Origin of the sequence: Synechococcus sp. W55.1 (genome assembly GCF_047461655.1) — a bacterium.
In the GTDB taxonomy this organism is placed as follows: Bacteria; Cyanobacteriota; Cyanobacteriia; order Thermostichales; family Thermostichaceae; genus Thermostichus.
Map to the genome: position 1 here is coordinate 1 of NZ_JANSHN010000012.1, position 57,671 is coordinate 57,671.

A 57,671-nucleotide genomic window follows, 5' to 3' on the forward strand; every position below is an offset into this window, starting at 1 on the left:
TGGCCAGGAACTTCTTGAGTTTTCTCTATCTCGTCAGTGCTCTCTTTTGGCTCAAATGAAAGATCAACACAACCTAGAGTGGCAGTGAAGGAAGTGGGCAGAGTTTGGCGCTGGTTAAACCTCATGGGATTGGTTGTGGGCCTGCTTGTGGGCTTTGGGATGGCTCAGCCTGCCTGGGCCCAGTGGGGGACTACCCCTCTCCCGCCGATAGGTTCTCCTGCGCCGGAGTTCGCGTTGCCGGATCAATCCGGGCAAATACGGCAGCTGGCAGATTTTCGTGGGGAGTGGGTGGTGTTGTATTTTTACCCCCGCGACTTCACTTCCGGCTGTACGATTGAGGCTCGCCGCTTTCAGCAAGATTTGCCCAAGTTCCGGGCCATGGGGGCGCAGGTTGTGGGCGTGAGCGCCGACTCGGTGGACTCCCACAAGCGCTTTTGCTCGGCAGAGGGGCTACAGTTTCCTTTGCTGTCGGATCCCGATGGTACGGTTAGTCGAGCTTACGGCTCCTGGATGGGCGATGTTGCCCTGCGCAATACGTTCTTGATCGACCCGGAGGGGATTTTGCGAGAAATCGACCCAATCGTGAACCCCAGCCGCCACAGTGCTGAGGTTCTGGCCCAGTTGCAACGGCTTGTCGGTAGCTAGCCCTCTAGCTTTCCGGGCCAAAAGTCTGCTCGAACTCGTAGAGCAACTCGTCGATCTCCTCCAGCGCTTGGTTGACATCCACGCGCAAGCTGCCCAGATCTGGCTTTTCCAGCAGCTTGGCTACTGCTGGCCGGCGTTCGCGGATCAGCTTGATGCGCTCTTTCAAGGCGGCAATTTCGGCGGCGTCCATGACTTCAGAGACCCAATCCACTCCCTTAGCTTATCGTTTCCTCCCAGTCGCCGGGATCCCTTCCTGCGTCACCGAGGGCCAGTCATCATGGAGCTGCGCAGCCTAGCGCCCAACCCCGCTTCAAAGGTACCGAGCATGATCCCCTGCACCCAGATCGTCGCCCACCGTGGGGATCACACCCACGCCGAGGAAAATACCCTGGCCGCTTTTGCTGCTGCTGTTGAAGTGGGGGCCGACCAAATTGAGCTGGATGTGCGCCGCAGCCGAGACGGGATCCCGCTCGTTGTTCACGATGCCGATTTGGATGGACAGCCTTTGTCTGCGCTAACCTGGGCCGAGATTCGGGCCTGCAAGCCCACCATTCCCACCCTTGAAGAGGCTCTGTTGTACCTTAAGGGCAAGATTGCTCTCGACATTGAGCTGAAAGAAGGCGGCTATGAAGAGCAGGTTCTTGCCCTCATTGGCGATATTCTGGCTCCGGAAGAATGGGTGATCACCTCCTTTTTGCCGCAGGCGGTGCAGCGGGTTAAAACGCTTTTGTCCTGGCAACCCGAAGGCCCCAAGGTTGGTCTGTTGATCGAGGAAAAGTCTGGGGAGTTGCTGCAAGCCAAGGGATCCTTATTTACCCGTTGCCGGGAGTTGGGAGCGGATTTTCTGGCCCCCCACTACAGTTGGGTGGACTTGCAGTTCTTGGCTGAAGCTGAACAGGCCGGGATCCCTCTGTACGTCTGGACGGTGAACGATCCTGAAGTGATGAAGTTGTGTTTGCAGCCCTCTGCCGCCTCAGCAGGACAAAATCCTGTTGTTCAAGGGTTGATCACCGACCGTCCACAATTGGCTTTGCAAATTCGCGCCCATCTTTTGGCAGAAATAGAGGGGGCAAAACCCTAGACCATGGGCACAAACTGCACCGGAAAAGCCCCTTTTTGAACCCATCCTTGCGCTGTTTTGCAGAGGATCAGCAAAGACTGGGATCCCTGGGCACCGGAGCCCGAAGGGCTTTCTCCCACCGGCACCACCAAGGTGCCCCCCACCGCCAGTTGATCCAGCAGCACCATGGGCACAGTTGGGGGCGCTGCCGTCACCAGAATGGCATCGTAGGGAGCATGCTCTGGCCAACCTTGGTAGCCATCCCCCTGACGCACTTCCACATTGCGATAGCCCAGGGCAGCGAGGGTTTGTTGAGCTTGAGCAGCCAATGGGGACAGACGCTCCAGGCTATACACTTGCCGGGCCAGCTCTGCCAAAACAGCCGCCTGATAGCCGGAGCCGGTGCCGATTTCCAACACCACCGATTCAGGCGTGAGGCGAGCAGCTTCTGTCATAAAAGCAACAATATAGGGCTGAGAAATGGTCTGGCCATAGCCGATGGGCAGAGGGCAATCCCTGTAGGCCCGATCCCGCAAATCAGAGGGGACAAAAAGGTGACGCGGCACTTTTCCCATGGCTTCCAGTACCCGTGGATCTCGGATCCCTCGTTTGATGAGCTGTTTCTTGACCATCTGCTCCCGTTGGGAAGCAAAGGGATCCGCAGCGTCGGGGGACTCTGGGATCCCAGCTGGAGAGCGAGAAGAATGTCTCCACCGGAAGGATGAGAATGGGTTGATCACCGATACACAGCCTCCAGAAACGATGAGCTGCTCAGATCTGGACTCTGCTCAAGCTGTGGATAACACCGCAGCTGTTTGCTTTATGGGCTTATGGATCCCCGCCTGCTTTTTCTCCTTGTCGGCAGGGCCGAAGACAATGGCTGCCTATTGCGAGGATGGCGTGACCCCATTTCTTTCATTGGAAGAGAGGTTAAGGGTGAGGGAAAAGATGCCTGTGGAGCCCTACGCTGATCCTGGCTTACTTTTGGCAAGACTTCACCACTTGATGAAGAGATTGTTGCCGAATGGGAAGATGGAAAAAGTGAAACAAAATCCCTAGGAGCCTTTGTCCTGATCCTGCGCGGCCTTCTCGAACTTCAGCTAGAGCCCGCAGGAGCCCCGCACTCTACATTAGTGGCTAGTGACTAGTGGCTAGTCACTACCCACTCACCACTATCCAGGGTCAGTGCCGAGAGGAATGCGGCCTTCCTTGATGAAGTACAATCGGCGCATGACCCAAGCCCTGACTGTAGCTTGCAAACTCAAGGTGTCCCAGTCCCAGGCCGCAAAGTTGGATGCGACAATGGATGCCTTTGTGCAGGCGTTGAACTGGGTCAACCAAAACACACCAGAAAAAGTAGTCAACGCAGTCAAACTCCAATCCCTTTGCTATTACCAGATTCGCGCTCGGTTTGGCTTGTCCAGTAATCTGGCCCAGCAGGTCTGCAGACGGGTGGCAGGCGCTCGCAAAGTGGCGAGACAGCGCAACCGTCCAGTTAAAGAGTTCAAGCGTAGGTTCGTTACCTACGATGCACGTATCTTCTCGTTTCGCGAGAAAGACTGGACAGTGTCGCTTGCCACGGTTGATGGAAGAGAACACTTTGAGCTAGCCATTGGCAACTACCAGAGGGGAATGCTGGCTGGCTCTAACCCCAAATCGGCCACCCTAGTCCAGCGGAAGGACGGCTCCTACTCCATCCAGATTTGTGTCGAGGCAGAGCCCCCCAAGCAACAGAACACCGACAAGGTGATTGGTGTTGACCTGGGACGGCGAGACATTGCACATACCTCCGAAGGAGACAACTGGAATGGACTGGAATGGACAGCAGCTGAACAAAGTCCGAGATCACTACTGTCGGTTAAGAGCGTCTCTTCAGCGCAAGGCCAGTAAGGGCACCCGCAGTTGCAGGCGGCGATGCCGTCAACTGCTGCAACGGCTGTCTGGCAAAGAGAGACGCTTTCAAGCTTGGGTGAACCACAGTATCGCTAAGCGCATCGTTAAAACAGCTCAATCTCTTTCTGCCTGCATTGCAATTGAGGACTTAAGCGGCATTCGAGAACGCACCAATCAACACCCCCGCAGTCGTGAGGAGCGGCGGCGTAGCAATAGCTGGGCGTTCTACCAGCTGCGGCGGTTTATCGAATACAAGGCTGTGAGGGCGGGTGTCAAAGTGGTAGTTGTCCCTGCGGCCTATACCTCGCAGATCTGCCACAAGTGCCTGCATATTCATCCCGACTCCGCTCAATCCTATCGCAAGGGTAAGCAGTTCAAATGCGGGCACTGCGGTTGGGAAGGGGATGCGGATTTTAACGGTGCGAATGGGATTGCGCTTTTGGGGGCTGCTGTAAACCAGCCTAGAGGTCAAGCCTACGGCTCGCTTCGCGAACGTGGTTGGCTTGCCAACTGCAGGGCTACCGAAAGCCCGCCCCGTACTGCGAAGCAGTCAGGGTCGGGTAGTTTACATGAAGCTTACAGCCGGGATCCCCATGGGAGATATGGGATCCGGTTTGATCAAAATTGTAAAGTTTTGTGCGCAATCTGCCGGGGCGAGCAATCACCACCCTGGTTCTGCCAGCGCAAGATTTTATAGTGTTGATCCCTACCTTTTCCCCGCAAGGGGAAGATGGTGAATGGGGTGACAGGCTGGGAACTGTCCTAGCGACACCTGGGGAGAGAGGCTGGGTTTAATAGACTGTAAACGTAATTTACGGTACAGATCTATGACAACTGCTGCCGCTTCTGCTACTCCCACTGCCCCTGAGACGACGCTGCTGAACGTTTGGCAAGTGCTGGCGGAAGAGTTTGCCGGTCAGGTTGCCCTACGGGATCCCCACGCGCAGCCAGTTTTCGAGATGTCTTATGGAGAGCTGTTTCGCCGCATTCAAACCCTGGCGGCTGGCCTGCAGGCTTTGGGCATTTGCCCGGGGGATCGGGTGGCCATTTTTGCCGATAACTCCCCCCGCTGGCTGATGGCCGATCTGGCCACGATGTTCACGGGAGCTGTGAATGTGCCCCGCAGCGCTGTGGCGGATCCCAGTGAGCTGGGCTACATCTTGCGCCACTCCGGTAGCACGGCCCTGATTGCTCAGGATCTGAAGACCCTGAGGCGGATCCGGCCGGATGTGCAGGAGCTGGGCCTGGAACGGCTGCTGTTGCTTTCCGATGAGCAGGAAGCAGGGGTGCTGAACTTTTCCCAATGGCTGCAAAAGGGTCGGGAACACACCTACCAACCCCCAAAGCTGGAGCGATCCCAACTGGCCACCATCATCTACACCTCCGGCACCTCCGGTCGGCCCAAGGGGGTGATGCTCAGCCACGGCAACCTGATGCACCAGGTGGAGAACTTGGGCGTGGTCGTACAGCCACAACCGGGGAATAAGGTGTTGACCATTCTGCCCACTTGGCACTCTTATGAGCGGGCTTGCGAGTATTTTCTCCTCAGCCGTGCCTGCATGCTGGTCTATACCAGCCCTCGCTTTATCAAACAAGATTTCCAACAGGAGCACCCCCATTTTCTGGTGGCAGTGCCGCGGATTTGGGAAACCGTTTATGAAGGGATCCAACGGCAATTCAAAGAGAAAAGCCCCCTGATGCAGCGGCTGATCCGCGCTCTGATGGCCGTGAGTGAGAGGTATGTGCTCTCTGGACGGATAGCTCGCAACCAGTCGATTTTGCATTACGGAGTCAGCCCCTGGGTGCGCCTGCAGGCTCGCCTGCAACATTGGCTGCTCTGGCCCCTGCACCGATTGGCCGATGTGCTGATCTACCGCAAGGTACGACGGGCGTTGGGCCCCAATTTTCAACATGCCATCAGCGGCGGTGGATCCCTGCCTGCCTACTTGGATCTGTTCTACGAGGTGGTGGGCATTTCCATCTTGAATGGCTACGGCCTCACCGAAACTTCGCCGGTGTTGTGCGCGCGGCGTCCAGACAACAATGTGCGCGGTACGGCTGGCCCCCCTCTGCCGGGGACGGAGTTTCGCATTGTGGATCCTGAAACTCGACAGCCGCTGCCCCCTGGAGAAAAAGGACTAATCCTGGCCCGTGGCCCGCAGGTGATGATGGGCTACTACAACAACCCGGAAGCCACTGCCAAGGTGCTCAGCTCCGACGGCTGGTTTGAAACCGGGGATCTGGGCTGGCTCACCCCCGACGGGCAACTGGTGATCACCGGCAGAGCCAAGGATGTCATTGTCCTACTCAATGGGGAGAACATCGAGCCCCAGCCGCTGGAAGATGCTTGTCTGCAGTCTCCTTACATCAGTCAGATCGTGATCGTCGGGCAAGACCAAAAGAAATTGGCTGCCCTCATCTACCCCAACCTCGATGCCCTCAAAGCCTGGGCTGCCGAGCAAGGGATCCCGGCTGAGGATGCCGAGCTGCTGGCCCAGCCCCAGACCCGCACCTTGATTTTGCAGGAGGTGCGCCGCCGCATCCAAGAACGCCCTGGCTACCGGCCCGACGAGCAGGTCAGCGACTTTCGCTTCTTGCCGGAGCCGCTGAGCGTGGAAAACGGCCTTATGACCCAGACCCTGAAGATCAAGCGCAACCCGGTGGCTGAGCGCTATGCCCACCTCATCCAGGAGATGTATCCGGCTTGAGGTGCAGGCCCACCTAAGTTTGGGATCCCCGTTGTTGCTCCAAGTAGCGCCGGAATTGCTCCGGTGGAATGGCCCCTCGGTAGGCTCCACAGTAGTAGAGGGTGAGCACTGCCTTGTAGGCCCAATCGCTTGGCACCACATCCGGGAAAGGGCTGGGCAAAGTATCTGCTTGGTTGTTGGCGCAGGCTTGCAAAATTTGCTCTGTGGTTAGCTGTTCTGCCAGGTCTGGAGGGAGTTCCCGCAGGTTGGCTTGGGCCAGAGCGGCGGTGGGCAGGCTCAAACTGGAGAGGGCTGCGCCCACAAGAGCTGAGGTGAAGAGGTGTTGCACTTTCATAGCACTCCGTGCTGTGCAGAGCACAGACAACTCGAAGAGGGTTAACGAGGGATCGATTGAGAGGGAATCCGTCCGGGGAGTCCCTTCTTCAGGGTAGTACGGACGAAAGGAGCGTCTGGATCTGGATAGAACGCCTCAGCCGCTTTGTTCCCGGATTAAGATGCAGGAAACGGGGGCACCTCCAAAACCCCAAAACAAGCCAAAAGGCAAGATTGAGTCTGTACAGCAGGCTTTTGTGCTGAGAGCTAGAGGCCGATGAACGTATCCAAAGGGCCAAGTTTTGACGGCGTGGATCCCCCGGATCCCAAGCTGATCGATGCCTGCGTGCATTGCGGGTTTTGCCTGACCACCTGCCCCAGCTACCGTGTAATCGGCAAAGAGACGGACTCGCCGCGGGGGCGCATCTATCAGATGGAGGCTCTCAACCAAGGTCAAATCTCCCTCTCGGCGGCTACGGTTTCCCACTTCGACAGTTGTTTGGGCTGTTTGGCCTGTGTTACGGCCTGTCCATCGGGGGTGCAATATGACCGCTTAATTGCCGCCACCCGCCCGCAAATCGAACGCAACTACCCACGTAGCCTTTGGGATCGGCTTTACCGCCAGTTCATCTTCTCGGTGTTTCCTTACCCGGAGCGGCTGCAACCGCTGCTGTGGCCTCTCTGGCTGTACCAAAAAATGGGGATCGGCGCTTGGATCCGAAAGGGTCTGGAAAAGGTCTCCCCGCGTTTGGCGGCCATGGAATCCCTGATGCCCCCCCTGGAGGTGGAGCAACTGCTGCCCAAGCGTTACCCTGAGCGGATCCCGGCGGTGGGAGAACGCCGTTTTCGGGTGGGACTCATTTTGGGCTGCGTGCAGCGCCTGTTTGCCCCGCAGGTGAATGAGGCCAGCATTCGCGTCTTGACCCACAACGGCTGTGAGGTGGTGATCCCGCCTGTCCAGGGCTGTTGTGCGGCCTTGCCCCACCATCAAGGGCAACTGCAGCAGGCGGAAACCCTGGCCCGCCAGATGATCGATGCCTTTGCCAATTGTGAGTTAGATGCCATTCTGATCACCGCTTCCGGCTGCGGACATACCCTGAAAGACTATGGCCACCTATTGGCCAGGGATCCCGACTACAAAGAGAAGGCAGCCCGATTTGCCGCCCAGGTCAAGGACATTCAGGAGTTTCTCGCTCAGGTGGGGTTAACGGCTCCCCTACACCCGCTGCAGCCGGAACCCCTGGTGCTGGTCTACCAGGATGCCTGTCACATGCTGCATGGGCAGCAGCTCAGCCAGGAACCTCGACACCTGTTGCGGCAAATCCCGGGGCTGGAGCTGCGGGATCCCGTCGATGCGGCCCTCTGCTGTGGTAGCTCCGGCGTCTACAACCTGTTGCAACCCCAGGTGGCGGATGAGCTGGGATCCCAGAAGGTAAAGAACTTGCTTAACACCGGTGCTCAGGGGATTGTCTCTGCCAATATCGGCTGCCGCCTACAAATCCAGAAACATCTGCGCCTACAGGGCAAAGCCGGGATCCCCATCTATCACCCGATGGAATTGTTGGATCGCGCCCTTACCGCTGCGTGACGCTTTCGCGAACAAGCTACAGGGACTTCTTCGGGTCAGGCAGAGGTAGCCGAGGCAACCGGTTGAGTGGATCCTGGATTTCCGGTCGCGCTGGCGTAACCTGGCGCAACATAGCCTCCCACCCCACTTCTCTCCCCCATCGCCGATGGGCTATTCCATCAACAGGCCCAAGTCCAGGTGAGGCTGCCACAGATCGGCCAGGCGCTCCAGCAATTGCTCCCGCTGCTGAGCATAGTGGCCCTCCAGATCCGGCAAGGGATCCCAGCCTTTTTGTCGGCGCAGCCAGTTCAGCCATTGTCGCCGCCACAGGTGGTTGTCAAACAGGCCATGCAGATAGCTGCCCCAAATCCGACCCGTGGGATCCCGCCAGCCCAGGTTCTCTTGCTCGAACAGCGGCAGGCAGCCAGAGGGATCCGCCTGGGTGGATCCCTGATGAATTTCGTACCCCTGAATGGGGGCCAGGGCAGGCCATCGGCTTTGGGTCTGCACCTGCTGGGTGACCTTGGTGGGTTGTAAAACGGTGGTCAAAGGGAGAAAGCCCAGCCCTGGGTAGGTGCCGGCGATCCCCTCCCAGCCTTCGGGATCGGCGATGGTTTCTCCCAACATTTGCAGTCCGCCGCAAATGCCGACGATATGGCCGGAGTATTGGCGCAGTTGCTCGGCCAAGCCGGTCTTTTGCAACGCGAACAGATCGTTGAGGGTGGTCTTGCTGCCGGGCAGGATGACCACATCCGGGGATCCCAAACTTTGGCCGGGGTGAACCCAGCGCAGATGGACGGTGGGCTCCGCCAACAAGGGGTCAAAATCCGAGAAATTGGCCACCTGGGGCAGACGCACCACAGCAATCTCCAGTCGCCCCTCCCTCAGGGCTTGGCGACCGGCCCGATCTTCCCAGAGCTGGGGGCTGGCCTCAATTCCCATCGAATCCTCTTGGGGCAGAACCCAATCCAACCAAGGCAAGACCCCGACAACTGGGATCCCGGTGTAGTTTTCCAGCCAATCCAGGCCGGGCTGCAACAGTTCCCGCGAGCCCCGAAACTTGTTGATGACAATGCCCCGGATCAGGGCCCGTTCTTCGGGTTCCAGCAGTTGGAGCGTGCCCACCACATGGGCCAGCGCCCCACCTCGGTCGATGTCTGCCACCAGCCAAGTGGGGGATCCCAAATGCAAGGCAACCCGCATGTTCGCCAAGTCTCGATGTTTGAGGTTCACCTCTGCCGGACTGCCTGCCCCCTCGCAAAGGATCCAGTCGTACTGCTGTTGTAGGCGAGCAAGGGCTTCTTTGACCGCTTGCCAGGCCGGCGCAAACCAGCGCTCGTAATACTCTCCGGCGCGGTAGGTGCCCACCGCCACTCCGTTCAAGACGATCTGGGAAGTCAGGTTGCCCTGGGGCTTCAGAAGGATTGGGTTCATCTCCACCGCAGGGGGGATCCCGGCAGCCCAAGCTTGCAGAGCCTGCGCGTAGGCAATCTCCTTGCCGTCTGGGGTGACATAGGCGTTGAGGGACATATTCTGAGCTTTGAAGGGGGCGACCCTTTTTCCCGCTTTCTTGAGAATGCGACAGAGGGCTGTCACCAAAAGGGTTTTGCCCACATGGGAAGAAGTTCCCACCACCATCAAGGATCGACCTGAACAGCTCACCCCGGATCCCTCACCCTTGGTTTCTGGTTGTTGCCATTCTCTCCGCGGCCAGCCTCGCCAAGCCAGGGCCTCCGTTGGCATAAGCGACTCTGCAATCCCCTAGTTAACCGCCCTGCTGATGCCCAGAGCCGCACCCTCCGGTCTGCACGGGATCCCAAGGGCTTGCGCCTTTGTGCTCTCGGTTGGATTTTAAGCTGGGGCAGATGGATTCGAACCACCGAATGGCGGGACCAAAACCCGCTGCCTTACCGCTTGGCGATGCCCCAATTCACATTGCTTAACCGGTTTAATTAATTTAGCGATGCAGCTTTAGATCTGTCAACAGATCTGTCAACGGTTGCGGTGGCTTCCTGTGTCGTGGGGAAGCTGAAGCTCTTCGCCAAGGCCAGGGCCGATGTCAAAGGGGTTCACAGGGAGAATGCGGGCCACCTCGAAGAAATAGGCGCGGATCTCCGGCCCGAAATAGATGACATCTCCGCTCCTCAGGTAGTGAGTGGCCACCCGCGTGCCGTTGACAAACACCCCATTGGTACTGGACTGGCCCTTGCGGTTGCCGTCGATCAGGCAATAGGTAAACCCTGTCCGGTTGGACTTGGTGGGCACCCGCACCAGGTAAGCGTGGTGACGCGAGACAAACCGATTGACGATCTGGATGGCGTTGGAGGGATCCCGTCCAAGCGTATAGATACTCTCCCGCAGGATGTAGCTGCAGGGCCGGACAGGATGGCAGATGGACAGGGTGAACTCCGGATGGGATACCGGCTGCTCAGGGACTCGATCGAACAGATCTGCTGGCAGATCAAAGCTGTAGCTAGAAGCAAGAGGATCCCCCCCACCAACCGCCGTGGTGGAGGTAAAGAAATCGTCGTAGCTATGTGACAACGGCCTTCCCCCCTCAACGCTCAACGCCATTCACAGCAGCTTGGCTTTCCAAACCTGACGCCCTGAACTCTATGGTTCCCCAAAACCCTGCTGTTTTCAAAGAAACCCTGGTCTTGGCAATCTGGCGGAAAACCACAAGCTTTCGTGTACTGTACTATACACTATAGGCAGTCTTGGAGATACCCCCTTTCCCAAAAAATTGGGTTTGGGTCGGGCCTATTTTGGCTTTCAGGGATCCCTTGGGAGCCACAGCCTCAGGCGGGCTATTCTGAGTAGCAGGTTTTTAACCTTGAGGTGAGGGTGTGACGGAGGCCCTGCTGCGTCGGTTGGATGTGGCCACAGAAGCTGCCCTGGAGGCAGGAGCTTTGCTGCGCAGTTATGTGGGGGGCACCCTTGCCATTGAGGAGAAACGTCCGGGCGACTTGGTGACGGCGGCGGATCGCGCTTCTGAGGATCTCATCTTAAAAATCTTGAGGCGGCACTTCCCCGAAGACGTAATCTTGACGGAAGAATCTGGCCAGCAGGGATCTCCGGAGGGCGCCTACGCTTGGATGATCGATCCCCTAGATGGCACCACCAACTTTGCCCACGGTTACCCTTTCGCTGCCGTCTCCATTGGTTTGCTGCAGGGGCGGGAGCCGGTTTTGGGGGTTGTTTGTGACGTTTTTCGCGGGGATCTGTTTCGCGCCGTCCAAGGGATGGGGGCTACCCGCAACCGCCAACCCATTCGAGTCTCCACAACGGCTGAATTGTCTCGGAGCTTGCTGGTGACCGGCTTTGCCTATGATCGTCGCGAAACCCCCGACAACAACTACGCCGAGTTTTGCCACTTTACCCATCTCACCCAAGGAGTACGGCGCGGCGGATCTGCAGCTCTGGATTTGGCCTATGTGGCCACCGGTCAGTTGGATGGCTACTGGGAGCGGGGCCTCTCCCCTTGGGACATTGCCGCAGGGATCGTTCTGGTGCGGGAGGCAGGCGGCAAGGTGACCGCTTATGATGGCAGCCCGGTGGACGTTTACAGTGGCCGACTGTTGGCCAGCAATGGCTGGTTACACGCTGCTCTGCAAGAAGAATTGGCCCAAGTACAGCCTTTGCCGGTCTCCTTTCCCATGCGGCGGGATCCACGCCCAGCCTATCAGAACCGGGAAAGCTCCCCAGTTGAGTTGAATTGAAGACAGAAGTAGCTGACGAATAATCGAGGAATAATCGAGGAATAATCGAGGAATAATCAAGAAGATTCCAAGAACCCTATGTTGGGCAGGGTAGATAGGAGATGGGTTAGCGGACTCCCCGGAAAACAGCGACATCGCTGCCGGGCGGCACAGTTCGGCCTGGCTCTCCTCTTGGGAGCGATGGCCCTTGGGGTTGCCACTGCTGGCCCCGGTTACCCTCAGCCGGCACAAGGGAAAGTCGCCCCCACCGAGCAGGCACAGCCCCCTGATTCCCGTTGGACTGAGATCCAAGCTCGGGGGCGCATTCGAGTTGGCTTGGATCCCAGTTTGGGGCCGGCTTATCTCTACACCGACTTGGAGCGACAAACCTACGCCGGCTTCGAGTGGGATATCCTGGAGGCGTTGGCCCAAATCCTTCAGGTGCAGGTGGATCCCATCTATGTGGCCTGGAGCGAACAGTTGGCAGCTTTGCAAGCGGATGAGGTGGACTTGATCTGGGGGGCGCGGGAAGCTTTGGGCTTGGATCCGGAGCAGTTTCTGGCCACCCGGCCCTACTATCTCAGCCCGCAGCGCTTGGTGGTACGGGATCCCTTCCCCACCTCTGGGCCAGAGGAACCGGCCATTGAAGCACTGTCGCAACTATTTGGCCGCAAAGTGGGCATCGTAGTCAATAGTACAGGGGCAGCCCTGCTGGAGGCGTACAACGAGAGGAGAGGCAACGCCATTCGTCTCTTTGCCACCAGTAACCCTGAGCGCTTGTTTGCTCAGCTACAGGCTGGCCAGTTGGATGCTGTGCTGGTCGATCAGCCTGTTGCCGCCCTAAACCTGCGCCAAGCTGGATCCCGGCTGCGCCTGGTGGGGCCGCCCCTGTTCCCCATGCCTCTGGTGGGAGTAGTATCCTCTCAGCATCCTTCCCTGAAGGAAGCTGTGGATGGGGCGATTTCCAGCCTGATCGAAAACGGAACCTTGCAGCAGATTTTAGAGAAGTGGCAACTATGGGATCCAACTCTAATGTCCCCCGCCTCAACCGAGGACTAGCCCGCTACGAGACTGACCATTTCGCCATCTTAGGCGTGCCCCTTACCGCCGACTCCAAGGGGATCCGGCGCGGCTACCTGCAGGCGGCCAAGGCCCTCCACCCGGATCGGTTTGTGGGGGATCCCGAAGGTGCAGAGCGCGCCAACATCCTCTTTGCCAAGCTGGTCAACCCGGCCAACGAAGTGCTGACCAAAGAGCGGGAGCGAGGGGAATATGAAACGGTGCTCAAAATGCGGATCAAACGCCTTTTGGAGACGCCCCCCCCGGATCTTTGGCCCTCTGGGGAAGCCGTCAAGGGCTTGGCCGAGCACCCCCATTGGCAGGAAGAGTATGTCAGACGGGTGGAGAAGCTGGCCAAAGAGCAATACAGCTCCATGGAAACCCTGCTGGAGAAAACCGAGCAGTTGAGCGAGCTGAACCTGGCCTATTTGTTGCTCAAAGCCGGCTACCAGGGGAGCCTAGCCCCTGCCTCTAGAACCACTACCGCGACCGGGATCCCAACCCCTTCCCCCAGCCGTACCACTGTGGGTGGGATCCCAGCCTCCCCCGTCGTTGCTCCGCCCAGCCGTCCCCCTGTTCAGCCCGTTCCCACCCCACCGCCTGCCCCCAAGTTCAGCCCTGCGGAAACCCGCTTTATCCAAGCCTTGGACATGATCGAGCGCAAGCAATACCGGGATGCGGTGCAGTATCTGAACTTTGCCATCAGCGCTGAGCCCAACGTGGCCCGCTACTACCTGCACCGGGGCATTGCCCACCTGAAGCAGGGGAATACCGGCATGGCCAAAGCAGACTTTTTGCAGGTCAGCCGCCTAGAACCCGCCAACGCCGAGTTGATGGCAGAAGTGCGCCGTTGGATGCAGCAAGTCACCACTCAACAGCCCGTTCCCGTCCCCAAGGACTCCGTCCCGCCAACGCGAGTGGCCAGCCGTCAAACGTCACAGGCTCAGAAAGTGGTGCCACCTCCCCGTAAGGAGGACAACGGCGGGTTCTGGAGCCGCCTCTTCGGCAGGAAAAAGTAGGCAGAGCCCCCCTTAACGCGCACCCCCTAGCACCAGCAGCGTGACCAGGGATCCCGTATTCCAGAGGCTGTGCAGCAGGATGGGAGCCAGCAGGTTGCGGCTGTGGCTGTACACCACCCCCAGCACCACCCCCAGCATGGTCAGAGGCAGCAGATCAGAGAGGTTGAGGTGGGCAAGGGCAAAGGTAAAGGCGCTGAGCACAATGGCGGCCCCCATAGGCAGGTGGCGGCTTAGGGTGGGCAGCCAAAAGCCCCGGAACAGCACCTCCTCAAAAACAGGGGCACAGACAGACACCACGGCCAAAAACACCAACCGCGCCCCCCAGCCATGGCTGTCCAGCAGCAGAGGCAGAATAGGGTTCCCACCCCCTGCCTGCGGCAGCAGCAACTGCGACAGCGCCGCTGCCAGCACCACCAAAGGCAAGGCCACCCAGTAGCCACACAGGCCCCACAGCAGCCAAGGGTCCCACAACCGCACCTGCAGCACCCTCTGCCAGCCGGGGTAGGTGTGCAAGAGACGGTACAACAACCCCGCCCCCAGCACAGCGCCGGAGTTGTAGGTGAGAAACAGGGCCACCGCCTGGTGCCAAGGGCTGAGCTGCTCTGCCCCCAGGCGGAGAATGATGATGTAAAGTCGAGGCACCAAAGCGTTGAGGGCAATAAACCCCAAAAACCAGCCGGTCAGCACCGCTTGCGCCCCGATCCCCGGCCAAGGCACTTCCCAAGCAGAGCCCAGAAGCGGACGTTTGCGCCAAAGGCTCCAGCCCAGCCAGCCCAACAAGAGCATCAACCCCAGCAGTGCCCCCAGCACGGGGATCCCGCCCACCACCGCCAGTCGAAATAGAGCCGCCAAGGCCAATTTTTCCTGCTGTTGGTTGAGGGCATTTAGGCTATCGCTGCGCTGCTGCAGTCGGTAAAGCTGTTGCAGAGCCACCGCCTCAAACCAACCATCCAGATGATTGCGAATCTGCACCTCCGCCTCTGGCAAGATGCGCCGCGGTGTTCCCCACAGTCCCTGTAGAACCTGGGCTGCTCTCTTTTGACTCGATTCCACCTCCATCGCGCCAGCGGCGCGGAGCACTTTGGGACGTTCCAGGTCGATGATCTGCTGCCATTGCTGCCGAGCAGCTTCCAGATCTTCTTGGTAGGCATAGAGCAAGCCCAGGCGCAGCCAAAGCGCATCCAGCTCCGTCTGCAAATCTTGCATTGAGGCCAGAAGGGCAGGATCCACCTCTGGAGATTGGGCAGGTTCTGGGCTGGTCGCCTCAGATTCGCCAGCAGGAGTTGACCGGGTCAGCCGCTTCAAGCGTTTCAGGCGTTCGGCGTAGTTATCGGCAGTCTGCTGATAGCGATTTTGGGCCACCTTGAACACATCCTGGCCCAAAAGCGCCCGTGCCAGATCCTGATAGCGGGGATCATCGAGGGTGCGGGAAGCCTGCAGGGCGAGATCGGTTTGCAACAAATCCAACTGCGTTTGGGGCGGCGGCTGAAACCAACTGCTGGAAAGAGAAAGCCCGACAATCACAATGGCCAATAGGCTCAGCAGGTTGAGGATCCCACGGCGAACAGAAAGCCGAGCAGAAGAGGGGTCGGCAAAGGCCGTGGCTTCAGGGTGAGACATTGCGGCAACGGATCCAACTCAAGCGGGTTATATCCTATCTTCTGTTTGTCTTGGCGGAATGGAGTTGTTATTACTGCTTTGCCCCGTTGTCACCGGCGCTCCAGCCAATAGCGATAGATGGGCAGATCCAATTGCAGACACTGCCACTCCCGCTCGGTGGGAATGCCGAGGGGATTGGAGTCCAAAGGCCCCTGATGGGGATCCCAAAACTGCGGATGCTCTAAAAATCGAGCTGCCATTTCTTCGGCCACCTCTTGGATATCCGATTGCAGGAAGACGGGGCTGCCCGGTCGCAGCAGCAGAGCCAGATCCGCCACCAGTTGGGGCTGGACGATCCGCCGTTTGTGATGGCGCTTTTTGAACCAGGGATCCGGAAATAGGATGGTCACCCGGCTGAGATCCCCCGGCGCAAACAGATGCCGCAAAGAGACATTGATGTTGGCAAACAGAAAATGGACGTTATCCAGCCCCAGCTCATCCCGCCAGGCATTGGCCCGCTCCACCAGCGCCTGCCGAATCTCTACCCCTAGGAAGTTCCAGTCGGGCTGCTCCTGAGCAATGCGCAGCAGAAATCGTCCGCTCCCTGTGCCGATATCCAGATGAAAGGGCTGCCCCAGCCGCCGGTATACCCGTTCCCAATGGGGTGGGGGGGCGGGCTGCTGATACTGCGCCTGCAGGGGATTGACGTGCTGCCGTACCCGGTGACCGAGGCCCCTCTGTAAGGGGATCCCGGCCCAAGGCGGAGAAGGGGGGCGCTTCTCCAGTTGGCCCTCAGGCGATTGCTGCCCCTGTTGCACCTCTGCTTCCATAGACCACCTCCTGCCGCCAGCTGCGGCCCTCGCCCACTGACCAAGGGATCCCCCAGCTTGGAGGGGAGCGACAAAAGTCCAGGAGATCTAGGCTACCACCGGATGCTGTCGATGACTTGCCGCAAGATCTGGGCCGAGCGGTGCAGCTGCTTGCGCTCGCTCTCGGTGAGGGACATGGCCAGCGTGCGTTCCACCCCCTGCCGCCCGACCACTCTGGGCAAGCTGAGACAGACCTCTGGCAGATCGTACTCCCCTTGGGTGAGGCTGCTCACGGTTAAAACGCGGTGTTGATCCCGCAGCAGGGCTTGGACAATTTGCGTCACCCCTAACCCGATGGCGTAGCTGGTGGCCCCTTTGCGACGGATGATCTCGTAGGCAGCGTTGCGCACCTGCTCGAAGATATCCCCCAAATAGGCGGGATCCCAGTCCGGCGAGAGTTCCCCAATCGGGGTGCCGGCGATGTTCACCTTGCTCCAAACGGCCACCTCGCTATCTCCATGTTCGCCGATGATGTAGGCGTGCAGGCTACGCGGATCCACCCCCAGGCGCTCCGCCAAAAGATAGCGAAAGCGGGCTGTGTCCAAAACCGTCCCCGACCCAATTACCTGCCCTGCCGGCAACCCCGACAACTTCAGGGAAACGTAAGTCATGATGTCAACGGGATTGCTCACCACCAAAAGGAGTGTGTCAGGGCAATGCGCCATCAAGGCCGGGATCAAGCCTTTGAAGATCTCGACGTTGCGCTGCACCAAATCCAAACGGGTTTCTCCAGGCCGCTGCTTAGCCCCTGCCGTTAAAATCACTACATCTGACCCGGCGCAATCAGCCAGTTCCCCTGCCCGTATCCGCGTCGGCTCCACAAAGGGGATCCCGTGCACCAGATCCATCACTTCCCCTTCCAGCTTGTTGCGGTCGATGTCGTGAAGGACCAGCTCATCCAGAGTGTTCTGGATTACCATCGAGTAGGCACAGGCCATGCCTACCTGGCCGGCGCCGATGATGGATCCCTTCAAAAGGCGGCGAGAAGTCAGCCCCTCGACCTGCTGCTGGGAGCGCTGCTTGGGTTGGTGCTTAGAAACAGTCATGGCTGCAGCCGCTACTCTTCGTTCTCCAGCTTAAGCCTGCCTAGAGGAAGAAAAAAACAGGCTACCGCTCTCCAGAAGAACTGGAAAGGCGAGAAGAGGCAGGATCGGTTGCCGCAGCGGACTGGATCCATCCGAAACAATAAAAACAATAAATAGCCCTCTAACCTTCAACAGTCCTCAACCCGGCTGCTGGGTTAGCCGCTGCCAAAGCTGCGGAGGAATGCGCTCGTGAGGACACTTTAGGGACTGAATCTGAGCTAAATCTTCCGGCATGTAGTGCAAGGCTACCCGCGCTGCCGGATCCAAAAGGCTGCGCCGTCGTCGGTTACATTGCTCCGCTTCTCCCAGAAACACGTCCAGCCAGCCATCTCGCTCTTGGTAGCGAATCCTCAAAGCAGAGAGAGAAGGCAGAGCAGAGGAAACTTCTTTGCGGTAGAGCCGAAAGCCCTGCTCCAGACTCCAGCCCAACCACCACTGAGGCGCCAATTGCCCCAACTGCCTACACCACACCCCCGCCTGAACCTGTTGCCATGCCATGCTTGCCACTCCGCAGCTTGTTCTCCTGAGAAGACTTAACTGCAAATCTTTAGCAATTGCTACTTGGGTAAGCACTCTACCAGACTCCTCAAGCTTAATGCAAGTCTTTATCAAAGAGGATCCCTACTTTGCCGGCACGCTATTGAAAGCTAATCTCAATAGAGCTATGCTGTTACTCGGTTGAGTGGTGGAGTTGTATCCATCAGTCTTCCTCTCTTGCCTTGGATGCATCGGGGATCCCACGCCCGCGGAATTAGCCATCCTGGGTCTGGCAGGGATCCCTTTTCCAGGGCTAGCTGAGGTTCTTTCTAATGAGAGCAGTTCTAACTAATAGGAGCCTGGTTCCTTCCCAAGCGTGTCGATGTACGGGTAGAACAAGTTCGGGAGCCAGAAGCGGTTTAACCTTGAAAACGGCAGCGCAGGTCTCCTCACGCCGGCAGGACAGAGTTCTTGATTAACCTGCAAGAGTTGCTTCAAAGAATATCCCCGCCGGAACACCTGAAAGCTCGTGCCAGCGCTGGGATCTTTTGTACTGAGTGATACAAACGCTTCTTCAGCAATCTGTAATTAATGAGCAGATATCTGTAGGGTGAATGCTTATAAGATGAATGTTTATAAAAGGTAGGGCGTACTGCAGAGCCGTCTCTTTCGACTCCTCCTTCCCGTTGTCCGAATCTACTGGGTACTTCTAGCCTATGGTTGAAAGGGGGACTGCTGGGCCAGATCAGGCTGGCAGCGTTTATGATGCGCTGGTGCGGGCTGATCTGTGGAATCCCCAAGTCATGTACCGTGGGCGCCCGGTGCAAACTCGGGGGCGGGCTGTGCTGCGCACCATGTTCGAGAGTGTCAGCGATGGGTTGTTTGTCCTCGAGTACCTGCCCCCGGAGCCAGAACAAGGCTCGCCCCAGCCGCGCTATCGGTTTTTGGTGGGTAACCCGGCCTTTCGCAGGATGTTTTTTCTCTCCTCTCGACCTATCGAGGGAGAAGAGCTCCAGAGGTGTCTGCCCCCTTCTATAGCAGCGCAGATTCAACTGCACACCGAGCGCTGCCTCACCCATCGCCGGCAAGTGAGCTTCGAGCTGAGCTTAACTGCCTCTGCCGCTCCCGACCCAGCGCCGAGCCACATTCTGATCGTCACCCTTTCTCCGGTTGCCGAGGAGAACAAGCCGATCAGCCGAATTGTCGGCTCCTGTCAGGACATTACAGCACGCAAACAGGTGGAGTGGCAGCTACAGCGCAGCCAACAGCAACTGTTGAAGCACAACCGGGCTCTGAGGGAGCTCACCCGGCACAAGGCCCTCAGCCAAGGAGACCTACAGGCTGCTCTGCGGCAGATTTGTACCACAGCCGCCCATACCCTGCAGGTGGCACGGGTGGGGGTCTGGCTCTACACGCCGGAGCGCTGCAGTATTCGCTGCATCAATCAGTTTGAAATTACCCCGGACAACCCCAAGGGATCCCATACTCAAGGGGCGGAGATCTGGGCCAAAGACTATCCCCGTTATTTTCAAGCCCTAGAGCAAGAGCGCACCATTGCCGCCGACCAAGTGGTGGCGGATCCCCGCACCGCCGAGTTCGGCAATTCCTACCTGACAGCAATGGGAGTGGTCTCGATGCTGGATGCCCCCATTCGACTGGAAGGACGGATGGTGGGTGTTCTCTGCCACGAGCACATTGGCTCCCCTCGCCACTGGACCTTAGAAGAGCAAAACTTCGCCGGATCCCTGGCGGATTTGGTGTCTCTGGCCCTCGAGATCTCGGAGCGCCGGCAAGTGGAAGAGGAGCTGCGCCAGGCTGAGGAGCGCTATCGCAATTTTTTCGAGAATGCGGTAGAGGGCATTTTTTTCACCGATGCGGCAGGTCGGTATCTCTCCGCCAACCCGATGCTGGCCCAAATCTGCGGCTACAGCTCCCCCGAAGAATTGATGCGCGAAGCGAAAGAGGCGGGCAAGCGGCAGCTCTATGTGGATCCCAGCCAGTGGGAGGAATTTGTGCGGCTATTGCAGGAGCAGGGATCCGTGCGCGGTTTTGAGTATCGGCTGCGGCGGCGGGATGGCTTGATCATCTGGGTCCGAGAAAAGGCCCGTTTGGTTAAAGATAAAGCCGGAAATACCCTCGGCTATGAAGGCATCTGCGAAGACATCACCGCCCAAAAGCAGAGCTTAGCCTACATGGAGTTTCGCGCTCATCATGATGCCCTGACAGGTTTGGTGAACCGCGAATCCTTTCGGGAGCGGCTGCAGCAGACCCTGCAGCAATACTACAGTGAATCTCTGGCCCTCTTCTTTGTGGATTTGGATCACTTCAAAGACATCAACGATACCTTCGGCCACAGTGTCGGCGATGCCCTGTTGCAGGGGGTAGCCGAACGGCTAACCAAGTGCGTTCGCCCTGGAGATATCGTCGCCCGCTGGGGAGGGGATGAGTTCACCCTGCTGCTGCCCCGAATTGGCAGCCCCACAGTGGCAGCGCGTCTGGCTCAGCGGATTGTCGATGCCTTTCAAACTCCCTTCTCCTGCGAGGGCCATTCCCTTTCCGTGACCTGCAGCATCGGCGTCGCCCTCTACCCCCAAGACGGCGTAGAAGTGTCCACCCTTTTGCACCATGCCGACTTGGCCCTCTACCAGGTCAAGGAAAATGGCCGCAGCGGCTTTCGACTCTATCGGCCAGTTTCAGGGATCCCGGCAGCAGTCCGCAACACTATCCTGTAAGCTGGTTGGGTCAGAGGCCCTTCTGGTTTGTGATTTGTGCATCCGGGTCGTAGCTATCGCCGTCTCATTCCCTTCATTCGGCCCCATCTGTGGATGTTGTTGCTGGGGCTAACCTGTACCCTTGGCTTTGTGCTAACCATGCCCGCCCTCGCCTACTTGATCGAGTGGGTGGCCCGCTCCATTGGTGCCGGGGATCTGGGGCAATTGCGGATGCTGGCCTTGATTGGGGTGGTGTTTTTCTTGGTGCGCGGCGCTTTCCAATATGGCCAAGACACCCTGATGGCGAGGGCCTCCTTGCAAATGGTTTTGGAATTGCGCCAACAGATCTATGCCCACCTGCAGGCGCTGGATCTGGATTATTTTTCCGGCAGCCGCACTGGCGATCTGGTCTATCGCCTTACGGGGGATCTGGATCGGGTGGGAGAGGTGGTGCAGCGGTTTTTCCATCGCTTCATCCCCAGCGTGCTCACCATCTTGGCGGTGGTGGCCTACCTGTTCTATCTCAACGGCATTCTCACCTTGACCACCTTGCTGATCGCCCCCCTGATGGGAGCCTTGATCAGTTGGTTTGGGGATCGCCTTTTGTTTCGCTCCCGCCTCAACCAAGAGAAGATGTCGGATTTGGCCGCCCTCTTGACAGAGGTGTTTGCCGGGATCAGCCTCACTCGCGCCTTTGCGGCTGAGGACTACGAAATTCGCCGCTTCAGTGCCATTGCCGAAAGCAACCGCCTGGCCCGGTTTCAGACCGAACAGATGAGAGCCATCCAAGACCCGGTGGTGGGCTTCCTGTACGCCATGAGTGTGTTGGGGGTGTTTTGGGTGGGCGGCTGGCAAATTAGCCAGGGCAACCTGACCGGCAGCCAGTTTCTCGGCTTCATTGCCGGTGTTGCCATGTTGATCGACCCTATTGTTCACATCACCAACAACTACAGCGAGCTGAAACAGGGTGAGGCTTCGGTGGAGCGGATTTTCGAGCTGCTAAACACCCGCTCCCAAATCCGGGAGCTGCCCGGGGCCCGCCCCATGCCTCCCATTCAGGGTTGGGTGGAGTTCGACCAAGTTTCCTTTGCCTACAAACCGGATCAGCCGGTGCTCAAACAGATCAGCTTTCAGGTGTCTCCCGGCGAGATTGTGGCCCTGGTGGGATCCTCCGGCGCCGGCAAATCCACCCTGGTGAGCCTGATTCCCCGCTTTTACGATCCCCAGCAGGGCTGCATCCGCATCGACGGCATCGACATCCGCACCGTCACCCTCAAGAGCCTGCGCCGGCAGATCGGCATTGTGCCGCAGGAGATCACCCTGTTTTCGGGAACCATTGCCAGCAACATCGCCTACGGACAAGAGCATTTTGACCTGGAAGCGGTACGCCAGGCGGCCCAGGTGGCCAACATCGACACCTTTATCGAGAGCTTGCCCGATGGCTACGCCACCCGCGTGGGAGAACGGGGGGTCACCCTCTCCGGTGGACAACGGCAACGGCTGGCCATTGCCCGCGCCGTGCTCCTCAACCCCAAGATCTTGATCCTGGACGAGGCTACCTCTGCTTTGGACAACGAGTCAGAAGCGTTGGTGCAGGAAGCGCTGCAACGGCTGATGCAACGCTGCACCGTTTTTGTGATTGCCCACCGCCTCTCGACAGTGCGCACCGCCCACCGCATTTTCGTCTTGGAGCAGGGGCAATTGCTGGAGCAGGGAAATCACCGAGAATTGCTGGGCAAAGGGGGTCGCTACGCCCAGTTTCACCTGCGCCAGTTTCATTGAACCCTTGGCCTCTGGATCTCCTGGATCTCCCATGCCTGCCAGAAGGGCCGGTAAAACTCCGGATCCGAAGGTGCTCCCCCCGGGATCCCGCAGATGGCCGCCGCAAATTGCACGGCCCGTTGCACCAGAATCGCCTCCGGCCATCCCCGCAACAGCCCCAGGATGGCCACGGCGCTAAATGCATCTCCCGCCCCCACTGTATCCACCAGCTGAGGCGCGGGCACTGGGTCGGCCCGATGGATCTGAGTAGGGGTGATCAGCAGCGCGCCTGCCGCTCCCAAGGTCAGAAATAGACCTTTCAGGTTCAGATGAGCCTGGAGGATCTGTCCTTGCTCCAGCAGGTCTCCAGGAGGGATCCCTTCCAGTTGGGCCACTTGCTCCAGCTCTGCCTGGTTCAGCTTCAGCCAAGTGCAGGTGCGCAGCATCTCCCGGATGGCGTCTGGATGCCACCAGGGATCCCGCAGGTTGAGATCCAGAAACACGGGACAGCCCAAAGCGGGGATCCCCTCTTGAAAGTGGCGATGGGCTGCCTCCCGGCGAGCTGCCAGGCTACCTCGGTAGAGCAGGCTGGGCTGGAGAGCTTGCAGAGCCCCGATATCCAACTGGATGTAGTCGTAGGCTTGGTCGGGCAAGATGGCGAAGGTGGGGATCCCTTGCTCATCCAGGGTTACTTGAACCTTGCCGGTGGGGTGAACAGAATCCTGCTGCAGACCCTCCAGGCGCAGCCCCTGCCGTCGCAAGGCCCCCAGCAGCTCTCTGGCGGCCTCGTCTTGGCCAACACGACTGAGCAAGAGGGGATCGGATCCCAGCCCCTTGAGGTTCCAAGCCACATTCAAAGCTGCTCCGCCCAGCACAATCTCTGTGGGGAAGCAGTCGAAAAGCACCTCCCCCAAGATGAGCGGCAAACCCAGGGGCACATGAGAGGGATCCATCTTGAGCACTCAGGAAGCAGCCGTTGACGTCCGCGGTGCGGAGCCCAATCCCTGGAGCTCCAGGATCTGCTGATAGGTGTTGCTGCGGAACCAACGCTCGATTTCTCTGGCCCGTAGCACCGGCAGCGGATAGGTGCGCCCCACCGTTTGCATCTGCTTCAGCTCCATCTGCCACAGATCCCCGTCCAGCTCATCATAAGTGCGGGCCTGCTCCAAAAAGGCGTCCACGTTCAGCTTGGAGGCCAATTGCGGGGATCCCCCACACAATTTCATCAACACCGAGATCACCGTCTTGGCATCTTGGGCTACCAACAGCGCCGCCCGGTCACAGGTAAACTCGGCACACCGCAGCCAGTGCATCAGTTGATCCTGCAACGCCTGATAAAACAACCCCCCGAAGGGGAGCAAGCTGGTGGAGAGCATGAGAATGTTGGCCATCGTCAAGTAGACCCCGTGATTGCACTTCAAGTGGCCCAACTCATGAGCGATCACGGCCTGAATTTCCGGCGGCTCCAACAGATCCAGCAGAGAGCTGTGCAAGACAATGAAGGGCTTTTTCCCCTGCATGGCAAAGGTGTAAGCATTGGGCGTGGGGTTCTGCCGCACGTAGAGCTGGGGCACCTCCAGATCCAAGATGCGACAGGCCTGCACCAAAAGCTGATGAATTTCCGGCAACTGATGCTCGTTAATTTGGATACTAGAAGCAATGTTGTCCAGATAAAATATCTGTCCTGCCGTTGAGCCAAGCCAATTTTGAATCAGCAGGCCCAGCCCCGGCACTTGCTGCAGAGAGCGGGTGGCTTGCAGATCCACGGGATGACGAAATTGGTCGGCCCGCAGGCCCAACAGAATGCGAGGTTCTCGTTGAATGGACGACATAGACAATAGACAACAGAGGGAGAAAGGACTTCGGTTACAACTCGTAGGGCACAAACTGGCGGTGGCGATTCAACAAAAATAGCCGCTCCGGCGGCGGATCCGGCAGGGTCGGCTGGTCAGTAAAATCAAACGGGTTTTCTCCAGAGGGGATCTCCCAATAGACCACATGATCTTGAATGCGAGTGCCATCGGTAACAAAGCGCCCAGTATCGGCGGCAGCACGCTCAGCGCGGCGATAGAGTCGCCCTTGCCAGGTCAAGTGCGGGGGCAGCCCCAATCCCAAAAACAGTTGCTGCCGACTGGATTCCTGGTTGAACACCGTTTGCAGGCGATCCGCCCAGATCCTTGCCAGATCTGCCGGTTGGGGAGCAGCATGAGCCTCTGCATCGGCTGGAGTTACCTCCAACAGCAGTTGCTGGTTCAAAAGAATCCGAGCGGCTTGAGCTGGGGGATCCCCGCTGCCGGTCGTCGAGGGATTGGGACTGGGGATATCCAGACTGACCTGCACCTGAGGGCTGCTGGCCTGTAGCAAAATCTCTTCCAACCGTTGCTTCAGCAGACGGAGGCGAGCGGGGGCATCGGGGGTGCGCAGGGTCAAAACCAGCTCACTCCCCACCCGAAACTCGCTTTCTGCCCAGGTTGCCTCACTCCGCCAACTCCCCATCAGCCCACCCACGAGCAGGATCCCTGCCCACCTCGCCATCCTTGCCGGCCCCCTTACCGGGGGTGAAGCGCTCCTCTGTGGCCTTGACAAGTTCACTAACCTCGCCTCTCCCCTGCAGGACTCCTTGATCTTAGCCGCTACCCTGGATACATCTCTTCTCTTGACCCTATGCCGTTGGCAAGCTCGGCTTCTTTGTCATTGTTCTAAGGTCATTATGCGGATCCCGACTTCCACCTATCGCATTCAGTTTCATGCTGGGTTTGACTTCGACGCAGCACGACAGATTGTTCCCTACCTGAAGTTGCTGGGCATCAGTGACTTGTATGCCTCTCCCATCTTCCAAGCCCGCAAAGGCAGCACCCACGGCTACGACGTGGTGGATCCCAGGCAGATTAACCAGGAACTGGGGGGAAGCGAAAAGTTTGAGCTCTTGTGGGAAGCCCTCAATCAGCAGGGAATAGGCTGGATCCAGGACATTGTGCCCAATCACATGGCCTACGATGGCCAAAACCAGATGCTTATGGACGTTCTGGAGAGTGGCCCCAACTCAGATTTTGTTGACTACTTTGATGTTAATTGGAATCACTCTTACCTGGGGATCAAAGGCAGAATCTTAGCCCCTTTCTTGGGAGATTTCTACGACAAATGTTTAGAGTCGGGTCAAATCCAGCTTCGTTATGATGCCGATGGCCTAAGTATTAACTACTACAACTTGAGGTTCCCCCTCAATATTGACACCTATGCGGATGTTTTTACCTACAACCTGAGCAAGCTGCGGCGAAAATTGGGACGCAGCCATCCCGACTACGTCAAGTTACTCGGGATCCTCTTCAGCCTGAAATTCATTCCCAGCAAGGAAGATCTCCTAGAGCGCACTGATCAAATTAGCTTTGCCAAGCATTCGTTGTGGGAACTCTACACTTCTAGCCAACCTATCCAGAGCTTTTTTGACGAGAACATTGACATCTTTAACGGCAAGCCAGGGGATCCGTCAAGCTTTGACCTGCTGGATAGTCTTCTGGCGCGGCAAAATTTTCGCCTTTCCTTCTGGAAGGTGGGTGCTGAGGAGATCAATTATCGTCGTTTCTTTACCATTAACGAGCTGATCTCACTGCGGGTGGAAGATCGCGAGGTGTTTCGCAAAACCCATCAGCTTATCTTTAAGCTTGCAGAACAGGGGCGTTTTAGTGGTTTGCGCATCGATCATATCGATGGTTTGTTCAATCCCGAAGAGTATCTCCATCGCCTGCGGGAACGCTGCCCAAATCTCTACATCGTAGTAGAAAAAATACTAGAGGCTAATGAAAGTCTGCCCCAAAGCTGGCCGGTTCAGGGCACAACGGGCTATGATTTTTTAGCTAAGCTCAACGGCATCTTTTGTCAAGAAGAAAATGCAGAGGCTTTTGACTCTCTCTATCAAAATTTCACAAATCTACGGCATTCCCCAGAGCAGGTTATCGAAGATAAAAAACGCCTGATCATCGAGCGCAACCTGTCAGGAGATATGGATAACCTTGCTTTTTTGCTCAAACAGATCACCAGCCACCATCGCTATGCCAATGACTTTACCCTCTACAGTTTACGTCGAGCTTTGGTAGAAGTTTTGGTGTGCTTTCCGGTCTACCGCGTCTATATCCACGAAGGGATCCTCAGTCCAGAAGGTCAACAGGTGGTTCGTCAAGCTGTGGAGAAGGCCAAGGAGAACCTGCCCGTTTTGGTGAATGAGCTGAATTTTATTCAGCGCTTTCTCTGCCTGGAGTCTCTGGAAAATTTATCAGACCAGGAGAAAAATGAGCAGATCCATTTTGCCATGCGCTTGCAGCAGTTGGCTGGCCCTCTCATGGCCAAAGGGGTGGAAGATACTGCTTTTTATGTGTACAACCGCCTTTTATCTCTCAATGAAGTCGGCGGGGATCCCTGTCGCTTTGGCCTTTCGGTGCAAGAGTTTCACCGCTTTAATCAAGAGCGGGCAGCTCGGTGGCCTCTGTCCATGAATGCTTCTGCCACCCACGACACCAAGCGTGGCGAAGATGTGCGGGCCCGGCTGAATGTGCTTTCTGAAATCCCCGCCGAGTGGGAAAAGCACATCAACCTTTGGCATGAACTGAACCTCGGCTACAAAGTCCGCAGCAAACAAGCCAAGCGCTCAGAACTGCCGGATCGCAATGACGAGTATTTGCTCTACCAAACTTTGCTCGGCTCCTATCCCTTCCAACCGGAAGAGGTGCCCCAGTTCGTACAGCGGGTCAAAGACTATGCCATCAAAGCAGTGCGGGAAGCTAAAGTTCACACCGCTTGGCTTCGCCCCGATACCGAATACGAAGAAGCCACTACCGCTTTTATCGAACGGATCCTTCAAGGCCCTAACCCCTTTTTGGAGTCCTTTTTGCCTTTCCAACGGAAAGTTGCCCACTTTGGCATTTTTAATTCCCTCTCGCAGACGCTGATCAAGCTCACCAGCCCTGGGATCCCGGATATTTACCAAGGCACGGAGCTGTGGGATTTGAGCATGGTGGATCCCGACAATCGTCGGCCTGTGGATTTTTCCCGTCGCCTCGCCTATCTAGAAGAAATTCAACGGCGGGTTAAACAGGATCCTCTCCAACTCATTGCGGATTTGCTACTACACCGCAGCGACGGACGCATTAAGCTGTTTCTGATTCATCATGTGCTCAAGGCCCGCCAGGAACAGCCCCAATTGTTTCTCGAGGGCAGCTACATTCCTCTGCAAATCAGCGGATCCCATGCCGCCCACATTGTGGCTTTTGCCCGTCAGCACGGCAAGCAGGTATTGCTCACGGCGGTGCCGCGTTTCCTGACAAAGTTGATCGACGAAACCCAAGATCCTCTGGGAGAATCCGTTTGGGCAGATACCGAAATTCATCTGCCGCGCTGGAAGCGGCTGGACTGGGTGAATGGGCTAACCCAGGAAAGGATCCCTGCCGGCGAAACCTTGCCGGTGGGCGTTGTCTTAAAATCCTTCCCGGTGGCCCTGTTGTGGGGACAATCCCGCTAGCGGCCTAGGCGGGGGCTAGGGCCTGAAAGTTGACGATGCGGGCAAACTCTTGGGGGTCTAGGCTGGCCCCTCCCACCAACACGCCGTCGATCTCAGGCTGGGCCATCAGCTCATCGATGTTGCCGGCCTTCACCGAGCCGCCATACAAAATGGGCAGTTGGGCATTGCCCAGGTGTTGCCGGATCAAGCCGATGACCCGGTTGGCCTCTTGAGCTGCACAAGTCTGGCCGGTGCCGATGGCCCAAATTGGCTCATAGGCAATCACCAAGTTCCCCAGATCGATCCCTTGCAAGGCGCGATCCAACTGCCCCACAATCCAAGACTCGGTCAAGCCTTGCTCCCGCTGCTGCTGGCTTTCTCCCACACAAAGGATGGGGGTGAGCCCGTGCCGCTGGGCAGCTGCCAAACGCCAATTAACGGTTTCGTCCGTCTCGCCGAAGTACTGCCGCCGTTCGCTGTGGCCGACGATGACGTAGCGCACCCCCAATTCCGCCAGCATGGGGCCGGAAATTTCCCCGGTAAAGGCCCCCTGATCCTCCCAATGTAGGTTTTGTGCTCCCACGGCTATGTCGGATCCGCGGCTTTGCTCTGCCACCACCGCCAGGTCTGTAAAGGGCACACATAGGATGATCTGCCGCTGGGATGCTGACCCTGACGGCGATGACCGTAAAGCCAGGCCCAACTCTCGCAGAAACTCGCGAGCCTCAGCCTGAGTCTTGTGCATTTTCCAGTTGCCGGCAATGAGGATGGGGCGCAAGATGAGATCCTCCCTTAAAGACAGCAGAAGGAAGGGATCCCGCAAGCAGAAAGCCCAAGGAATATGTGGAAGAACAGCAGGGATCCCAGCTTTCGTTTTTTTGTATGACACAGTTTACCAGCAAGCGATCCCAGAAATACGGCGACGGGATCCCTTCTCCGAGCGCCGGTTAACCCCTCAACCCACGTGGGGACAGGGGGATCCCCCACAGGCCAAAACTCAACAGGGAAAGCAGCCTCTCAGAGCTCAACGATCTGGGTGTTTTCAAAAGTAGCCAGGATTTCATCCAGATCCTTGTTTTGCACCGAGTAGGTAGCAGTGGCATCGTTGCCAAACTGAATCTCGTCCCCGTCCTCAAGATCCCGAAATTCCACCCGTTGCCCACGCACGTAAAGGCCGTTGGTGCTGGGGGTGCCCTGAATGTCTCCGTCAATGATTTGGTAGGTAAACCCATCGGGAGAAGAGGGAGACTCTGTCTTAACCAAAATGGCGTGGTAGCGAGAGGCGTACTGGGAGTCAATGCGAATGCTGTTGCGCGGATCCCGGCCTAAGGAGTAGAGCTCAGCCGTCAACCAGTAGGCTTTTGGCCCATGACGATCCTTGACGATCAGCACGTGATTGAGGGCTGGTCGGCGAGGGGGCGTGGTCATGAAAGGCACCCGCTTGCACAACACTGAGGGCAGGATAGCCAAAACATAACATGGGATCCCCCTGGTGGATCCCTATGTCCACCGGATAAGTCTCTTCAGGTCGGCATCCCAGGCTGGTGCGGGATCCCCCTGAGCAACAAGAAAGGGTCTGAGTAGATTTTTGTAACAATTCCTCTCATAATAGGATCGACGATGCAGATGGATCCCTGACCATGAATGGCTCGCAACCGGATCCCGGTGCTCAACCCCGTTCTCCCCAGACACCGAAGCTCATTGAGTTGCCGGAAGATGAAACCGATGCGCAGCTCAGCGATCCCCTGCGGATGCAGCGTTACGAATGTCGTTCTTGTGGCTATGTTTACGAACCGGCTAAGGGGGATCAGCTCAATCGGATCCCGGCGGGCGTACCGTTTGAGGAATTGCCAGCCGATTGGAAATGTCCGGTGTGCCGAGCCGGTAAGCGCTCGTTCCAAGCAGTGGGCGCCAAGGGCAAGCCTTCCGGTTTTCAAGAGAACTTGCGCTACGGCCTGGGGGTGAACGTGATGACCCCTGCTCAAAAGAACCTGCTGATCTTCTTGGGACTGGCGCTGGGATTTTTATTTTTGATGAGTTTTTATTTCGTCGAGTGAGGGTCAAGATGTTCAAACCCCTGAGGCTGGTGCTGCTGATTGCTGTCTCGGTGCTGCTGATGGCGGCGGGGATGCCCAACATGCGGGTGGTCCCCTGGCAGCAGGTGGAAGTGCCCACCCAGAACATTCTGCTGGACATTGCCTTCACCGGCACCACCCCTTCCCATGGCTGGTTGGTGGGAGACAAAGCAACGCTGCTGGAATCCCGCGATGGGGGCTTGCACTGGCAGGTGCGGGAGCTGCCGGGTCTGGAGTCGGAAGCCTACCTGGCCTCCATTAGCTTTGCTGGGGCAGAAGGCTGGGTGGCCGGGCAGCCGAAGATCCTCCTCCACACCCTAAACGAGGGATCCGACTGGACTTCCATTCGCCTTAACAACCAACTGCCGGGTGAACCGTTGCTGATCCAGGCGCTGGGAGCGGGGGCGGCTGAGCTGGTGACCAATGTGGGGGCTATCTACCGCACCGAAGATGGCGGGCAGACCTGGCATGCCCAGGTGGATGAGCCGATTGGGGTGATCAAGAACATTGCCCGCGGCCCTGCAGGCGAATATCTGGCGGTGTCGTCGCGGGGCAGCTTCTACTTTCTGTACACCCCAGAAAGCCGCGCCTGGAAGCCCTATCCGCGAGAAAGCTCCCGCCGCATTCAAAACATGGGCTTTGGCCCCCACGGCAGCGCTTGGAAATTGAACCAAGGGGCGGAGATTACCTTCACCGATGACTTCACCTCCGGCCAGTGGTCGTCACCGCTGCGTCCAGGGCGGGCCCTCAGCTTTGGCTACCTCAATGCCGCCTACCAGAACGACCACGACCTGTGGGTGGTGGGGGGTGGCGCTACCCTGATCCACAGCCCTGATGGTGGCAAAACCTGGGAACAGGCCAAGAAACTCAGCAACATCCCCGCCAACTTCTACAGCATTGAGTTTTTCGGCCCCGAGCAAGGGTTTATTCTGGGGCAACGGGGCACCCTCTTGCGCTATGTCAGCTCCAACAACTCCTGAAGGTCTCAGGGATCCCTAACCGGCACACGGGTGGACACACGCGCCAAGGATCCAGCTTCACGCCCTCGGCTGCTGGTTGCTGCCAGCGGCACTGGTGGCCACATTTTTCCGGCCTTGGCCGTTGCCGAGCAGTTGCCTGACTGGCAGATTGAATGGCTGGGGGTGCCGGATCGCATGGAAGGGAAGCTGGTGCGGGAGCGGTATCCCTTGCACCGGGTCGTCATGTCGGGCTGGCAGGGATCCCCTCTCCGCAAGCTGCAGGCCTTGGCCCAACTGGCCCGTGCGACCCTACAAGTGCGCCGACTCCTTATGTCGGGACGGTTTGATATTGTCCTGACCACCGGTGGGTACATTGCCGCTCCGGCCATTTTGGCCGCCCGTTCGCTGGGGGTGCCGGTGTTGCTGCACGAGTCCAATCGGATCCCGGGCAAAGTGACCCGTTGGCTGGGGAGATTTTGTCAGGTGGTGGCGCTGGGCATGGCGGAGACGGCAGAGCATTTGCCAGGGGTGGCCGCCCAAGTGGTGGGCACGCCAGTGCGGGCCGAGTTCTACACGCCCCAGCCTTTCCCTGCCGACCTCCCCATTCCCGACGGGGATCCCCTCATTGTGGTCATGGGGGGTAGCCAGGGGGCGCGGGGCCTCAACCGCATGGTGGCCGCCTGTGCCGAAGCTTGGCTGGAAACAGGGGCCTGGATCGTGCATTTGACCGGCGACAGCGAGCTTCAACCCACCCATCCCCGCTACCGGCCCTTTCCTTTCCGTCGAGATGTAGCTGCCCTGCTGCAGCGGGCCAACTTTGCCATTAGCCGGGCCGGGGCCATGAGCCTGGCGGAGTTGCTGGTCACCGCCACCCCGGCCATTTTGATCCCCTATCCCTTTGCTGCAGAAGATCATCAGTATCAGAATGCTCTGGCCTTTGTGGGGCGCGGTGGGGGGGTGGTCATGCGAGAATCCGAAGAGAATCTGGACTTGCTGCGGCAAACGGTGTTGACCTGGTTGGCCCAGCCGCAGGTGGTTGCCCAAATGGCCGCTCGCTTGCAGGCCGCAGCTCCTCCCAATGCCAGCAAGGTTCTTGCCCGCCTGTTGCAGGAGATCCGCCAGAGTTCTGCCCGTTAAGCCGTGGTACAGCCAAGATTGGACAGCCTTTCCCAACGCCCGCCTGTGCCCGCCAAAGCGGCGGAGTCCCCAACCCTGCTGGCAGAACTCCCGCCCGCCGACAGGATGGAATCGCTGTTGATGCGGCTAGAGCAGTGCTTCGGGATCCCCCAGCGGGCTCCCGATGGGCTTTCCCCCCGCCCGGATCTCCTGGACGAGTTGGTGGGCACGATCCTTTCCCAGAACACCACCGATGCCAACAGCAGCCGTGCCTTCCGCGCCCTCAAAGCCGCCTTTCCCTCTTGGGAAGCGGTCTTGGCCGCCGATCCGGCAGATCTGGTTCAGGTGATTCGCCCCGGCGGCTTGGCCCACCTTAAGGCAGCCCGCATTCAGGAGATCTTGGCCGCCATTCAAGAACGACAGGGATCCCTGAGCCTCGACTTTCTGCGCGACCTGGACGACGCCGGCGCCCTCGACTTTCTGCTCTCGTTAAAAGGGGTGGGGCTGAAGACCGCCACTTGTGTGTTGTTGTTCGGCCTGGGTCGGGATCTCTGCCCGGTGGATACCCACGTGCATCGGGTGGCCAACCGTCTGGGCCTGGTGCGGGCCAAACATCCCGACGACACCTTTGCTCAGCTTTCCCCCCAGATCCCCAGGGGCAAAGCCTATTCCCTGCATGTCAACTTCATCCGGTTGGGCAAGCGCATCTGCAAGGCCCGCATGCCCGAATGTGGCCGCTGCCCGCTGCGTCCCACCTGCCCTTCTGGGCGGCAGCGCTGATCCCCATCAACAGGACGGAGCTCTACTCTGCAGGCGCAACAGAAGCATCTGGGATCCCCTCTTGTCCGTTCCTGCCGGCGTCTCTCTCTGCTGGGGGAACTTCCAACTCCAGGGCTTGCCGCACCGATTGAATCTCTTGGGAGAGCAGCACCCGCTCTCGATCCAACAGGCCGACGATCTGCTCCGGGTCTTCCCGCGAGACCACTGGCAATTGGCGCAAATCGTATTCGTACATCGGCTCGGCTGCCACCGCTACCGCCTCATCGGGGAAGGTGGTGAGAACCGGAGATTGGCTGACCTCCTGTACGGTTAGCTCCGCCAACTCCGCCGCCTCCTTATGGGCCAAGGCCCGCTCCAGATCTTCCAGGGTGAGAATGCCCCGCAGCCGCTCCTGTCCGTCCACCACCAACGCGCTATGGCACTTTTGCTGCAGCAAACTCTCCAGAGCTTCTCGCAGCGGTGTGTCTTGCCGAAGCAAAAGAGATGGGGGCACCATCACCTCTTGCACCGTCAGCTCTCTAGGCTCCTGCCCAAGGACTCCGTCAAGCGTTGCGTGGCGATAGCGACGGGCGGAAGGGTAGATGGCCGGCGAATGCAACTGCTCCGTCAGCCAGATGCTCAAACCCACTGCCGCCATCACCGGCAGCGCAATGTGATAGTCCCGCGTCATCTCAAACAGCAGCAAGATGGCCGTTAGCGGAGCCCGCACGCTGGCCGCCAACACCGCCGCCATGCCCACCATGGCGTAGGCAGCAGGGGGAGACAAGGCAATCGAGGGCAAAGCTTGAGATAGCACCTGACCGTAGCCTGCCCCCAGCACTGCCCCCATGAACAAAGCCGGGGCAAAGGTTCCCCCCACAAAGCCGCTGCCCAGGCTCAAAGCGCTCAGCAACAGCTTGCCCAATAGGAGCAGGCCCAGATGGCCAAGAGAAAAGGGAACGGCCTGCAGAATCGACTCAATGGTTTCATAGCCCACCCCCAACGCCAATGGGATCCCCAAACCTGCGCAGCCCAGGATCCCGCCCCCCAAAATGGGCTTGCTCCAAGCTGGCCAGGCCGCCAGGGGGCCACTGTTGAACAGGTGCTTGCCCCACTCCAGGGTGTAGCTGAAGGCCATAGAAACCAGGCTGGCCAAAAAGCCCAAGCCGAGATACAGAGGCACCTCCAGCAAGCTGTGGAGCTCGTAGTCCGGCAAGACAAAAGCCGGCTGGGTGATGGTGGGCAAAAGAAAAGCGGGTTGTGCCCCCAACCCCACCTGGGCGATCAAGGCGGAGACCACCGCCGCCAACACCACCACACTGACAGCAGAAGTGGTGAAGGTGCGGGCCAAAGCCAGCTCCAGCGCCAAAAACACCCCGGCAATGGGCGCGTTAAACCCTGCCGCCAGGCCAGCCGCTGCTCCGGCAGCCATCAACAGTTGCACCCGCTCCCGCGAGAGGCGTAGGTTTTGCCCCAGCAGGGATCCCAGCAAAGCGCCACTTTCCACACTGGGGGCCTCAGGGCCAAGGGAAGCTCCCGCGCCCAACGAGATGGCAGCCGCCAAGAGCTTGAGCGGGATCCACCAGGGCTGAAGTGCCAAAGGACGAGCAGGACTCACCAAGCCGGAGAGGCTCAAGTTGGGAAAGGGCACAACTGCCCCCAAAGCGCCGATCAGCAGGCCCCCCAGCACCGGCGCCAGAGCCAGTGTCCAGGATCCCAGCAGCCACAGGCCATAGTGTTCTGCGGCCTTACCGATGCCATCCACGAGGGTGTCCTGCAGCAGATAGCGCCACCAGCCAATCAAGTAGCGAAATCCAACCACCAACAGCCCCGTGCCCAACCCCACTGCCGCCGCCAGCAGCAGCAGCAGGTTCTCGGAGGAGAGGCGCAGGCGGAGAGCGGGGGCGCTGTTCATGATCGGCTCAGGGGCTTTGGGAAGGCAGGGTCAAGATCTCTACACCGGTTTCGGTAACGGCGACCGTATGTTCAAATTGGGCCGAGAGCTTGCCATCCAAAGTGACCGCCGTCCACCCGTCGGAGAGCACCTTCACCTCCCAGGTGCCCTCGTTGATCATCGGCTCGATGGTGAACACCATGCCGGGGCGGAGTTTCTCCCCTTTTCCCCGTTCGCCGTAGTGGGGGATCTGGGGAGCAGTGTGGAATTGCCGTCCCACCCCATGCCCGACAAAATCGCGCACCACGCTGTAGCCCTGGGCCTCGGCATATTCTTGGATGGCAGCGCCAATGTCGCCGACTCTCCCCCCCGGCTTGACGGCAGCAATGCCCCGCCGCAGACATTCTTCGGTCACCTCCACCAAGCGCCGCGCCCGCTCAGAAGGCTGTCCGACAAAGAAGGTTTTGGACGTATCGCCGTGGTAGCCATCCAAAACCGGGGTGACATCGATGTTGATGATGTCGCCTTCTCGCAGGATCTGCTTGGGGCTGGGAATGCCGTGGCAGACCACGTGGTTGACGCTGGTGCAGATGGATTTGGGAAAGCCATGGTAGCCTAAAGGGGCACTTTTGGCCCCATGCGCCCGCGTCCACCGCTCGGCCTCGTCGTTAAGCTCTTGGGTGGTGACCCCTGGTCGCACCATCGGCTCCAAGTGCTTGAGCAGATCTGCCGCCAGGCGACAAGCCCGCCGCATTTTCTCCAGTTCCCGCGAAGAGAGCAACACAATGGGCTGAGGGGCTTGCGTGAGCTGGTTCATACCCGTCTGCAAAGCGGATCCCAACTGCTCCCCCCATCGCTGGGAGCGACGGCTGAGGTCTGTCAACAACGCTCGCATGTCTTCCATCATGAGACCTTATCTGTGAAAAGCTCTGTGAAAACGGATGGATCTCTGCACCTGCAGACTGTCCAGGATTGGGTTCTCAGTTGGGATTCTGAATCGCCTTGCGCCCATTCACAGACCCCTGCCGGCCATTTTCTGCCGCCGACGAATCCGCTGCACCAACCACAGCCCCAGAAAATAGCTGACGAGGGATCCCCAAAAACCGACAAATGCACAGCCAACAAACAGCGTGCCCGACATCTCCAAGCCCCACTGCATCCAGTTTTGCCAAGTGGCCGCCACCAGCTCTGTGGTGGGAAGGATAGTTCGGGATCCCAGTAGCCATTCTCCCACCTGGTAGTTGAATGCATAGATGGGCACATAGGTGAAGGGATTACTCACCCAGGTTCCTGCCGCCGCCGCCAGCTTATTGCCCCGAAACGGAACAGCCAACACCAGAGCGGCCAACGTTTGAAAGCCGAAGATGGGGAAACAGCCGGCAAAAACCCCTACCGCCAAGCCACGGGCAATTTCTTTTGGCGACGATTGCAGCCGCAACAGGCGCAGATAAAGATAGCGCAGCCAACGCTTCCAGGAAGGATCCCGGCGGGCTAGGGTCGGCCCTGGTTGAGATCCAGAGTAGGATCTGGAATAAAGCTTAAGGGATCCCGGCGAAGGCCAGGAGAAAGAGGGCAGCCTCAACCAAAAGAGGGGGTTCATGGTGGCAAGGGGGCAACTGAGAGAAGGTGTTAAGTCCTGTAAATCCAGTGTATCTTTCCTGCCCTTGGCGACAAAGGGCCATTGGCAAATCTGGGCCGGCAGCACCTGGGTGATGCTGAGGGATCAGTTTGCTCAGTTTACAAAGTAAGCAGTTAGCTGAGCTTGTCCACCAAGGCCAGCAGAAAGTTAAGACTCAAGTAGGAAACCAACACCAGCAAAAATAGGAACAGGGCAATGCTCAGCCCGGATCGCAGGGCAGAGGGCAGGGATCCCGATTTCATTTTGGGATCAGGCTTTTCGGGGGGAGTTGTCATCTGGAGTTCTGGGGAAGACTGTGAATCTAGGATCCCATCTTGGCTGTGCAGGTGTACCCATCGGCTTACTTTCCGAAGATTGAAGGCCTCTTCTCTGAACACGGAGCAAGCCCAGTTCCTGGCCCCCGGCCAATGGGAGCGACTTGGATCGAGAATACCTGGCTGAGGAGATCGCATCTCAGAGAAGACAACGGCACCGGGAACCATCTGAATCGCTCACCTGTTGAAGATGATGAGTTTTTCCCAGATGGACAATGGGAGTGGATCCGCTGTCTGCAAACTGAGTTATCCTGCCGCCAGAATTGCCTCCAACAAGGGATCCGCCCCAAAACGCACCACATCCGTACAGGGCCGTCCGGTCTCGGCTTCCACCCGGCGGATCTGCTCTAGGGCTGCTTCTTCCTCCCAGCCGAAGGTATTGAGGGCAACCCCCACCACGGGCGCGGGGGCAAAAGCCCCGGCAGCTGCCGCCACCTGTTCATACAGCTCAATCACCTTGGGTAAGGGCGGGATGGGCACGTAGTCTATCCCCTTGATGTGGGTCTGGCCGGCGCGGTGTACCAGGATAAGGTGGGTGGGCTGGGATCCGCGCAACAGGGGCAAGGTGGCCGTAGAGGCGGGGTTGAGCAGGGATCCCTGACCTTCCAGGTGCAGAATGTCGTGGTCAGAGCCATAGCGTAAGATCAGTTGCTCCACCGCCCCACTGGCATAGTCCACCCGCACCGCATCCAAAGGGATCCCCTCGCCGCCGATCAGGATCCCAGTTTGCCCGGTGGCCAAAAAGCGGGAGCGCAGGCCCCGCCTCAGGCTGGCCCGGTGCAGCTCCAAGCTGGTGGACATTTTGCCCACGCTCATGTCGGTGCCCACCGTCAACACCCGTTTACAGGGCAGGGTGCGGGCCAGGGCTTTCCCCACCGACAGGTTGGGGGGCTCGCGGCGAATATCCCAGATCCAGGCCCCCGGCTGCAACCACTGCCGAAACTGGGGATCCTCGGCCAAAGGCGTGTGCAGCCCATTCACCAGAGACAGGCCAGCTCGCAGGGCCAGGCCCAACTCCTCCCGCCAGTCTGGCGGCAACTGCCCCCCTGAAGGGGCGATCCCAATCACCAGAACTTCAGGCCGGTGGGCCAGCGCCTCCTCCACCGAGGCCACGATGGGAATGTCTTTGGCAATTCCGGTCAGATGGGCCAGGGATCCCCCCGCCTGCTCCCGGTCGATCACCGCCACCACCGGGAAGGAGCCGTAGCGCAGCAGCCCCAGCCCCGTTTTCCCATGCTCCCCCAGCAATCCCCCGTGGAGCAGGATGGCCACGCGACTTTCGCTGGACAGGGATCCTGGCTTTCCCATCATTCCTCCCTCAGCTCTACCCCCAAACCCGGTCGGTCGGTGGGGAGCAGGCAGCCGTCCTGCAGGATGGCCCCGGCAAAGGGATCGTCGATGAGGTTGAGGTGGCTATCCAAGTCCAGGTAATCCACCAGGGGAGCCAAGTGGGCCGCCGCCGTATTCCCCAGAGCTGTGTTGCTGTAGCAGCCCAACATCACCTGTAGGCCGTGGGCTTTGGCGGTGTGGATCATGCGCCAAGCTTCGCTGAGGCCTCCGCACTTCATCAGCTTAATGTTGATCCCGTGGACGCGATCCACCAGAGGGGGGATATCGCGGCTGTCCATACAGCTCTCATCCACAAAAATGGGCAGCTTCGACTCGTGCCAGAGGGTGATCAGCTTTGCTTCCTGCCCCCTCTCCAAAGGCTGCTCCAGGTAGCTCACCCCTTGCCCCGCCAGCCAGTTGCTCATGCTCAGGGTTTGTTCCACCGTCCAAGCGCCGTTGGCATCCACTGTAATTAGGGATCCCAGCGGGATCACCTCTTGTACAGCAATCAGCATGTTCTGATCCGCCATCAGCCCCGAGTCGCTGCCCAGCTTGATCTTAAAGGCCCGCGTTTGGGTCTGTTCCATCCAGGCCAAGGCGCGCTGGCGGGCCGCCTGCGGGGTGGAGATGCCGATCGTCATCGTCGTGGGCGGAATGCGGGAGCGATCCAGCCCCCACAACTGCCACAGGGGCCTCCCCAGCCGTTTGCCCATCCAATCGTGCAGGGCCATATCCACCGCTGCCCGCGCTGCCGAAGGGATCCCGGCCTGCAGCAGTTCTGCCTCGATTGGCTGGCGCTCCCAGGGGGAGTGGCGGCGTAGGATCCCTTTGGCCACCTCCAGACCCATCAGGATGTCGTCCAGAGACTGGTGGTAGTCGTCGCTCACCGAAAAAGGGCAGGCCTCCCCCCACCCTTCAATTCCCTCCTCCTCAATCCGCACCCAAGCCAGGGTTGTCTCGCTGTGGGTACCCCGGCTGATGGTCAAGGCGTAGCGCTTGTGAACGGTGAAGGGTTCGACGTAGAGCCGCATGGGCATCTCCAGAAGAGGAAGCTTGGAGGGGCAATTGGGCCTGGGCCGCCCCTTTGAGCTTAGCTTGGTTCCCAGCCCAGCCTGCCCCCGTCCCCAAGCCCAGAAAACAAGTTATCCCTTGCCCCGTCCGCCGTCTATGGTGGGATCCAGATCCACCGTTCTCCATACCCTTGCCACCATGAATACCGCCGAACTGCTGGTTCGCTGCCTGGAAAATGAGGGGGTGCAGTACATCTTCGGCGTTCCTGGCGAAGAAAACCTGGAAGTCCTGCAAGCCCTGCGCCGCTCCTCAATTCGCTTTATCACCACCCGCCACGAACAGGGGGCCGCCTTCATGGCCGATGTCTATGGCCGGCTGACGGGCAGAGCGGGGGTGTGTCTCTCCACCTTGGGGCCGGGCGCCACCAACCTGATGACCGGAGTTGCCGATGCCAACCTGGATGGAGCACCCCTAGTGGCCATCACCGGCCAAGTCGGCACCGACCGCATGCACATCGAATCCCATCAATACCTGGATTTGGTGGCCATGTTTGCCCCCGTCACCAAGTGGAATGCCCAGATCGTGCGCCCCAGCATCACCCCGGAGATCGTGCGCAAGGCTTTCAAATTGGCCCAAACCGAGAAGCCCGGGGCCGTCCACATCGACTTGCCGGAAAACATCGCCGCCATGGAAGCCAGCGGCACTCCCTTGAGGAGAGATCGCCTGGACAAAACCTACGCCTCCTATCAAAGCCTGAACGAAGCGGCGTCCCTGATCTCCCGCGCCCGCAACCCCTTGATTTTGGCCGGCAATGGGGCCATTCGCGCCCAAGCCAGCAGCGCCCTCACGGAATTTGCCACCCGCTTGAACATCCCCGTGGTCAACACCTTCATGGGCAAAGGGGTGATCCCCTACACCCACCCCTTGTCCTTGTGGGCCGTTGGCCTACAGCAGCGGGATCTGGTCAGTTGTGGCTTCGACCGCACCGATCTGTTGATCGCCGTCGGCTACGACCTCATCGAGTACTCTCCCAAGAAATGGAACCCCGACGGCACCATCCCCATCGTTCACATCGCTGCCCTGCCCGCAGAAATCGACAGCAGCTACATTCCGCAAGTGGAGGTGGTGGGAGACATTTCCGACTCCCTGATGGAGATCCTGCGCCGCTGCGATCGCACGGGCAAGCCGGATCCCTATGGCATCAGCCTGCGGCAGAACATCGTCCGCGAGTACACCTGCTATGCCCAGGATCAGAGCTACCCGATCAAACCCCAGAAGCTGATCTACGACCTGCGCCAAGTCCTGGAACCCGAAGACATCGTCATCTCCGATGTCGGCGCCCACAAGATGTGGATGGCCCGCCTCTACCACTGTGACAAACCCAACACCTGTCTCATCTCCAACGGCTTTGCCGCCATGGGCATCGCCATTCCGGGGGCCTTGGCCGCCAAATTGGTGCATCCCGACCGGCGCATCGTGGCCGTAACCGGAGATGGAGGGTTCATGATGAACTGCCAAGAGCTGGAAACTGCCCTCAGGGTGGGCACCCCCTTTGTCACCCTCATCTTCAACGATGGCGGCTATGGGCTGATCGAGTGGAAGCAACACAATCAATACAACGAGGCTGCTTTCGTCAAGTTCGGCAATCCAGACTTCGTCAAGCTGGCGGAGAGCATGGGCCTCAAGGGCTACCGCGTCGAAAAGGCTGCTGACCTGATCCCCATCCTGAAGCAGGCCCTCGAGCAGCCGGTGCCCACCCTCATCGACTGCCCTGTCGATTACGGCGAAAATCTTTACTTGACCCAGCGGTCGCAAGCGCTGGTCTGCGAGGCTTAGGGGACGAGATGGATGTGAATGCGAGATTTGAGCCGAGTTGGGGCATAGTAAGCCCAGGGTTGGCGGCCTCTGGGAAGTCCAGACTTATGTATCTTTACCGTTGACCCTTAGCAGCCAAGTGCAGTGAAATAGAGGCATTGTGGGTGACCCGCCAGCATGAGCGATCTTCCTTCCCCTCCCTTTACCTCGCGCCGCGCCGGCGCTGCCAGCAAAGCTCTGGCCATCGCCAACGTCAGCATTACCCCCTTTGGCCGCAAGTTAAAGGAGCTGGGCTTTGCCGACGATAAGCAGATCCAGGACATCCAAAACGCCCTCAAAGCGGATCGAGAGGGCAACAGCAAGGCCCTGGCTCTGGTGGTCAAGGATATCGTGGGCAAAGAGATCACCCCTGACCTGGAGCGGGCTTACAAACGGCAGCAGCTCTTTGAACTGAAAATCATCTACGGGATCCCCTCCCTGGATGTCGACCTGGAGCCGGTGGAGATCTCCGAGATGATTGGGCTGATCGACTCGATCTTGCCCCTCGACATCTGCAACCGCTACAAGTTCTTGCCCATTCGCCGTCGAGACAATCAGGTGACGGTGGCGATGGTCAAGCCAGACAACCTGCAGGCACTGGACGACATTCAACGGCGCTTCCGCATCCAGGGGCTGAAGCTGCAGCGGCGGGTCTTCACCCAGCGGGATTTCGAGACCCTGATCAACCGCTACATGGATGCGCAGGCGGAGCTGCTGGCCATCAAGGGGATCAACGACGCGGCTGCTGCCCAACAGGAAGAAGAGGTGGTGGTCAACACTGCCGAAATCGATCTGGATGCTATTGAGGATGTGGCTGCCGATGAGGCCGGCGAGGGATCCCTGGAGCAGCAGGTCAAATCGGCAGATGATGCCCCGATTATTAAACTGTCCAACCAGATCCTGGTCAAGGCCCTGCAGGATGGGGCGTCCGACATCCACATCGAGCCACAAGAAGAATACCTGCGCATCCGCTTCCGCAAAGATGGGGTGTTGCGGCAGGCTTTTGAAAACTTTCCCAAGAAGGTCGTCCCTGCCCTCACCGCTCGCTTCAAAATCATGTCCAATTTGAACATTGCCGAGCGGCGCATGCCCCAGGATGGGCGGATTCGGCGGGTCTTCAAGGGGCGCAAGGTGGACTTTCGGGTCAGCACCCTGCCCTCCCGCTATGGGGAAAAGATCGTGCTGCGGATCCTGGACAACTCCGCCACCCAACTGGGGCTGGACAAGCTGATCACCGACCCAGAGACCTTGGAAAGCTTCAAGGAGATTGTCAAGCGACCCTTTGGCCTAATCCTGGTAACTGGGCCAACGGGATCCGGGAAAACCACCACCCTCTACTCGGCCCTGGCGGAGGTGAACGACCCGGGCATCAACATCAGCACCGCCGAGGATCCCATTGAATACTCGCTGCCGGGGATCACTCAGGTGCAGGTGATCCGAGAAAAGGGCATGGACTTTGCCATGATCCTGCGGGCCTTCTTGCGGCAAGACCCGGATGTCATCCTGGTGGGGGAAACCCGCGACCACGAGACGGCCAAAACCGCCATCGAAGCCTCCCTCACGGGCCACTTGGTGTTGACCACGCTGCACACCAACGATGCCCCTGGCGCCATTGCCCGTCTGACGGAGATGGGGATCGAGCCATTTATGATCTCCAGCTCGTTGCTGGGGGTGTTGGCCCAGCGCTTGATGCGCCGGGTGTGTACCGAATGTCGGATCCCCTACCACCCCACGCCGGAGGAGCTGGCCCGCTATGGCCTTACCCTCAGTGGCGACGGCGAGCAGCTCACCTTCTACAAAGCCAACAAGCTCTCCCCCAAAGAAGTGGAGCAGCGCAAGGCCACCGGCAAGCCCATCTGCGAGAAGTGTGGGGGCGTGGGCTACAAAGGTCGGGTAGGGGTGTACGAGTTCATGCGCATGAACGACCGCCTTGCGGACTTGATCAACAAAGAGGCCCCCACGGAGGTGATCAAAGAAGCGGCGGTGGAAAGTGGCATGAAAACCCTGCTGGCCTACAGTTTGATGCTGGTGAAGCAGGGCCTCACCACGCTGGAGGAGGTGGATCGGGTGACCCTCACCGACAAGGGTCTGGAAAGCGAGCTGAAGGCCCGTGCCAAGGCTCTCAGCACCTGCCGCAACTGTGGCGCGGCCTTGCATGTGGACTGGATGGACTGCCCCTATTGCCTGACCCCGAAGTTTTAGGAAGTCGGCTTGGCACTTGACGATGTTGGGGTGCCGACTATAACAGTCCTATACAGTTGCCTTTCTCACATGGCTTTGGCCGGCGGCTCTTTTGATAGACAGTTCTACTCGCCTTTGGAGAACCCAACCCTATGCCCCAACTGATGATCGAAGACCTCATGGAAGCAATCGTCCAAAAGGGCGGTTCCGACATTCATATCTCGGCGGGTTTGCCCCCCTACTTCCGCATCAATGGTCACCTTGAGCCGACAGAGCATGAGCCTCTCTCGGCAGAGGAGGTGCAGCGGTTGATCTTCAGCATGCTGAACAACAACCAGCGCAAGCAGCTGGAGCAAAACTGGGAATTGGACTGCTCCTATGGGGTGCGGGGGATCGGGCGCTTCCGCGTGAACGTCTACCGCGATCGCGGCACCTATGCTTGCGCCATGCGGGCCCTGGCTTCTGAGATCCCCAACATCGACAAGCTGGGCCTGCCGGATGTGTGTAAGGAAGCAGCTCGCCTGCCGCGGGGCTTGGTGCTGGTAACGGGACCAACGGGATCCGGCAAATCCACCACTTTGGCCGCTATCATCGACTTCATCAACCGCGAGCGAGCTGAGCACATCCTCACCATTGAAGATCCCATTGAGTATATCTACACCCCCATCCGCAGCATCATCCACCAGCGGCAGTTGGGCGAAGACACCAAGAGCTTTGCCAATGCCCTGAGGGCGGCGATGCGGGAGGATCCGGATGTGATCCTGATCGGGGAGATGCGGGATCTGGAGACCATCCAGTTGGCCATTACCGCCGCCGAGACGGGCCACCTCTGCTTTGCCACGGTACACACCAGTTCTGCCGCCCAGACGGTGGATCGCTTGGTGGATGTGTTTCCGCCCGAGCAGCAGCAGCAGATTCGCGTGCAGCTCTCCAACTCCCTCAAGGCCGTCTTCTCCCAAACTCTGGCCCGCCGCCTCAATCCCAAGCCAGGAGAGCCTGGACGGGTGCTGGTGCAGGAAATCATGGTGGTGACGCCGGCCATTGCCAACCTGATTCGGGAGGGCAAAACTGCCCAGATCTACTCGGCTATCCAGACGGGGGGCAAGCAGGGCATGAAAACGCTGGAGCAAGATCTGGCTAACCTTTACCTACAGGGCAAGATCGACTTCGATACGGCCATGTCTAAGACCTCTCGCCCCGAGGAGTTGCAACGGCTTTTGGGCAACGTTACCGGGCCCTCGCCAGCCGCGGCTGCCCAACAACAGCGGCCAGCAGCAGTTGCCGCCCGTCGCTAAACTTCGTCTCCACCAGGCAGTGCTGGGATCCCAGGGTGAGGGTTCATCGCCGATCTCTAGCCACTGCCTCAATTTGTGGCTAAGCTCTAGCTGAGAGATTGTTGATCTGCCCAAGGTTTGGGCTGACTTCTCTTTTGCACCTGCGAAACATTTAAAGCCATTTCGTTATTTAGAGCTATTTAGAGCGATCTAGCCGGGGGTACAGCCATGCCGCGCTACAAGGTTCGGGGGTTAAAGGCCGGTCAGCCGGTACGCCTGACGGTGGTGGCCAACAGCTTGACCGAAGTTCGTGCACGGCTGCGCCGAGACGGGATTTTTGCCAAACAGGAAGACATTCAGGAGGAGAAACCCTTCTTTTCCTTGGATACGTCTTTCGATTTCTCAATGCTGGGATCTATCGACATTCGCGACAAGGCAGTGTTCTCCCGGCAATTTGCTGCCTTGATCAACGCCGGCGTGTCGATGGTGCGCTCTCTCACCATCATGGAGGAGCAAACCGGCAACCCCAAACTCAAAAAGTACCTGCGGGCTATCCGAGCGGAGGTGGAGGCGGGGAAAAACCTCTCCGACTCCATCCGCCCTTATCCCGACGCCTTCGACGGCCTCTACTGCAGCATGGTGCAGGCGGGGGAGGTGGGCGGCGTGCTGGACGAAGTGCTCAACCGCCTGGCCAAGCTGCTGGAGGACATGGATCGCCTGCAGAAGCAGATCAAGTCAGCCATGACCTACCCGGTGGTGGTGACGATCTTGGCTGTCTTGATTTTCTTGGGCATGGTGCTGTTCATCTTGCCCACGTTTGAGAGCATCTACAACGACTTGGGTGGGGAGCTGCCCGCCTTTACCCAGTTTTTCATCAACATCAGCAAGTTCCTGCGCACGCCCCAGTACAGCTTGGGGCTGGTGGGCTTTCTATGGGCCGTCTATTTTGCTTTCCGGCGCTTTTACCGCACCCCTGCCGGCAAGGAGACCATCGACGCGCTGGCCCTCAAGCTCCCTATCTTCGGGGATCTGATCCAGAAGTCGGCGGTGGCTCGCTTCTGCCGCACCTTTGGCGCTCTCACCCGCTCCGGGGTGCCGGTGCTGACTTCCTTGGAAATTGTGCGCGACACCTCCGGCAACCAGGTGGTGGCCAACGCCATTGACGCCGCCCGCCAATCCATCTCAGAGGGAGGGCAGATTGCCCCTGCTCTGGACAAGGCCAAGGTCTTCCCAGTCATGGCCATTCAGATGATCAGCGTGGGGGAAGAGACAGGGGAGCTGGACGCGATGCTGATGAAGACGGCGGATTTCTACGAGCTGGAGGTGGAGGAGGCGGTACGCGCCCTCACCAGCCTGCTGGAGCCGTTGATGATCTTGATCCTGGGCGTTATGGTGGGCTGCATTATCGTGGCCATGTACCTGCCCATGTTCAACGTCTTCGAGCTGGTGAAGTAGTGGATTGGGCTGACCCTTGAACCCCCAGGGCGGCCAGGGCACAGGGTAGGAGCAACGGAGGAGAGGGATCCCATGCTGAGGCGATGGTTAGCGGCCCTGGTGGTGTTTTTGGGGGTAGGGCTGGCGGTTCTGCTTTCCGAACAGCCGACGGGATCCCTGGCGGGACGGGTGGAGCTGCCGGCAGAGGCTCCGCCTGGGGATGTGCAGGTCATTGCAGCCGGCCCGGTCACGCGCAGCGCCAGCTTGGCCTCAGATGGCGAATATCGCTTGGATCGATTGCCTGTTGGGGAATACCAGGTGACGGTGCAGGGGAGCGGCCTGGAAACGGTGGGCAGCGAGGGATCCGTTCTGGTGCGGGAGGGGGCAACGGTTCGGATCCCCACCTTGCGCCCTCAGCTTGTCCCCCCCGGTCTCTATCTCTACAGCACCAGCCAGGTGTTTACGACCGCAGAACCGGCGCGGCTGCAGTGGCGGGCCACCAGCCTGGGCTCGGTGCAGCTCAGCCTCTATCGCTTTTCCCTGACAGAGCTGCAGGGATCCCCTCTCTTGCGAGATTTGGCGGATGCCGGCTATGGATCCTTGGATCCGGCTCTGTATCCCACCCTGCGGCGGGAGCTTGTGCGCAGTTGGCAGCAGCCGGTACCGCGACGGCCAGGAGAGGGGTGGGCAGCCCAAACTGTGGAGCTGGGGATCCTGCCGCCGGGGGCCTACTGGGTGGAGGCGGAGGGCCGGGAGCCGCTGGCGCAAACGGCTGCACCCTTGCCCCGTTTCGACCATTGGTTTTTGGTGAGCGATCTCGGCCTCATCCAGAAGCAGGATGCCAGCCAGTTGGTGGTGCAGGCGGTGCATTTGCGGGAGCTGCGTCCCCTGGCCGGGATCCAGATCCAAGTTTTCGGGGAGTGGGGGGATCCCTTGACGGCCACCACCGATGCAGAAGGGCTGGCCCGCTTTGGCCTGCCGGCGAGAGAGGGTTCTTCCCTGGTGGTCTATGGCCGCAGCGCCGACAACACCCTGCAGGCTTTGTCCCGCAGCTATGCCTATGGCTGGAACCAGCCCCACCGGATCTACGCCTACACGGATCGTCCCCTCTACCGTCCTGGCCAAACCGTCTATTTCCGCGCCCTGGTGCGAGAGCAAACCCGCCTCACGCCGCCCCCCCCAGGACAAGCAGTGCAACTGACCCTTACGGCCCCCAACGGGGATGTGTTGAGCGAACAAACCCTGGCCACCAATGCTTTTGGCAGTGTCCATGGGGAGTTTCAACTGCCAGAAGAAGCGTCCCTGGGCAGCTACGGCCTGGAGTGGCAGGTGTCAGGGCCGCAGGGATCCAGCCGCGAATACACCTCTTTTCAGGTGGAAGCCTACCGCAAGCCGGAGTTTGAGGTGGCGGTGGTGCCCGATCGACCTTGGCTGGTGCGGGGGGGATCCCTGAAGGTGCAGGTGGAGGCCGAGTATCTTTTCGGCGCGCCGGTGGCCGCTGCCCAGCTCCGCTACCGAGTTTACAGCAGCCCCGACTGGAGCCTGCGCTATGGGCTGTTGCCCCGTTCTGCCGAGGAAGACTATTTCGCCGACGACCTGGGAGAGGAGCAGGGCTACTACGGCGGCTACGGCCAGTTGGTGGCGGAAGGAGAAGGGGTGACGGATGCCCAGGGGCGTGCCGTCTTTCACCTACCCCGCCTGTTGGCCGATCTGGACTGGGAAGAAGACAGCTACTGGGGCCCCCAAGAGGTGCAGCAACTGCGCATCGAGGTGGAGGTGACCGATATCAGCCGCCGGACGGTAACAGGATCGGCGCGGGCCTGGGTCACGGCTGGCGAATTTGCTCTGTTTGCGGAAGTGAACCGCCATCTGCCGGCTCCGGGGAATACCCTCACCTACCGGCTGCAAGCCCGCGATTACGATGGCCGCCCCGTCAGCGCCACCGGAGAGCTGAGCCTGGAGCGCTGGCGCTGGGATCCCAAGAGCAGCACCTACCAACGGCAAGATACCCTGCTGCGGCAACCTTTTCAGATTGTCAACGGGGAAGGCAGCCTCGACCTCCACCTGCCCGCCGACCTGGAGCCGGGAGACTACCGGGTGCGGTTGACGGCATGGGATCCCCGCCGTCAAAGTGCTCTGCACCGCTGGCGCGAACGGGTGCAGGAGGTGGACTATCTCTGGGTGGTGGAGCCGGGCAGCCCCCTACAAAGTTGGGGATCCCTGCCCAGCCTGGAGGTGGTGGCGGATCGGCAGATCTACCAGGTGGGGGAGGAGGCCCAGATCCTGATAGTCTCGCCGCTGCCGGATGTGGCGGTGCTGGTGGGCATTGAGGGATCCCGGCTGCACCAGGTGCAGGTGCTGCGTCTCCAGGGGCATACGGCCACGCTGCGGCTGCCCATCCGCGGCGACTATCGTCCCAATCTCTACGTCACTGCCACTGCCATCGGCCCAGAGCGGCGGCTGTACCAAAGCGAGGCCCTGCTGCGGGTCTCCCCCTTGGATCGCTTTTTGCAGGTGGAGCTGCAGACCGATAAGCCCAACTATCGACCGGGCGAGACCGCCCAAATCCAAATCCGCACCCGCGATGCCCAAGGGCAGCCGGTGAGCGCCGAGGTGGGTCTGGGGATTGTGGACAATGCCCTCTACCTATTGCGACCCGACTTCACCCCGGATATTCGCCGCTTCTTCTACGGACGCCAGGGCAACCAAGTTACCACCACTACCTCTTTCCCTCAGCAATATCCCGGCGGTGCTGACAAGCTGGCCGGACAGGTGCGGGAAGACTTTCGCGATACCGCCGCCTGGTTCCCGGATCTGGTCACCAATGCCGATGGCCTGGCTCAGGTACAGGTGCGTTGGCCCGACAACCTGACCACCTGGCGCTTGACCGCCCGCGCTGCCACTGCCGACACCCAGGTGGGATCCGCTCTTGCCACGGTCTCGGTTAGCAAAGACCTGTTGGTGCGCTTGGCCGCTCCCCGCTTTTTCCGGGTGGGGGATCAGCTCACCTTGGCGGCCATTGTGCAAAACCGCACGGGTCAAGCCCAAGCGGTGGAGGTGCGGCTGGAAGTTCCTGTTCCTGCCGGTGGGATCTTGAAATTGCAAGGCCCGGAACGACAACGCCTCACCGTGCCGGCCCAAGGAGCGGGGCGGGTGGAATGGCCTCTCCAGGTTCTGGGGGCCGGAGATACCTCTCTGCGGGTCTGGGCGGAAGGGAATGGGCTGAAAGATGCATTGCAACTGCAGATCCCCAGCCAGCCCTTTGGGGCGGCGCATCGCTTCTCCCAAGTGGGCCAACTGGGAACTCCGTCTGGCTTGCGTGAAGGGGAGTCTGGCAGTCTGGAGTTGCCGCTGGATTGGCCCGCCACCTGGGTGCCGGGATCCCGGCAGCTTCACCTGGAACTGGCCGCTAGCCCGGCAGCAACCCTGCTGGGGCCGCTGGATTACCTGGTGAAGTTCCCCTACGGCTGCACCGAGCAAACCCTGAGTCGCTTCTTGCCCGCCCTAGCCGTCGCCCAAGTCAGCGAGCAGTTGGGCTTGAACCTGCGCTCGCAAACCCTGGAGCGGCTGCCTCGAGTGCTTCGATCCAGCTTGCAGCGGCTGGAGGGATCCCAGAACTACGATGGGGGCTGGGGCTGGTGGGCCCATGACCGGAGCAACCCCTATCTGACCGGATACATCCTGCAGGGATATCATCTTGCCCAAGCCGCCGGCTATGCCCTCAAAGATTGGCAGGTGCGGCAGGCCTTGGACTATCTGGCCGCTCAACTGGCCCAGCCACAAGCCCTCTCCCCGGATCTGCAGGCTTTTGTCGCCTACAGCCTGGCCCTCTGGGATCCCGCCTTGGTGACTGCCGACCTGCCGCCGCCGGAGCGGCTCTCCACCTTTGGCCTGGCCTACCGAGGGCTGGCCGCCCTGCAACTGGGCCAGAGGGATCTTGCCCAGGCAGCCCTGGATGAGGTTCTGGAGCGGCGGCAACAGGATCCCCAAGGGCGCTGGTTTATCCCGGCTGCTCCAACTCGTGCGACCCAAGAGCGCTCCACCTACGACGACATGGAGGTGGCCGGCCCGCTTTTGCAATTGGCCGTTCGCTTGCAGGATGACCGGGCTGCCCAGATTGCCGAGGCCCTTCTCCAGCAGCGGCAAAACAACCGCTGGCGCACCACCAAAGCCACCGCCGATGCTCTCCTCGGCCTATCTGCCTACTACCAGGCCCAGCAGCAGCAGCTTCCCAGCCCCGGCGAGGTGCGGGTGTTGGATGGGACAACCGGATCCCTTCTCGGTCGCTGGCAGGCCGGCGCTGGGGATCCCCGCTATGGGCTGGATTGGGTTGACGCAGAAGTGGGGAACCTGAGCAGCCTGCGCCTGGAAAAGTCCGGCCCCGGCCCCCTTTACTACAGCTTGAGGGGAGAAGCCTTCGTCCCCAACCCTCTGCCCTCTCAAGCCCAAGGCTTTGCGGTGAGCCGCAGCTACTTCCGCCTACAGCCCCAGCTCCAACCCAACGGGGAGATCCGCTACCGAGAGCAGCCGCTGCGCCCTGGCGACACAGTAAGGGCCGGAGAAATCCTCCTGGCCCGGTTGACGGTGGAAGCCGAGCGGGACAGCCACTACGTGGTGGTCGAGGATCCCCTGCCCAGCGGCGCCGAGATCACCTCCCAGGATCCGCGAGAGTTCACCGGCTTGGCCCCAGACTACTGGTGGGACTGGTTTTGGACCCGCCAAGAGAATCGGGATGACCGCGTGGCCTTTTTCAGCACCGAGCTCAAGCAGGGTCGCCATGAGTTTGTCTATCTCTTCCGTCCGGAGATCCCCGGCCAATTCCAGGTGGCTCCTGCTTTGGCAGAAGAAATGTACGACCCCAGCCGCTATGGCCGCAGCGCCGCTTACTCCCTCGAAGTTCTCCCTTGAATGCCTCGAACCTGCCCACTTGGCCAGAAACGAAGTGACCAGTTGCGTCAGTGTGGCCCAAGGGCTGACGCAATGAGCAGCTGCGCATGGCTGGGCCGCCCCCAAAGCACCTGCTCCTGTTTGTAAACGACCATGCCGGGCGGGGATCCCTTGGGTTTGAACACCAGTTTCGGGCGAGTGTAGACTACCGGCACCTGTTCGCTGAGGCGACCGCGGCTGAAATGGGCCGCCAAATCAGCAGCCGCCTGCAGATCTTCGCTTTCTGCTACAGCCCCGGGGGGCAAGCGCAGCAGCACATGACTGCCGGGGATCTCTTGGGCATGAAACCACCAATCGTGTTCCTGAGCCACGCGAAAGGTGAGCTGATCATTTTGCAGGTTGTTGCGCCCCACCCAAATGGAGAAGCCACTGGGGCTGGTAAAGCGGTGGGGGTTGAAGGTTGCCGGTGAGGCATGTTTTGAGCTCGCCCGCAGAGACTCTGTCCCGCTGTTGCGAGTGGGACTCTCCAAGTAGCGCTGTTCAATCAGCTCGGTCTCAATTTCCTTGAGGGTGGTCAAGTCTTGGGGATCCCGATAGGTTTCCAGCTGCTGTAGAGACGCTTCCACCTGCTCGAGGTAGAGGATCTCTTGGCCAAGCGCCTCTTGTAGGGGCCGGATAGCATCCTGGGCCCGTTTTTGTTTGCGGTGCTTGCGGTAGTAGGCTTGGGCATTGAGAATGGCATTTTTTTCGGGGTCGAGAGGGATCTTGACCGTCTGGCCGCTGGCAAAATCCGGCAGCTCGATGTGATGCAACCCTGGCCGCCAGAGGTGGAGGTGGGCCATCAACAAGTCGGCAGCCTGCTTGGAGGCTTCCGCTTGGGTGGAGTCGGCCAGCATTGCCTCAAATTGCTCTCGCCGCTGATAGAGCTTTTTCAGCAGGGTGGATACCCTTTGCAGCAGACGGTGGCGCTCTCGCTCAAACTGTTCGCGGTTAAGCTGAGCCTGGTAGTAGCCTTCCAGAAGTTGGTGCAGATTGAGTCGAGAAGGTTGTTGCAGGGACTCCGTCCCGCTAACGGGAACGGCACCGCTTGCCCAGCCGAGAACGGTGTATCCCTGGGGAGTGGGAGCTGGGTCAAACTGGCCTGTTTCCAGACGGGTTAACCAGTCTTGCCACCTGGCAAACAGTGCCTGCCAATCGCGGGCAGAGAGGTGATCGGTGGAGGTTTGCGGCGGGATCCCAGCCTGATGGCACATCGCTTCCACCAAATGCCGACTGAGGCCGCGATAACAGCGCAACAGCCGTTGGCCGATGGGGCCAGGGATCAGGGCGACGCGCTCTTGCCACCAGGAAAAGGGCTCGGATCGCTGCGGGATCGGGTCGGTTAGGGCGGGAGGAGCCTCGTAGGGCAGGCCCGGCTGCACTGGACGGATTCGCGATTGGCGCTCGCTTACCCCATGGCCACTGGCCAAGATCATGCCCGCCTCGTCCACCAAAATGGCATTGCTGTGCTTGCCCATCACCTCCAGGTAGAGATGGCGATAAGGGGGATCCCCAGGCCGAGGGGCAAAGCGCAAGTCAATCACCCGTTCCCAATCCTCCAGCAGAGCCAGCTCCGTCAGAGCCAAACCCTTCAGGTGCCGTTGGAGGAACTGGCTAAATTGAAAGCCATCCGGCTCTTTGGGAGGAGGCTGACAGAGGTGGAGACGGGCCGCCTGAGGATGCCAGCACAACAGCAGGCAGGGACGGGCAGTGAGGGTGCGCAAGCCAATGACCACCGTCCACAGATCGGTCTGTTGGATCCATTCCACGCGGGCAGGCAACACTGGATCCCGACCTGTCTTAGCCTGGGTTAGATCGGCGAGCACAGCACGCAGGGTGGTTAAATCAACCGGCTGCATCCCTGTTGCTCCTTCGCTACGCAATGCTCAGGCGGCTGGTCTGAGGCTGGCTTATTCTGACCCTTGGCCCGCAGATCCGACGCCCCCGACAGATGTTGAGACGGGTCTGGAGTGGCTGGTGAAAAACTCTGGGCAAGTTTTACCGGGTAGTTTCACCACCTCTATCCCTATGGTGCTCCGCACCGCCGAGGCGACTGGCTGGGCAGGAGTATCCAACTCGGCAGAACAGAAGGGGTTGACCGCCTAATCTTCGTCTTCATCTTCTTCGTCATCTCCGTCTTCCCATTCCTCATCGAGATCCAGCAGCAGGGCATAGAGCTGATCAAAAAGCTCTGGCGGCTCATCGGGGGTGAGCAGGTAGGGATCCCCTTCGTCGGGCAAAGCGGCGTAGAGCAAAGCGGGATCGAGGGGAGTAAAGATGCCGTATTTCTTCTCTTGGTAGAAAAAGGTAGCTAGCAGTTGAAACTCCTGGGCATCTTCCTCGCTCTCGCCTAGCTCGAACACATCTTCCTCTTCGACTGGGGGCAGTTCCCCCTGAACCGTGAGGATGTCGAAGCCATTTTGCTGCAAGGTGAGGTTCAACTCCCCCAAGACAGCCTGGATGGTGGGCAGGGCAGCCTGTAACTCTTCGGGATCCGGCTCGTCCAGGATCCCTTCCATGTTGGCATCGCCGTTCACCGCTTGGCTGGGTTCCTCTTCCCCTTCCCAAACCAGCACTTTAATCACAGCATCAACAGGAGTTACCAGGGCATAGGTCTGCTCATCGATGACCACCTGCCGCAGGATCTCGCACTTGAGAGGCTGGTTTTGCTCGTCGCGGAGCACCAAGGTTTCATGGGATTCAGTCATTGAAAACAGCCCAGGGTAGGAAAGACGGGGGTGTACAGAAGCTCATTCTCCCATGTTCTGCCCCCCTGCAATGCTGAGGGATCCCTTCCAGGCCCACCGGCAGAACTCTATGCTTCGGCTTCTCCTTCTGCTTGGGTTAAGGCTTCCAGAGCCAATAAAATCTCCTCTTCTCGGCGGGCGTAGGTTTCTTCGTCAATTTCTCCCAAATCTAGCTGAATTTGCAGGGCCGTAAGTTCTTTTTGCAGGTTTTCTTTGCTATCCAGCTGTGCTTCGGCGCGTTCTTGGATCTGCTCTGCTAGCCAAAGCAAACTTTGGGCCGGCCAAGTCAACAATTGCCAAACCATCCCAGGGCCCCTAAAGCAGATGATGAGTCTTCGTAATCCTATCAATTTGGATTCTCAGGTGGCCATTGCCCCGGCCTAGCCGTGAAACTTTTTGTTCCCTTCCTCCCCAAGCTGGAAAGACTGGGACACGCACGAAGCGCCAGGGGAAACACTGGCTATTGGTGCTCAGGCAAGTCCTAGCCGCGAAGACTAATCCTCTCGCTGGTGCTTCTCGATCCACTCCATGAGCTCCCCCTCGGAATGGGTACACAGGCGCTCTCCCGTGATTGGGTCTTGGACAGACCACCAGACCATGCCGCTGCCATCTACCCACTGCCGCACCCGCAGTTCATCGCGGGCCGCCAAGACTGCCTTCAGGCTCTGCCAAAGGTGGCGCAGTCCTCTGAAGAGCGCTGAAGAGAAGGGATCCCTGCCGCCGTACTCGGCTGCCAGCTGCCGCTCTTCTTGTTTCAGCAGCTCCATCAAGCGGGTGTTGTTGGCCGCCCTAGCTGCTTCCAAACGACGGGCCAGGGAGGCTGCTATGTTTTGGCGATGGCGGGCCAGGAGACTTGTCCCCCTCATTTCAGCGATTGCACTCATAAGGCTGCTCTACATACCAGTACCTCTACACGATCAATCCTACCAAAAAATCTGTAGTCAAGGATACGAAAAGTGCAAAACCATCGGTCCTGCACGCTAACGTGCGGGATCCGATCCCAGTGCCCTGCCTGGGAGCTGCCGGAAGTTAATCCAACAAGGGGCCACCTGAGCAGCTCAGATCAATCGGCGGCTTCCCCGGACGGATTTAACGGGGGCTAATCCACAGGCAGCAAATTCAAGCGGAGCGGCAACCGGAGTTTTTCCGCGTCTTGCAGGAAAAAATGCTTGCAAGCCTACTTCCACGGAGCTGCCACAACTCGGAACGAGCCGACCAAAACAGCTTAGGCAGGAGGTGGAGAGGAAAAGGATGGGGGACTATCAACTTCAATGTAGCCTAACCCTCTCTTCTGGACGATGGTCCGTAGCTCCTGAATCAACTTTTGATCTTGGGAAGCGGTACGTGCTCCTGACTCGGCAGCCCATTCTTTCAAGCTTTGAATTTGGTCACGAGCGATGGCAGCTAGAGGAACCGTTTGGCGAATGGCGGTCAGGATATCTTCTTGGGTGAACTCGCGGGGTGGATCCTGATTAAAGGCCATGTGCATGGCATCGTAAATGGTCTGTTCAATTTCCGCCCCGCTGAAATCTTCTGCAGCCATGGCCAGCTCAGTATAGGAGAAGTCTCGTACTCGGTTGGACCGTAGCCGTTGGACATGGACTCGAAAAATCTCTTCCCGCTCCTTTTGGTTGGGTAAGTTAACAAAGAAAATTTCATCAAACCTCCCCTTGCGAAGCAGCTCAGCGGGCAAGACGCGGACATTATTGGCAGTGGCGACAATAAAAACGGGCTTGGTCTTTTCTTGCATCCACGTAATCAGGCTGCCGAAGACGCGCTTGCTGGTGCCCGAATCGCCGGAAAATTCGCTGTTGACACCGCCAAAGGCTTTGTCCAGCTCGTCGATCCACAAAACACAAGGAGCCATCGCCTCGGCAATTTGGATCATCTGGCGCACGCGGCTTTCACTTTCGCCGACAATGCCTCCAAACAATCGTCCCACATCCAGCTTGAGCAGAGGCATCCGCCACTCGCGGGCGATGGTTTTGGCACATAGGGATTTGCCGGTGCCCTGAATGCCAACCAGCAAAACTCCTTTGGGACTCGGCAGGCCATAGGCATGGGCCTGAACACTGAAGCTGTTGCGGCGCCCCCTAATCCAGGCTTTGAGGTTTTCCAGGCCACCGACGTTTTGCAGAGTCTCAGAGGGATTGTAAAACTCCAGGATTTCAGTTTGGCGGATGTATTGTTTTTTCTCTTCCAAAACGAGATCAATATCCCCTTCGCTGACTTTACCGCTGGAAGTACAGACAACCTCGGTTGACCCCTCTTCAGCGATTTCGCCAATCACCAGGTGAATGTGGCTTTGCCCATTCTTATTGGCTTGAAGCGGCGGCAGCTCAAGAGTGGCAGGATAGGCCGTGCCGCTTTTGAATAAAGGAAAGAAATCCGGTGCCTGTAAATAGGGGTTCCAGAGGCGCAAGGCATAAGTATGGCGGAGATGATCTTGGAGATGGGCAAAACGAGTTAGGGCTAATGCTCTGTCGTCAAGGGATCCCTTAAGTACAGCGCCTCTCCTGTTGACTCCCCGCAGTTTAGCTGCCGGCTAGGGGCAAGTAGCATGGGTTGTCAGCTAGGGGATCCCGCTAGCGTTTTGCAGGAGTTGGGGGAGGTAGGTAGAGGGTATCGCGGTGGTCAAACCAGATGCTCGCCAAACCTTTAAGCCAGAGGGACAGCCAGATCCATTTCCACTTGAAATCAAGTCTTGCGCCTTTGAGGTTTGCGCCTTCTACAGTGGCATGATCCAGGTTGGAGCCTTCCAAGTTGGCATAGCTCAGGTCAGCCCAACTGAGATCGGCCCCGCTGAGATTGGCTCGGCTGAGATCGGCCCCGCTGAGATTGGCTCCAATAAGGTTGGCCCCGCTTAAATTGGCGCCGACCAGCTTGACTCCGCCCAAGTCGATCCAGTTCAAGTTAGCTCCGCTTAAGTCGGCTCCCTCCAGGTTTCTGTTGTCGGGCCGACCATTGACCAGTTCCCACACAAGATGCCACTTGGCATCGAGCTGAGTTTCTGGAGAAAGAATAGAGCGTCGCAGGTTGGCCAATTTCAGATCTGCCCCCCTCAGGTTGGCCCCGCTGAGGTCGGCACCGCTGAGGTAAGCGTTACGTAACTTGGCTCTGCCCAGCTTGGTCTGGGTTAGGTTGGCTTCTCCTAGCTTGGCCTTGTTGAGGCTAGCTGCGCTCAGGTCAGCCCCGCTGAGATCGGCTCTGCTTAGGGAAGCTCGGCTTAGGTTAGCTCCGATGAGCTTGACTTGGCTAAGGTCTGCCCGGCTCAGGTTGGCTTTCCTCAGATCTGCCCCGCTCAAGTCCGTTTGGCTCAGGTAGCGCAGAGGGCTGGGAGCATTGACATCAAGCAAGTTCAAACCCGACCTGCCCAGCTTGGCCTCGCTGAGGTTGGTGCCGATGAGGTTAGCCTCCCTCAGGTCGGTGCCAACTAAGCTGGCCTTGCTCAAGTTGGCTCCAATGAGCTTGGCGCCGACCAATTTGGCCCCCACCAGTTTGGCCCTGACCAGTTCAGCCTTGATCAGGCTGGCTCCACAGAGGTTGGTTCCCTCCAGGTTTGCCTTATTCAGATTGGTCTGGCTGAGGTTGGCGCCTCTCAAGTCCGCCTGACTCAGATTGGCTTTGCCCAACTCTGCCCACCTCAAATTTGCCCCGCTGAGGTTAGTTCCTCTCAGGTCAGCCTCCACCAAGCTCGCCCCTGTAAGCTTGACTCCGCTCAAGTCAGCCTGGCTCAAATTGGCCCTGCTCAGGTCGGCATAGATCAGGTTTCTTGCCTGAGCACGGCCGTTGACGAGCTCCCACACCAAGCGCCACTTGGGATCCAGCTGTGTCTCAGAAGAGACGAGAACTCTGCGCAGGTTCGCCAGCTCCAGCTTGGCTCCCCGCAGGTTGGCCTGAGTCAAGTCGGCCCCCTCCAAGTTGGCCTCGCTGAGGTTGGCTTGGCTGAGGTTGGCTCCTCTCAAGTTGGCCGCGGCCAGCCTCGCCCCTTTGAGATTTGCTCGCGTCAGGTCTCTTCCCCTCAGGTCGGCCCGCTCTAGAATAGCCCTGCTCAAGTCAACGTGGTTCAGTTTTTTTTCCTGAGCACGGCCGTTGACGAGCTCCCACACCAAGCGCCACTTGGGATCCAGCTGTGTCTCAGAAGAGACGAGAACTCTGCGCAGGTTCGCCAGCTCCAGCTTGGCTCCCCGCAGGTTGGCCTGAGT

Annotated in this window: 46 protein-coding genes, 1 tRNA gene and 1 pseudogene (1 of these 48 running past the window's edge); 21 read left to right on the forward strand and 27 right to left on the reverse strand. The window is 59.1% G+C overall.

Features of this window, described 5'->3' with window-relative positions:
* The first annotated feature begins 123 nt into the window (after positions 1–123).
* Complete coding sequence (locus NW816_RS07420; protein WP_414408745.1) at positions 124–645, forward strand: peroxiredoxin; 522 nt, start codon at positions 124–126, stop codon at positions 643–645.
* A gap of 4 nt (positions 646–649) precedes the next feature.
* Here NW816_RS07420 and NW816_RS07425 read toward each other — a convergent pair whose 3' ends face one another.
* Positions 650–835 (reverse strand): hypothetical protein, encoded by a 186-nt coding sequence (locus NW816_RS07425; RefSeq protein WP_414344512.1) that lies wholly within the window; start codon positions 833–835, stop codon positions 650–652.
* A gap of 135 nt (positions 836–970) precedes the next feature.
* Here NW816_RS07425 and NW816_RS07430 point away from each other — a divergent pair, with 135 nt between their 5' ends.
* Positions 971–1,726: a glycerophosphodiester phosphodiesterase gene (locus NW816_RS07430; protein WP_414408746.1), complete on the forward strand. Its 756-nt coding sequence runs from the start codon at positions 971–973 to the stop codon at positions 1,724–1,726.
* Here NW816_RS07430 and NW816_RS07435 read toward each other — a convergent pair.
* Complete coding sequence (locus NW816_RS07435; RefSeq protein ID WP_414408747.1) at positions 1,723–2,445, reverse strand: protein-L-isoaspartate(D-aspartate) O-methyltransferase; 723 nt, start codon at positions 2,443–2,445, stop codon at positions 1,723–1,725. The two genes, NW816_RS07430 and NW816_RS07435, sit on opposite strands and share 4 nt — an antisense overlap.
* On the opposite strand from NW816_RS07435, the gene NW816_RS07440 reads away from it, so the two are divergent.
* From NW816_RS07440 to NW816_RS07450, 3 genes and pseudogenes are all read left to right on the forward strand, one after another.
* Positions 2,438–2,764 (forward strand): hypothetical protein, encoded by a 327-nt coding sequence (locus NW816_RS07440; protein WP_414408748.1) that lies wholly within the window; start codon positions 2,438–2,440, stop codon positions 2,762–2,764. The two genes, NW816_RS07435 and NW816_RS07440, sit on opposite strands and share 8 nt — an antisense overlap.
* A 171-nt stretch (positions 2,765–2,935) precedes the next feature.
* Positions 2,936–4,142: pseudogene (locus tag NW816_RS07445) on the forward strand (RNA-guided endonuclease InsQ/TnpB family protein); the annotation flags it as partial.
* Between the two features lie 283 nt (positions 4,143–4,425).
* Entirely contained in the window at positions 4,426–6,306 is a 1,881-nt protein-coding gene (locus tag NW816_RS07450; protein ID WP_414408749.1) for an AMP-dependent synthetase/ligase, read from the forward strand.
* Positions 6,307–6,319: 13 nt separating this feature from the next.
* Here NW816_RS07450 and NW816_RS07455 read toward each other — a convergent pair whose 3' ends face one another.
* Entirely contained in the window at positions 6,320–6,640 is a 321-nt protein-coding gene (locus NW816_RS07455; RefSeq protein ID WP_414331146.1) for a hypothetical protein, read from the reverse strand.
* Between the two features lie 255 nt (positions 6,641–6,895).
* Here NW816_RS07455 and NW816_RS07460 point away from each other — a divergent pair, with 255 nt between their 5' ends.
* Positions 6,896–8,206: a (Fe-S)-binding protein gene (locus NW816_RS07460; RefSeq protein WP_414408750.1), complete on the forward strand. Its 1,311-nt coding sequence runs from the start codon at positions 6,896–6,898 to the stop codon at positions 8,204–8,206.
* Positions 8,207–8,356: 150 nt separating this feature from the next.
* Here the strand turns inward: NW816_RS07460 and NW816_RS07465 are convergent, their stop codons facing one another.
* The 3 genes from NW816_RS07465 to NW816_RS07475 all read right to left on the reverse strand — a co-directional run bounded on the left by NW816_RS07465 (position 8,357) and on the right by NW816_RS07475 (position 10,759).
* On the reverse strand, positions 8,357–9,823 hold the full coding sequence (locus NW816_RS07465; protein WP_414408790.1) for a cobyric acid synthase: 1,467 nt from the start codon (positions 9,821–9,823) through the stop codon (positions 8,357–8,359).
* Positions 9,824–10,041: 218 nt separating this feature from the next.
* A tRNA-Gln gene (locus tag NW816_RS07470) sits at positions 10,042–10,113 on the reverse strand.
* A gap of 64 nt (positions 10,114–10,177) precedes the next feature.
* Positions 10,178–10,759, reverse strand: a complete 582-nt coding sequence (locus NW816_RS07475; RefSeq protein WP_414408751.1) for an FHA domain-containing protein — start codon at positions 10,757–10,759, stop codon at positions 10,178–10,180.
* 272 nt (positions 10,760–11,031) lie between these two features.
* On the opposite strand from NW816_RS07475, the gene NW816_RS07480 reads away from it, so the two are divergent.
* From NW816_RS07480 to NW816_RS07490, 3 genes are all read left to right on the forward strand, one after another.
* A complete protein-coding gene (locus NW816_RS07480; RefSeq protein WP_414384140.1) occupies positions 11,032–11,904 on the forward strand; it encodes an inositol monophosphatase family protein in 873 nt (290 codons plus the stop codon).
* 180 nt (positions 11,905–12,084) lie between these two features.
* Positions 12,085–12,942, forward strand: a complete 858-nt coding sequence (locus tag NW816_RS07485; RefSeq protein ID WP_414408752.1) for an ABC transporter substrate-binding protein — start codon at positions 12,085–12,087, stop codon at positions 12,940–12,942.
* Positions 12,900–13,961, forward strand: a complete 1,062-nt coding sequence (locus tag NW816_RS07490; RefSeq protein ID WP_414408753.1) for a J domain-containing protein — start codon at positions 12,900–12,902, stop codon at positions 13,959–13,961. Before NW816_RS07485 ends, NW816_RS07490 begins: the two co-directional genes overlap by 43 nt.
* 12 nt (positions 13,962–13,973) lie before the next feature.
* Here the strand turns inward: NW816_RS07490 and NW816_RS07495 are convergent, their stop codons facing one another.
* The 4 genes from NW816_RS07495 to NW816_RS07510 form a co-directional block, all read right to left on the reverse strand.
* Complete coding sequence (locus NW816_RS07495; protein ID WP_414408754.1) at positions 13,974–15,581, reverse strand: type II CAAX prenyl endopeptidase Rce1 family protein; 1,608 nt, start codon at positions 15,579–15,581, stop codon at positions 13,974–13,976.
* A gap of 89 nt (positions 15,582–15,670) precedes the next feature.
* Positions 15,671–16,390, reverse strand: a complete 720-nt coding sequence (trmB, locus tag NW816_RS07500; RefSeq protein ID WP_011433747.1) for a tRNA (guanosine(46)-N7)-methyltransferase TrmB — start codon at positions 16,388–16,390, stop codon at positions 15,671–15,673.
* A gap of 92 nt (positions 16,391–16,482) precedes the next feature.
* Positions 16,483–17,403 carry an L-lactate dehydrogenase gene (locus NW816_RS07505; protein WP_011433746.1) on the reverse strand — a complete coding sequence of 307 codons (921 nt, stop codon included), beginning with the start codon at positions 17,401–17,403 and terminating at the stop codon, positions 16,483–16,485.
* Between the two features lie 249 nt (positions 17,404–17,652).
* Positions 17,653–18,012 (reverse strand): hypothetical protein, encoded by a 360-nt coding sequence (locus tag NW816_RS07510; RefSeq protein WP_011433745.1) that lies wholly within the window; start codon positions 18,010–18,012, stop codon positions 17,653–17,655.
* A 695-nt stretch (positions 18,013–18,707) separates the two neighbouring features.
* Here NW816_RS07510 and NW816_RS07515 point away from each other — a divergent pair.
* Positions 18,708–20,723, forward strand: a complete 2,016-nt coding sequence (locus NW816_RS07515; RefSeq protein ID WP_414408755.1) for a diguanylate cyclase domain-containing protein — start codon at positions 18,708–18,710, stop codon at positions 20,721–20,723.
* A 36-nt stretch (positions 20,724–20,759) separates the two neighbouring features.
* Positions 20,760–22,484, forward strand: a complete 1,725-nt coding sequence (locus tag NW816_RS07520) for an ABC transporter ATP-binding protein (protein WP_414408756.1) — start codon at positions 20,760–20,762, stop codon at positions 22,482–22,484.
* Here the strand turns inward: NW816_RS07520 and NW816_RS07525 are convergent.
* Genes NW816_RS07525 through NW816_RS07535 form a run of 3 tightly spaced genes read right to left on the reverse strand, consistent with a single transcriptional unit; the run spans position 22,478 to position 24,998 of the window.
* Complete coding sequence (locus NW816_RS07525; RefSeq protein WP_414408757.1) at positions 22,478–23,416, reverse strand: carbohydrate kinase family protein; 939 nt, start codon at positions 23,414–23,416, stop codon at positions 22,478–22,480. The two genes, NW816_RS07520 and NW816_RS07525, sit on opposite strands and share 7 nt — an antisense overlap.
* A gap of 9 nt (positions 23,417–23,425) precedes the next feature.
* Positions 23,426–24,295 carry a M48 family metallopeptidase gene (locus NW816_RS07530; protein ID WP_414408758.1) on the reverse strand — a complete coding sequence of 290 codons (870 nt, stop codon included), beginning with the start codon at positions 24,293–24,295 and terminating at the stop codon, positions 23,426–23,428.
* 34 nt (positions 24,296–24,329) lie between these two features.
* Positions 24,330–24,998: a hypothetical protein gene (locus tag NW816_RS07535; protein WP_414408759.1), complete on the reverse strand. Its 669-nt coding sequence runs from the start codon at positions 24,996–24,998 to the stop codon at positions 24,330–24,332.
* 175 nt (positions 24,999–25,173) lie between these two features.
* Between NW816_RS07535 and treY the strand changes: the two genes are divergently transcribed.
* Positions 25,174–27,975 (forward strand): malto-oligosyltrehalose synthase, encoded by a 2,802-nt coding sequence (treY, locus tag NW816_RS07540; RefSeq protein ID WP_414408760.1) that lies wholly within the window; start codon positions 25,174–25,176, stop codon positions 27,973–27,975.
* A 4-nt stretch (positions 27,976–27,979) separates the two neighbouring features.
* Here the strand turns inward: treY and tpiA are convergent, their stop codons facing one another.
* Entirely contained in the window at positions 27,980–28,732 is a 753-nt protein-coding gene (gene tpiA / locus NW816_RS07545; RefSeq protein WP_414408761.1) for a triose-phosphate isomerase, read from the reverse strand.
* A 239-nt stretch (positions 28,733–28,971) separates the two neighbouring features.
* Complete coding sequence (locus NW816_RS07550; RefSeq protein WP_414352045.1) at positions 28,972–29,382, reverse strand: FHA domain-containing protein; 411 nt, start codon at positions 29,380–29,382, stop codon at positions 28,972–28,974.
* Positions 29,383–29,594: 212 nt separating this feature from the next.
* On the opposite strand from NW816_RS07550, the gene NW816_RS07555 reads away from it, so the two are divergent.
* The 4 genes from NW816_RS07555 to NW816_RS07570 are packed head-to-tail and all read left to right on the forward strand — an operon-like array spanning position 29,595 to position 32,884.
* Complete coding sequence (locus tag NW816_RS07555) at positions 29,595–30,011, forward strand: rubredoxin (RefSeq protein WP_414408762.1); 417 nt, start codon at positions 29,595–29,597, stop codon at positions 30,009–30,011.
* An 8-nt stretch (positions 30,012–30,019) separates the two neighbouring features.
* Complete coding sequence (locus NW816_RS07560; protein WP_414408763.1) at positions 30,020–31,009, forward strand: photosynthesis system II assembly factor Ycf48; 990 nt, start codon at positions 30,020–30,022, stop codon at positions 31,007–31,009.
* A gap of 30 nt (positions 31,010–31,039) precedes the next feature.
* On the forward strand, positions 31,040–32,125 hold the full coding sequence (gene murG / locus NW816_RS07565; RefSeq protein ID WP_414408764.1) for an undecaprenyldiphospho-muramoylpentapeptide beta-N-acetylglucosaminyltransferase: 1,086 nt from the start codon (positions 31,040–31,042) through the stop codon (positions 32,123–32,125).
* Between the two features lie 3 nt (positions 32,126–32,128).
* Positions 32,129–32,884 carry an endonuclease III domain-containing protein gene (locus NW816_RS07570; protein WP_414408765.1) on the forward strand — a complete coding sequence of 252 codons (756 nt, stop codon included), beginning with the start codon at positions 32,129–32,131 and terminating at the stop codon, positions 32,882–32,884.
* Between the two features lie 22 nt (positions 32,885–32,906).
* Here NW816_RS07570 and NW816_RS07575 read toward each other — a convergent pair whose 3' ends face one another.
* The 6 genes from NW816_RS07575 to NW816_RS07600 all read right to left on the reverse strand — a co-directional run bounded on the left by NW816_RS07575 (position 32,907) and on the right by NW816_RS07600 (position 39,070).
* Complete coding sequence (locus tag NW816_RS07575) at positions 32,907–34,778, reverse strand: chloride channel protein (RefSeq protein WP_414408766.1); 1,872 nt, start codon at positions 34,776–34,778, stop codon at positions 32,907–32,909.
* 7 nt (positions 34,779–34,785) lie between these two features.
* A complete protein-coding gene (gene map, locus NW816_RS07580) occupies positions 34,786–35,574 on the reverse strand; it encodes a type I methionyl aminopeptidase (RefSeq protein WP_414342345.1) in 789 nt (262 codons plus the stop codon).
* A 195-nt stretch (positions 35,575–35,769) separates the two neighbouring features.
* A complete protein-coding gene (locus NW816_RS07585; RefSeq protein ID WP_414408767.1) occupies positions 35,770–36,462 on the reverse strand; it encodes a DUF2062 domain-containing protein in 693 nt (230 codons plus the stop codon).
* 47 nt (positions 36,463–36,509) lie between these two features.
* Positions 36,510–36,671 carry a hypothetical protein gene (locus NW816_RS07590; RefSeq protein ID WP_414374865.1) on the reverse strand — a complete coding sequence of 54 codons (162 nt, stop codon included), beginning with the start codon at positions 36,669–36,671 and terminating at the stop codon, positions 36,510–36,512.
* Between the two features lie 285 nt (positions 36,672–36,956).
* A complete protein-coding gene (locus NW816_RS07595; RefSeq protein ID WP_414408791.1) occupies positions 36,957–38,018 on the reverse strand; it encodes a DUF1611 domain-containing protein in 1,062 nt (353 codons plus the stop codon).
* Positions 38,018–39,070, reverse strand: coding sequence for a dipeptide epimerase (locus tag NW816_RS07600; RefSeq protein ID WP_414408768.1), 1,053 nt, complete (start codon positions 39,068–39,070; stop codon positions 38,018–38,020). The genes NW816_RS07595 and NW816_RS07600 overlap by 1 nt, the downstream gene beginning before the upstream one ends.
* Positions 39,071–39,248: 178 nt before the next feature.
* Between NW816_RS07600 and NW816_RS07605 the strand changes: the two genes are divergently transcribed.
* From NW816_RS07605 to NW816_RS07625, 5 genes are all read left to right on the forward strand, one after another.
* Positions 39,249–40,886: an acetolactate synthase large subunit gene (locus NW816_RS07605; RefSeq protein ID WP_414408792.1), complete on the forward strand. Its 1,638-nt coding sequence runs from the start codon at positions 39,249–39,251 to the stop codon at positions 40,884–40,886.
* Between the two features lie 156 nt (positions 40,887–41,042).
* The gene (locus tag NW816_RS07610; protein WP_414408769.1) at positions 41,043–43,106 is read left to right on the forward strand and encodes a GspE/PulE family protein; all 2,064 of its coding nucleotides are present in this window, start codon (positions 41,043–41,045) and stop codon (positions 43,104–43,106) included.
* Positions 43,107–43,237: 131 nt separating this feature from the next.
* Positions 43,238–44,380: a type IV pilus twitching motility protein PilT gene (locus NW816_RS07615; protein ID WP_414408770.1), complete on the forward strand. Its 1,143-nt coding sequence runs from the start codon at positions 43,238–43,240 to the stop codon at positions 44,378–44,380.
* 207 nt (positions 44,381–44,587) lie between these two features.
* The gene (locus NW816_RS07620; protein WP_414408771.1) at positions 44,588–45,814 is read left to right on the forward strand and encodes a type II secretion system F family protein; all 1,227 of its coding nucleotides are present in this window, start codon (positions 44,588–44,590) and stop codon (positions 45,812–45,814) included.
* Positions 45,815–45,886: 72 nt separating this feature from the next.
* Entirely contained in the window at positions 45,887–50,701 is a 4,815-nt protein-coding gene (locus NW816_RS07625) for an alpha-2-macroglobulin family protein (RefSeq protein WP_414408772.1), read from the forward strand.
* 47 nt (positions 50,702–50,748) lie between these two features.
* Here NW816_RS07625 and NW816_RS07630 read toward each other — a convergent pair whose 3' ends face one another.
* The 6 genes from NW816_RS07630 to NW816_RS07655 all read right to left on the reverse strand — a co-directional run.
* Positions 50,749–52,578, reverse strand: coding sequence for an NFACT family protein (locus NW816_RS07630; protein ID WP_414408773.1), 1,830 nt, complete (start codon positions 52,576–52,578; stop codon positions 50,749–50,751).
* A 243-nt stretch (positions 52,579–52,821) separates the two neighbouring features.
* Positions 52,822–53,427 (reverse strand): DUF3727 domain-containing protein, encoded by a 606-nt coding sequence (locus NW816_RS07635; protein ID WP_414408774.1) that lies wholly within the window; start codon positions 53,425–53,427, stop codon positions 52,822–52,824.
* A 107-nt stretch (positions 53,428–53,534) separates the two neighbouring features.
* Positions 53,535–53,771: a gas vesicle protein GvpG gene (locus NW816_RS07640; protein WP_011433717.1), complete on the reverse strand. Its 237-nt coding sequence runs from the start codon at positions 53,769–53,771 to the stop codon at positions 53,535–53,537.
* Between the two features lie 189 nt (positions 53,772–53,960).
* Positions 53,961–54,350 carry a hypothetical protein gene (locus NW816_RS07645; protein ID WP_414408775.1) on the reverse strand — a complete coding sequence of 130 codons (390 nt, stop codon included), beginning with the start codon at positions 54,348–54,350 and terminating at the stop codon, positions 53,961–53,963.
* Between the two features lie 341 nt (positions 54,351–54,691).
* The gene (locus NW816_RS07650) at positions 54,692–55,888 is read right to left on the reverse strand and encodes an AAA family ATPase (RefSeq protein ID WP_414408776.1); all 1,197 of its coding nucleotides are present in this window, start codon (positions 55,886–55,888) and stop codon (positions 54,692–54,694) included.
* A 163-nt stretch (positions 55,889–56,051) separates the two neighbouring features.
* Positions 56,052–57,671, reverse strand: the 3' portion of a protein-coding gene (locus NW816_RS07655) for a pentapeptide repeat-containing protein (RefSeq protein WP_414373820.1). The gene runs 621 nt beyond the window's last position; only the last 1,620 of its 2,241 coding nucleotides appear in the window; its start codon lies off the right edge, out of view; it ends in the stop codon at positions 56,052–56,054.

Bases quoted from the DNA above. Each gene is read 5' to 3' on its own strand.
- NW816_RS07555 (WP_414408762.1), top strand. From the start codon at position 29,595: ATGAATGGCTCGCAACCGGATCCCGGTGCTCAACCCCGTTCTCCCCAG.
- NW816_RS07515 (WP_414408755.1), top strand. From the start codon at position 18,708: ATGGTTGAAAGGGGGACTGCTGGGCCAGATCAGGCTGGCAGCGTTTAT.
- NW816_RS07535 (WP_414408759.1), bottom strand. From the start codon at position 24,998: ATGGCGAGGTGGGCAGGGATCCTGCTCGTGGGTGGGCTGATGGGGAGT.
- treY (WP_414408760.1), top strand. From the start codon at position 25,174: ATGCGGATCCCGACTTCCACCTATCGCATTCAGTTTCATGCTGGGTTT.
- NW816_RS07460 (WP_414408750.1), top strand. From the start codon at position 6,896: ATGAACGTATCCAAAGGGCCAAGTTTTGACGGCGTGGATCCCCCGGAT.
- NW816_RS07575 (WP_414408766.1), bottom strand. From the start codon at position 34,778: ATGAACAGCGCCCCCGCTCTCCGCCTGCGCCTCTCCTCCGAGAACCTG.
- NW816_RS07420 (WP_414408745.1), top strand. From the start codon at position 124: ATGGGATTGGTTGTGGGCCTGCTTGTGGGCTTTGGGATGGCTCAGCCT.
- trmB (WP_011433747.1), bottom strand. From the start codon at position 16,390: ATGGAAGCAGAGGTGCAACAGGGGCAGCAATCGCCTGAGGGCCAACTG.
- NW816_RS07630 (WP_414408773.1), bottom strand. From the start codon at position 52,578: ATGCAGCCGGTTGATTTAACCACCCTGCGTGCTGTGCTCGCCGATCTA.
- NW816_RS07590 (WP_414374865.1), bottom strand. From the start codon at position 36,671: ATGACAACTCCCCCCGAAAAGCCTGATCCCAAAATGAAATCGGGATCC.
- NW816_RS07645 (WP_414408775.1), bottom strand. From the start codon at position 54,350: ATGAGTGCAATCGCTGAAATGAGGGGGACAAGTCTCCTGGCCCGCCAT.
- NW816_RS07595 (WP_414408791.1), bottom strand. From the start codon at position 38,018: ATGGGAAAGCCAGGATCCCTGTCCAGCGAAAGTCGCGTGGCCATCCTG.
- NW816_RS07495 (WP_414408754.1), bottom strand. From the start codon at position 15,581: ATGTCTCACCCTGAAGCCACGGCCTTTGCCGACCCCTCTTCTGCTCGG.
- NW816_RS07625 (WP_414408772.1), top strand. From the start codon at position 45,887: ATGCTGAGGCGATGGTTAGCGGCCCTGGTGGTGTTTTTGGGGGTAGGG.
- map (WP_414342345.1), bottom strand. From the start codon at position 35,574: ATGAACCAGCTCACGCAAGCCCCTCAGCCCATTGTGTTGCTCTCTTCG.
- NW816_RS07455 (WP_414331146.1), bottom strand. From the start codon at position 6,640: ATGAAAGTGCAACACCTCTTCACCTCAGCTCTTGTGGGCGCAGCCCTC.
- NW816_RS07550 (WP_414352045.1), bottom strand. From the start codon at position 29,382: ATGACCACGCCCCCTCGCCGACCAGCCCTCAATCACGTGCTGATCGTC.
- NW816_RS07560 (WP_414408763.1), top strand. From the start codon at position 30,020: ATGTTCAAACCCCTGAGGCTGGTGCTGCTGATTGCTGTCTCGGTGCTG.
- NW816_RS07605 (WP_414408792.1), top strand. From the start codon at position 39,249: ATGAATACCGCCGAACTGCTGGTTCGCTGCCTGGAAAATGAGGGGGTG.
- NW816_RS07610 (WP_414408769.1), top strand. From the start codon at position 41,043: ATGAGCGATCTTCCTTCCCCTCCCTTTACCTCGCGCCGCGCCGGCGCT.
- NW816_RS07475 (WP_414408751.1), bottom strand. From the start codon at position 10,759: ATGGCGTTGAGCGTTGAGGGGGGAAGGCCGTTGTCACATAGCTACGAC.
- NW816_RS07635 (WP_414408774.1), bottom strand. From the start codon at position 53,427: ATGACTGAATCCCATGAAACCTTGGTGCTCCGCGACGAGCAAAACCAG.
- NW816_RS07485 (WP_414408752.1), top strand. From the start codon at position 12,085: ATGGCCCTTGGGGTTGCCACTGCTGGCCCCGGTTACCCTCAGCCGGCA.
- NW816_RS07450 (WP_414408749.1), top strand. From the start codon at position 4,426: ATGACAACTGCTGCCGCTTCTGCTACTCCCACTGCCCCTGAGACGACG.
- NW816_RS07430 (WP_414408746.1), top strand. From the start codon at position 971: ATGATCCCCTGCACCCAGATCGTCGCCCACCGTGGGGATCACACCCAC.
- NW816_RS07640 (WP_011433717.1), bottom strand. From the start codon at position 53,771: ATGGTTTGGCAATTGTTGACTTGGCCGGCCCAAAGTTTGCTTTGGCTA.
- NW816_RS07465 (WP_414408790.1), bottom strand. From the start codon at position 9,823: ATGGTGGTGGGAACTTCTTCCCATGTGGGCAAAACCCTTTTGGTGACA.
- NW816_RS07530 (WP_414408758.1), bottom strand. From the start codon at position 24,295: ATGTCGTCCATTCAACGAGAACCTCGCATTCTGTTGGGCCTGCGGGCC.
- NW816_RS07615 (WP_414408770.1), top strand. From the start codon at position 43,238: ATGCCCCAACTGATGATCGAAGACCTCATGGAAGCAATCGTCCAAAAG.
- NW816_RS07620 (WP_414408771.1), top strand. From the start codon at position 44,588: ATGCCGCGCTACAAGGTTCGGGGGTTAAAGGCCGGTCAGCCGGTACGC.
- NW816_RS07490 (WP_414408753.1), top strand. From the start codon at position 12,900: ATGGGATCCAACTCTAATGTCCCCCGCCTCAACCGAGGACTAGCCCGC.
- NW816_RS07525 (WP_414408757.1), bottom strand. From the start codon at position 23,416: ATGGATCCCTCTCATGTGCCCCTGGGTTTGCCGCTCATCTTGGGGGAG.
- NW816_RS07600 (WP_414408768.1), bottom strand. From the start codon at position 39,070: ATGCGGCTCTACGTCGAACCCTTCACCGTTCACAAGCGCTACGCCTTG.
- NW816_RS07425 (WP_414344512.1), bottom strand. From the start codon at position 835: ATGGACGCCGCCGAAATTGCCGCCTTGAAAGAGCGCATCAAGCTGATC.
- NW816_RS07510 (WP_011433745.1), bottom strand. From the start codon at position 18,012: ATGGCATGGCAACAGGTTCAGGCGGGGGTGTGGTGTAGGCAGTTGGGG.